Annotated in this window: 58 protein-coding genes and 1 other annotated feature (2 of these 59 cut by a window edge); of the genes, 12 read left to right on the top strand and 46 right to left on the bottom strand. The window is 40.1% G+C overall.

Annotated features, from left to right (window positions below; translation table 11 throughout):
• From CSV72_RS02995 to CSV72_RS02975, 6 genes are all read right to left on the bottom strand, one after another.
• Nucleotides 1-1,459, bottom strand: partial view of an ABC transporter ATP-binding protein gene (locus CSV72_RS02995; protein ID WP_099677033.1) — the 5' portion only. 314 nt of this gene lie to the left of the window's left edge; only the first 1,459 of its 1,773 coding nucleotides appear in the window; the start codon lies at nucleotides 1,457-1,459; the stop codon falls past the left edge of the window.
• Nucleotides 1,452-3,212, bottom strand: coding sequence for an ABC transporter ATP-binding protein (locus CSV72_RS02990; RefSeq protein WP_099677032.1), 1,761 nt, complete (start codon nucleotides 3,210-3,212; stop codon nucleotides 1,452-1,454). The genes CSV72_RS02995 and CSV72_RS02990 overlap by 8 nt, the downstream gene beginning before the upstream one ends.
• A 173-nt stretch (nucleotides 3,213-3,385) precedes the next feature.
• Nucleotides 3,386-4,636, bottom strand: coding sequence for a Y-family DNA polymerase (locus tag CSV72_RS02985; RefSeq protein ID WP_099633473.1), 1,251 nt, complete (start codon nucleotides 4,634-4,636; stop codon nucleotides 3,386-3,388).
• Nucleotides 4,637-4,837: 201 nt separating this feature from the next.
• Nucleotides 4,838-5,251, bottom strand: coding sequence for a pyridoxamine 5'-phosphate oxidase family protein (locus CSV72_RS02980; protein ID WP_099677031.1), 414 nt, complete (start codon nucleotides 5,249-5,251; stop codon nucleotides 4,838-4,840).
• A gap of 80 nt (nucleotides 5,252-5,331) precedes the next feature.
• The gene (locus CSV72_RS17255) at nucleotides 5,332-5,607 is read right to left on the bottom strand and encodes a DUF2087 domain-containing protein (protein ID WP_369802865.1); all 276 of its coding nucleotides are present in this window, start codon (nucleotides 5,605-5,607) and stop codon (nucleotides 5,332-5,334) included.
• Nucleotides 5,591-6,073, bottom strand: a complete 483-nt coding sequence (locus tag CSV72_RS02975; protein ID WP_369802864.1) for a helix-turn-helix transcriptional regulator — start codon at nucleotides 6,071-6,073, stop codon at nucleotides 5,591-5,593. Before CSV72_RS02975 ends, CSV72_RS17255 begins: the two co-directional genes overlap by 17 nt.
• Nucleotides 6,074-6,292: 219 nt before the next feature.
• Here CSV72_RS02975 and CSV72_RS02970 point away from each other — a divergent pair, with 219 nt between their 5' ends.
• Nucleotides 6,293-7,072, top strand: coding sequence for an NRDE family protein (locus tag CSV72_RS02970; protein WP_099677030.1), 780 nt, complete (start codon nucleotides 6,293-6,295; stop codon nucleotides 7,070-7,072).
• A 52-nt stretch (nucleotides 7,073-7,124) separates the two neighbouring features.
• On the opposite strand, the gene CSV72_RS02965 is transcribed toward CSV72_RS02970, so the two are convergent.
• The 6 genes from CSV72_RS02965 to CSV72_RS02940 form a co-directional block, all read right to left on the bottom strand.
• Entirely contained in the window at nucleotides 7,125-7,580 is a 456-nt protein-coding gene (locus tag CSV72_RS02965; RefSeq protein ID WP_099677029.1) for a helix-turn-helix transcriptional regulator, read from the bottom strand.
• Nucleotides 7,581-7,796: 216 nt separating this feature from the next.
• Entirely contained in the window at nucleotides 7,797-9,251 is a 1,455-nt protein-coding gene (locus tag CSV72_RS02960; protein ID WP_099633478.1) for a carbon starvation CstA family protein, read from the bottom strand.
• 137 nt (nucleotides 9,252-9,388) lie between these two features.
• On the bottom strand, nucleotides 9,389-10,120 hold the full coding sequence (locus CSV72_RS02955) for a LytR/AlgR family response regulator transcription factor (protein WP_099677028.1): 732 nt from the start codon (nucleotides 10,118-10,120) through the stop codon (nucleotides 9,389-9,391).
• Entirely contained in the window at nucleotides 10,086-11,849 is a 1,764-nt protein-coding gene (locus tag CSV72_RS02950; RefSeq protein WP_099677027.1) for a LytS/YhcK type 5TM receptor domain-containing protein, read from the bottom strand. The genes CSV72_RS02955 and CSV72_RS02950 overlap by 35 nt, the downstream gene beginning before the upstream one ends.
• 22 nt (nucleotides 11,850-11,871) lie before the next feature.
• Nucleotides 11,872-12,705: a squalene/phytoene synthase family protein gene (locus CSV72_RS02945; protein ID WP_099661362.1), complete on the bottom strand. Its 834-nt coding sequence runs from the start codon at nucleotides 12,703-12,705 to the stop codon at nucleotides 11,872-11,874.
• 427 nt (nucleotides 12,706-13,132) lie between these two features.
• Nucleotides 13,133-14,503, bottom strand: a complete 1,371-nt coding sequence (locus CSV72_RS02940) for a PepSY-associated TM helix domain-containing protein (protein ID WP_099677026.1) — start codon at nucleotides 14,501-14,503, stop codon at nucleotides 13,133-13,135.
• Nucleotides 14,504-14,818: 315 nt separating this feature from the next.
• Between CSV72_RS02940 and CSV72_RS16530 the strand changes: the two genes are divergently transcribed.
• Nucleotides 14,819-14,965, top strand: coding sequence for an SDR family oxidoreductase (locus tag CSV72_RS16530; RefSeq protein ID WP_143561143.1), 147 nt, complete (start codon nucleotides 14,819-14,821; stop codon nucleotides 14,963-14,965).
• 118 nt (nucleotides 14,966-15,083) lie between these two features.
• Here CSV72_RS16530 and CSV72_RS02935 read toward each other — a convergent pair whose 3' ends face one another.
• From CSV72_RS02935 to CSV72_RS02925, 3 genes are all read right to left on the bottom strand, one after another.
• Nucleotides 15,084-15,635, bottom strand: coding sequence for a hypothetical protein (locus CSV72_RS02935; protein WP_099677025.1), 552 nt, complete (start codon nucleotides 15,633-15,635; stop codon nucleotides 15,084-15,086).
• A 260-nt stretch (nucleotides 15,636-15,895) separates the two neighbouring features.
• The gene (locus CSV72_RS02930; RefSeq protein WP_158232133.1) at nucleotides 15,896-16,270 is read right to left on the bottom strand and encodes a hypothetical protein; all 375 of its coding nucleotides are present in this window, start codon (nucleotides 16,268-16,270) and stop codon (nucleotides 15,896-15,898) included.
• A gap of 62 nt (nucleotides 16,271-16,332) precedes the next feature.
• Nucleotides 16,333-16,782 carry a hypothetical protein gene (locus CSV72_RS02925; RefSeq protein WP_158232132.1) on the bottom strand — a complete coding sequence of 150 codons (450 nt, stop codon included), beginning with the start codon at nucleotides 16,780-16,782 and terminating at the stop codon, nucleotides 16,333-16,335.
• A gap of 340 nt (nucleotides 16,783-17,122) precedes the next feature.
• On the opposite strand from CSV72_RS02925, the gene CSV72_RS02920 reads away from it, so the two are divergent.
• Complete coding sequence (locus tag CSV72_RS02920; protein ID WP_099677022.1) at nucleotides 17,123-17,806, top strand: MOSC domain-containing protein; 684 nt, start codon at nucleotides 17,123-17,125, stop codon at nucleotides 17,804-17,806.
• 61 nt (nucleotides 17,807-17,867) lie between these two features.
• Entirely contained in the window at nucleotides 17,868-19,094 is a 1,227-nt protein-coding gene (locus tag CSV72_RS02915) for an AI-2E family transporter (RefSeq protein ID WP_099677021.1), read from the top strand.
• A gap of 192 nt (nucleotides 19,095-19,286) precedes the next feature.
• On the opposite strand, the gene CSV72_RS02910 is transcribed toward CSV72_RS02915, so the two are convergent.
• Nucleotides 19,287-19,655: a spore germination protein GerW family protein gene (locus CSV72_RS02910; RefSeq protein WP_099677020.1), complete on the bottom strand. Its 369-nt coding sequence runs from the start codon at nucleotides 19,653-19,655 to the stop codon at nucleotides 19,287-19,289.
• Nucleotides 19,656-19,816: 161 nt separating this feature from the next.
• On the opposite strand from CSV72_RS02910, the gene CSV72_RS02905 reads away from it, so the two are divergent.
• Together CSV72_RS02905 and CSV72_RS02900 are read left to right on the top strand one after the other, a co-directional pair.
• Entirely contained in the window at nucleotides 19,817-20,242 is a 426-nt protein-coding gene (locus tag CSV72_RS02905; RefSeq protein ID WP_099677019.1) for an SRPBCC family protein, read from the top strand.
• 2 nt (nucleotides 20,243-20,244) lie between these two features.
• A complete protein-coding gene (locus CSV72_RS02900) occupies nucleotides 20,245-20,568 on the top strand; it encodes an ArsR/SmtB family transcription factor (protein WP_099677018.1) in 324 nt (107 codons plus the stop codon).
• Between the two features lie 73 nt (nucleotides 20,569-20,641).
• Here the strand turns inward: CSV72_RS02900 and CSV72_RS02895 are convergent, their stop codons facing one another.
• The 7 genes from CSV72_RS02895 to CSV72_RS02865 form a co-directional block, all read right to left on the bottom strand.
• Entirely contained in the window at nucleotides 20,642-21,091 is a 450-nt protein-coding gene (locus tag CSV72_RS02895) for an SgcJ/EcaC family oxidoreductase (RefSeq protein ID WP_099677017.1), read from the bottom strand.
• Between the two features lie 77 nt (nucleotides 21,092-21,168).
• A complete protein-coding gene (locus CSV72_RS02890; RefSeq protein WP_099633490.1) occupies nucleotides 21,169-21,375 on the bottom strand; it encodes an ATPase in 207 nt (68 codons plus the stop codon).
• 342 nt (nucleotides 21,376-21,717) lie between these two features.
• The gene (locus tag CSV72_RS02885) at nucleotides 21,718-23,328 is read right to left on the bottom strand and encodes a catalase (protein ID WP_099677135.1); all 1,611 of its coding nucleotides are present in this window, start codon (nucleotides 23,326-23,328) and stop codon (nucleotides 21,718-21,720) included.
• Between the two features lie 305 nt (nucleotides 23,329-23,633).
• Entirely contained in the window at nucleotides 23,634-24,359 is a 726-nt protein-coding gene (locus tag CSV72_RS02880; protein ID WP_099677134.1) for an amino acid ABC transporter ATP-binding protein, read from the bottom strand.
• Between the two features lie 14 nt (nucleotides 24,360-24,373).
• The gene (locus CSV72_RS02875; protein WP_099677133.1) at nucleotides 24,374-25,039 is read right to left on the bottom strand and encodes an amino acid ABC transporter permease; all 666 of its coding nucleotides are present in this window, start codon (nucleotides 25,037-25,039) and stop codon (nucleotides 24,374-24,376) included.
• Between the two features lie 39 nt (nucleotides 25,040-25,078).
• The gene (locus CSV72_RS02870) at nucleotides 25,079-25,903 is read right to left on the bottom strand and encodes a transporter substrate-binding domain-containing protein (RefSeq protein ID WP_099677016.1); all 825 of its coding nucleotides are present in this window, start codon (nucleotides 25,901-25,903) and stop codon (nucleotides 25,079-25,081) included.
• A 485-nt stretch (nucleotides 25,904-26,388) separates the two neighbouring features.
• The gene (locus CSV72_RS02865) at nucleotides 26,389-26,886 is read right to left on the bottom strand and encodes a YkvA family protein (RefSeq protein WP_369802863.1); all 498 of its coding nucleotides are present in this window, start codon (nucleotides 26,884-26,886) and stop codon (nucleotides 26,389-26,391) included.
• Nucleotides 26,887-27,170: 284 nt separating this feature from the next.
• Between CSV72_RS02865 and CSV72_RS02860 the strand changes: the two genes are divergently transcribed.
• On the top strand, nucleotides 27,171-28,010 hold the full coding sequence (locus tag CSV72_RS02860) for a pyridoxamine kinase (RefSeq protein WP_099677014.1): 840 nt from the start codon (nucleotides 27,171-27,173) through the stop codon (nucleotides 28,008-28,010).
• Between the two features lie 84 nt (nucleotides 28,011-28,094).
• On the opposite strand, the gene CSV72_RS02855 is transcribed toward CSV72_RS02860, so the two are convergent.
• The 12 genes from CSV72_RS02855 to CSV72_RS02800 all read right to left on the bottom strand — a co-directional run bounded on the left by CSV72_RS02855 (nucleotide 28,095) and on the right by CSV72_RS02800 (nucleotide 38,901).
• A complete protein-coding gene (locus CSV72_RS02855) occupies nucleotides 28,095-29,351 on the bottom strand; it encodes a YeeE/YedE family protein (RefSeq protein WP_099677013.1) in 1,257 nt (418 codons plus the stop codon).
• A gap of 164 nt (nucleotides 29,352-29,515) precedes the next feature.
• Nucleotides 29,516-30,979, bottom strand: coding sequence for an MDR family MFS transporter (locus CSV72_RS02850; RefSeq protein WP_099633495.1), 1,464 nt, complete (start codon nucleotides 30,977-30,979; stop codon nucleotides 29,516-29,518).
• A 154-nt stretch (nucleotides 30,980-31,133) separates the two neighbouring features.
• Nucleotides 31,134-32,048, bottom strand: a complete 915-nt coding sequence (locus tag CSV72_RS02845; protein ID WP_099633496.1) for a conserved phage C-terminal domain-containing protein — start codon at nucleotides 32,046-32,048, stop codon at nucleotides 31,134-31,136.
• Between the two features lie 168 nt (nucleotides 32,049-32,216).
• Nucleotides 32,217-32,570 carry a hypothetical protein gene (locus tag CSV72_RS02840; RefSeq protein ID WP_099633497.1) on the bottom strand — a complete coding sequence of 118 codons (354 nt, stop codon included), beginning with the start codon at nucleotides 32,568-32,570 and terminating at the stop codon, nucleotides 32,217-32,219.
• Nucleotides 32,571-32,802: 232 nt separating this feature from the next.
• Nucleotides 32,803-33,738, bottom strand: a complete 936-nt coding sequence (locus CSV72_RS02835; RefSeq protein ID WP_099677012.1) for a ring-cleaving dioxygenase — start codon at nucleotides 33,736-33,738, stop codon at nucleotides 32,803-32,805.
• Nucleotides 33,739-33,819: 81 nt separating this feature from the next.
• Entirely contained in the window at nucleotides 33,820-34,269 is a 450-nt protein-coding gene (locus tag CSV72_RS02830) for a MarR family winged helix-turn-helix transcriptional regulator (protein WP_099677011.1), read from the bottom strand.
• A 95-nt stretch (nucleotides 34,270-34,364) separates the two neighbouring features.
• Nucleotides 34,365-34,889, bottom strand: coding sequence for a YceI family protein (locus CSV72_RS02825; RefSeq protein ID WP_099677010.1), 525 nt, complete (start codon nucleotides 34,887-34,889; stop codon nucleotides 34,365-34,367).
• 154 nt (nucleotides 34,890-35,043) lie between these two features.
• On the bottom strand, nucleotides 35,044-35,640 hold the full coding sequence (locus CSV72_RS02820; protein ID WP_199170039.1) for an NADPH-dependent FMN reductase: 597 nt from the start codon (nucleotides 35,638-35,640) through the stop codon (nucleotides 35,044-35,046).
• A gap of 16 nt (nucleotides 35,641-35,656) precedes the next feature.
• Nucleotides 35,657-36,640 (bottom strand): ring-cleaving dioxygenase, encoded by a 984-nt coding sequence (locus CSV72_RS02815; RefSeq protein ID WP_099677009.1) that lies wholly within the window; start codon nucleotides 36,638-36,640, stop codon nucleotides 35,657-35,659.
• Nucleotides 36,641-36,831: 191 nt separating this feature from the next.
• Nucleotides 36,832-37,569 carry a pirin family protein gene (locus CSV72_RS02810; RefSeq protein ID WP_199170038.1) on the bottom strand — a complete coding sequence of 246 codons (738 nt, stop codon included), beginning with the start codon at nucleotides 37,567-37,569 and terminating at the stop codon, nucleotides 36,832-36,834.
• Between the two features lie 100 nt (nucleotides 37,570-37,669).
• On the bottom strand, nucleotides 37,670-37,975 hold the full coding sequence (locus tag CSV72_RS02805) for a monooxygenase (protein WP_099677007.1): 306 nt from the start codon (nucleotides 37,973-37,975) through the stop codon (nucleotides 37,670-37,672).
• A 2-nt stretch (nucleotides 37,976-37,977) separates the two neighbouring features.
• Nucleotides 37,978-38,901, bottom strand: a complete 924-nt coding sequence (locus CSV72_RS02800) for a DsbA family protein (protein WP_099677132.1) — start codon at nucleotides 38,899-38,901, stop codon at nucleotides 37,978-37,980.
• A gap of 263 nt (nucleotides 38,902-39,164) precedes the next feature.
• Between CSV72_RS02800 and CSV72_RS02795 the strand changes: the two genes are divergently transcribed.
• From CSV72_RS02795 to brnQ, 3 genes are all read left to right on the top strand, one after another.
• Entirely contained in the window at nucleotides 39,165-39,722 is a 558-nt protein-coding gene (locus CSV72_RS02795) for a TetR/AcrR family transcriptional regulator (protein WP_099677006.1), read from the top strand.
• Between the two features lie 42 nt (nucleotides 39,723-39,764).
• Entirely contained in the window at nucleotides 39,765-40,463 is a 699-nt protein-coding gene (locus CSV72_RS02790) for an anthrone oxygenase family protein (protein WP_233191050.1), read from the top strand.
• A gap of 207 nt (nucleotides 40,464-40,670) precedes the next feature.
• Nucleotides 40,671-40,923: a binding site (T-box leader), on the top strand.
• Between the two features lie 253 nt (nucleotides 40,924-41,176).
• A complete protein-coding gene (gene brnQ / locus CSV72_RS02785) occupies nucleotides 41,177-42,466 on the top strand; it encodes a branched-chain amino acid transport system II carrier protein (protein ID WP_099677005.1) in 1,290 nt (429 codons plus the stop codon).
• A 193-nt stretch (nucleotides 42,467-42,659) separates the two neighbouring features.
• Here the strand turns inward: brnQ and CSV72_RS02780 are convergent, their stop codons facing one another.
• From CSV72_RS02780 to CSV72_RS02765, 4 genes are all read right to left on the bottom strand, one after another.
• Nucleotides 42,660-44,468 carry a M3 family oligoendopeptidase gene (locus CSV72_RS02780; RefSeq protein ID WP_099677004.1) on the bottom strand — a complete coding sequence of 603 codons (1,809 nt, stop codon included), beginning with the start codon at nucleotides 44,466-44,468 and terminating at the stop codon, nucleotides 42,660-42,662.
• Nucleotides 44,469-44,584: 116 nt separating this feature from the next.
• Entirely contained in the window at nucleotides 44,585-45,061 is a 477-nt protein-coding gene (locus CSV72_RS02775; RefSeq protein WP_099677003.1) for a peptide-methionine (S)-S-oxide reductase, read from the bottom strand.
• A gap of 292 nt (nucleotides 45,062-45,353) precedes the next feature.
• Nucleotides 45,354-45,554: a cold-shock protein gene (locus CSV72_RS02770; protein WP_085130578.1), complete on the bottom strand. Its 201-nt coding sequence runs from the start codon at nucleotides 45,552-45,554 to the stop codon at nucleotides 45,354-45,356.
• Nucleotides 45,555-45,816: 262 nt separating this feature from the next.
• Complete coding sequence (locus tag CSV72_RS02765) at nucleotides 45,817-46,338, bottom strand: GNAT family N-acetyltransferase (protein WP_099677002.1); 522 nt, start codon at nucleotides 46,336-46,338, stop codon at nucleotides 45,817-45,819.
• 243 nt (nucleotides 46,339-46,581) lie between these two features.
• On the opposite strand from CSV72_RS02765, the gene CSV72_RS02760 reads away from it, so the two are divergent.
• The gene (locus tag CSV72_RS02760; RefSeq protein ID WP_099677001.1) at nucleotides 46,582-47,280 is read left to right on the top strand and encodes a pseudouridine synthase; all 699 of its coding nucleotides are present in this window, start codon (nucleotides 46,582-46,584) and stop codon (nucleotides 47,278-47,280) included.
• A 69-nt stretch (nucleotides 47,281-47,349) separates the two neighbouring features.
• Here the strand turns inward: CSV72_RS02760 and CSV72_RS02755 are convergent, their stop codons facing one another.
• Nucleotides 47,350-49,107: a GMC family oxidoreductase gene (locus tag CSV72_RS02755; protein WP_099677000.1), complete on the bottom strand. Its 1,758-nt coding sequence runs from the start codon at nucleotides 49,105-49,107 to the stop codon at nucleotides 47,350-47,352.
• Between the two features lie 27 nt (nucleotides 49,108-49,134).
• Nucleotides 49,135-49,926 carry a gluconate 2-dehydrogenase subunit 3 family protein gene (locus CSV72_RS02750; RefSeq protein WP_099676999.1) on the bottom strand — a complete coding sequence of 264 codons (792 nt, stop codon included), beginning with the start codon at nucleotides 49,924-49,926 and terminating at the stop codon, nucleotides 49,135-49,137.
• Nucleotides 49,927-50,713: 787 nt separating this feature from the next.
• On the opposite strand from CSV72_RS02750, the gene CSV72_RS02745 reads away from it, so the two are divergent.
• Entirely contained in the window at nucleotides 50,714-51,403 is a 690-nt protein-coding gene (locus CSV72_RS02745) for a hypothetical protein (protein WP_099676998.1), read from the top strand.
• Nucleotides 51,404-51,506: 103 nt separating this feature from the next.
• On the opposite strand, the gene CSV72_RS02740 is transcribed toward CSV72_RS02745, so the two are convergent.
• The 5 genes from CSV72_RS02740 to CSV72_RS02720 form a co-directional block, all read right to left on the bottom strand.
• On the bottom strand, nucleotides 51,507-51,827 hold the full coding sequence (locus CSV72_RS02740; RefSeq protein WP_143561141.1) for a hypothetical protein: 321 nt from the start codon (nucleotides 51,825-51,827) through the stop codon (nucleotides 51,507-51,509).
• A gap of 33 nt (nucleotides 51,828-51,860) precedes the next feature.
• Nucleotides 51,861-52,901: a coiled-coil domain-containing protein gene (locus CSV72_RS02735; protein WP_099676996.1), complete on the bottom strand. Its 1,041-nt coding sequence runs from the start codon at nucleotides 52,899-52,901 to the stop codon at nucleotides 51,861-51,863.
• A gap of 170 nt (nucleotides 52,902-53,071) precedes the next feature.
• A complete protein-coding gene (locus tag CSV72_RS02730; protein ID WP_099676995.1) occupies nucleotides 53,072-54,751 on the bottom strand; it encodes a hypothetical protein in 1,680 nt (559 codons plus the stop codon).
• Nucleotides 54,752-54,913: 162 nt separating this feature from the next.
• Nucleotides 54,914-57,139, bottom strand: coding sequence for a PAS domain-containing sensor histidine kinase (locus CSV72_RS02725; protein WP_099676994.1), 2,226 nt, complete (start codon nucleotides 57,137-57,139; stop codon nucleotides 54,914-54,916).
• A 210-nt stretch (nucleotides 57,140-57,349) separates the two neighbouring features.
• Nucleotides 57,350-57,671, bottom strand: partial view of a YbfB/YjiJ family MFS transporter gene (locus CSV72_RS02720; RefSeq protein WP_099676993.1) — the final stretch only. The gene runs 944 nt beyond the window's last position; the window shows 322 of its 1,266 coding nt (coding positions 945-1,266); its start codon lies off the right edge, out of view; the stop codon is at nucleotides 57,350-57,352.

The following is a 57,671-nucleotide window of genomic DNA, read 5'->3' as shown; positions in this document are numbered from 1 at the left end:
ATGTCGAACCACGTTCCGTCACTTTTTGTTCATAACCGTTCGGCAACTCTTCAATAAAGTGATTGGCTTGAACGAACTCTGCGGCTTCTCGCACATCTTCATCTGTCAACTCTTCGTTATGCAGACGGATATTGCTTGCAACATCACCGTAAAACATGAACGGATCTTGCAAGACAAGTCCTACTTTCTTCCGCAATTCTTCTATTGGATACTCTTTTAGCGATACTCCGTCAATGAAGATGTCGCCGCGCTCGTATTCATAGAAACGCATAAATAGATTGATAATCGAACTTTTTCCACTTCCTGTATGACCGACAAGTGCAACCGTTTCGCCTGCATTCGCGGTAAAGGAAATATCTTTCAGTACATCATTTTTGCCGTCGTAACTGAACGTCACATTACGGAATTCGATCGTACCTTCTTGTATCTCTTGTGTAGATGCTGCTTTTTGTTCCGGTTCAATTTCCGGATTATCGATCAGCGCGAATACTCGTGACGCAGATACGATTGCTTGTTGGAACATCGACAAGCGTTGCATCACTTGATTGATCGGCTGGAATAGACGTCTTAGTAACGTAGTAAACGCATAGATAATCCCGACATCAACGACTGATGTAAGAGATGCCGTTCCAAAATAACTAAGTACCGCAACGATGGATAAGGCATACATCAAATCGATGAATGGCCCAAGCATCAAACTGTCAAAACGAATATTTCGCAGTCCGACGCGGTAATGTCCTTCATTGACTTCAATGAACTCGTCAGACAAGCGCTTCTCCTGGCGAAAGGCCTGAATCATGTCCATACCGGATAATGACTCGGAGATTTTCGCATTCAGCTGACTAAGCCGTTCTCGGATATCTTGATAGAAATCCGCGCTGTAATAGCGGTAGACCGATACGAGAATTAGGAATAGCGGCAACAGAATCAGTGTATAGAGCGCGAGTTTTCCGTCTAGCGTAAAGAGCGCAATATAGACACCAACAATTCCGAAGATCGCCTGCATGAATGTAACCGCCACACTGACGAACATTTCTTTGATTGATTCGGTATCATTCGTTACACGTGAAACGATTCCGCCAGCAGGTGTTTGATCGAAATATCGTAGTCCAAGCTTCTGGACTTTCGAGAATGCATCGATCCGGATTTGCTGGATGATCGCGAGTGCGAGCTCTTGAAATCGCAGTGTCTGGAAATACGACCCGACAATATTGACGAGTTGTAATCCGATGTAAACGAGTGCAATGATCCATACTTCTTTCGCTGGGAAATCTAGTGGTACAACGTAGTCATCGAGGAATCGCTGGATCACTAAAGGTCCAAGAATCGTCGATGTTACCGTCAACAGCAATAATAGAGTCGCAATCAGTGCACTTTTCTTCATTGGCAAGACGTATTTCGCTAGCCGCATGAATGTTTTGAACTGATCCCTGGCGGACATCTTCTGTTTGTTATTCATCTGCGCCGCCTCCTTGCTCTACGATCGACTCTAACTGTTGCAGATCGTACATTTCTTTATACACGCCATTTTGTGCAATTAAGCTATCATGGTCGCCAATTTCAACGACTTCACCTTCATCGAGAACAATAATCTGATGAGCGTGCTGAATAGCACTTAAGCGGTGCGACGTAATGATGGTCGTCTTACCCGTTCTTTCTTCTTTCAATGAACGAAGAATCGCTTCTTCCGTCCGGGCATCTACTGCGGATAATGAATCATCCAGCAACAATAGCTCGGGATCCATAAGCAACGCACGTGCAATCGACACACGCTGACGCTGTCCACCGGATAACGATACACCACGTTCTCCGACCATCGTTTCATAGCCTTCTTCAAAGGTCAGAATATCCTCGTGAATATGTGCGGATTTTGCAGCCGCCACAATTTTCTGCGGATCAATTTCCGGGTTTGTAAAGGCAATATTTTCACCGAGTGTCGTCGAGAATAAGAAATGGTCTTGCGGCACATAACCGATTGCCTGGCGCAAACATTCCTTCTTATACCGTGTAATCGGAATGCCACCATACGTAATCGTTCCCGTATACCCTTCAAACTCTCGCATTAATAACTTGAGAATCGCGGTCTTCCCTGAACCAGTCTTTCCGATGACGCCAAGTGTTTCACCTTGCTTGATCGTAAAGTGCAAATTACGTAATGACGCCCGCTTATCGTCTGGGAACTTGAACGTATCGATATCGAAGACAATATCTCCTTGCGGTAATTGGCTCACCGCATTTGGACGATCTTGAATGCCTTGCTCAACCGAAAGTAAATCTTGAATTCGGCTGTACGACGCATTTCCTCGTTCCACAATATTGAATAGGAAACCAATTGCCAACATCGGCCATGTTAACAGTCCTAAATAGGAAGTGAACGCGACCAAATCTCCGATCGACAACTCACCTGATAAAATGAAGCGTGTACCGAAATAAAAGGATAGGACATATGAGATCGCAAAAATCCCTGCAATCGTCGGATCGAACAACGCATCCACTTTCGCTACGCGCATATTCTCCTTAACGACTTGTTCGGAGCGTTTCGTGAATGATTCGACATCTTCTTTTTGCTGACCAAACGTCTTCAGCACTTTGATGCCTGAAATACTCTCTTGCGCTTTATCGTTCAAATCGGAAAATGCTTCCTGCGCTACGCGGAATCGACTACGTAATAATCGTCCATAATAACTCGTCAGGATAATCATCACCGGAATCGGCACAAGAGCGATCAGTGTTAATTTCCAACTAATCGAAAACGCCATCATCAAGATGACGAAACCACCTGTCGAAATCGAATCGAAAAGTGTCAGAATTCCTGATCCCGCCGTTTGTTGCACCGCATTGATATCATTCGTTGCATGTGCCATTAAATCTCCGACACGTCGTCGCTGATAAAATGAAGGTGACATGCGTGTGAAATGCGTAAACAGACGTTCTCTCATGACACGTGCGAGGTATACTGATGAGCCAAAAATCATCACGCGCCAAATATAGCGCAAGACATACATCAAGACTCCTGCCACTACTAGAATAATCATCCAGCGTGTTAGCATCTCCGCGGTCAATTCATCTTTCGCGACCGCATCGACAATAAAACCGATAATTTTCGGCGGGGCCAGTTGCAGTAACGCGACAATCATCAGGGCCGTGATCCCTATGCTGTATTGTTTTTTTCTTTCAGAAAAAAACCAGCGTAAATCCAGTAATACTTTCACTGGCTTTCCTCCTTTGTTCTGCATCACTTCTCTTGCAGTGTTTTTTATAGTGCTTGCTATTTGAGTTTAGCAAAACTTCTAGCATATCGAAAGTTACGGAACTGGGATATTTCAGTATTTGAAATAAATCCTCTCTATACTAGCGAGATCATACGACCTGATTCGACTTAATTTTATTTATAATGGCCACCGATTAATTGATTCCTTCTATACGCCGTACCGCCTGGCGTAACGGAAACCGCGCGAAGAATCGCAGCGGATCCATACTTCACACGAATTTCATCCATTACCTGACCAATTTTCTGTTGCTTCCAGTTCATTGGTTCAAATAAACTAAGTTGAAAACTGTCATGTTCTTCGAGATTCGACAAGTTGACGGAAATATGGCGCACGGGACGCCCGTCATGGAACGTTTCAAACAGCTCTAGGCAAACGCGATAAATCGCCATCGTTTCATTCGTCGCTTCCGGCAACGTTTTTTGACGATTGAAACCGCCACCTAGCGCGTGCTTTGAATAACCGAACGATAACGTAATCGTGCGCCCTTTCTTTTTGGCAAGCCGCGCGCGCATCGCTGTATCCTCACACATCTCAAGCAACACGGCCAACACTTCGTCAGTCGTCGTATAATCGCGCAACAACGTCTGACCTTTGCCGTAACTCACTTGCCCCTCGATCAATACCGAGCCGAGGTCGGAATAATCGATACCGTGCGCATGATAATACAGTTGATTGCCCATCACACCGAACTTCTTCTCCAAATTTTCAAGTGGCGTGTGCGCGAGATCACCGACCGAATAAATGCCCATATCTTCAAGCGTTCGTTCCACTCGCTTGCCAATCCCCCACATTTTATGAAGCGGGGCAACAGGCCATAACTTCGCCGGCACATCCTCATACGTCCAGTGCGCGATTCCCGTTTTCTTCGCTTCAAGATCTAGCGCAAGTTTCGATAGCAACATATTCGGCCCAACTCCACACGCCGAACGCAACTCGAATTGCCGGTACAACTCATCCTGAATGCGGAAAATCAACGTCTCAAGAGGACCCCACAGTTTTTCGGTACCCGTAAAATCGACAAAGCTTTCATCGATACTGTACACATGAATCGCTTCTTTTGGCACATAGCGGTTCAACAACTTCGTCAATTCCATCGACACATCGATGTAAAACTGCATTTTCGGTTCAATTAAACGAATGCTTGGATCGTCCGGAATCTCATACAGACGCATACCTGTCGTCACACCAAATCGTTTTTTTAGTGGCGGTGAAGCAGCTAGTACGACTCCGCCTTTTCTTTCGATATTGCCGACAATCGCAATCGGCACTTCCATTACATCGAGTCCTTCCATTGCCGCGGCGCAACTCGCGTAGAAGCTACGCATATCAAGACAGGCAATTTTTCTATTCGGTAATGGTTTCATATGGCATTCACCTCTCATAAGAACAAGTGTTCTTATGAGTAGTATACCCCCATTTATTGCGTTCAAGCAATGGAAATTCGCGGGATTTGCGTATATTTTTGGTGAATTCTTTAACTAGACAAAAATATCCCGAAAATCAGAGTGTGACCTCTCACTTTCGGGATATGCTATTCAGGTATACTTTTATAGTATAGTAATTATTTACAGGGAAATATCTTCAGGGGGTTGGCCTGATTTATTCATTAAACGAATCGCTTCTGGTTCAATTTTCAAAATAACCAAGTTCGGATCTTCAGGACCATCAAACCATGCTTTCATATGATCGTTCCAGATTTTCTCTTTCAAGCTTTCGTCATCGGAAATCGTGACACGGCCGGAATACTCGACGAACGCATCACCGAATCCTTCGCCTTCATAGCCAAGGAGAATATGCGTGTAAGGATTGTCGTCGAGCTCATCCACCTTTTCCGTTTTTTTATTCGTTGGTGTATACAAAGTCAAACCATCACTCATGAATGTCATATACCGGCTATACGGTTTGTTGTTGTCCACCGTTGCCATCGTGCCCGTCATACTCTCGTTCAAAATTTTAATCACTGTATCTTTTGCAGTCATTTACTTCCGCTCCTTTCGCGATTACTCCTAGTCTTCCCACCACCGCGATTTCTAAACCTGATACGTTTCGTGTAGATAACTCATTTCAGCCAATATTGACTGCCATTGCGGGTTTGACCAAAATATCCGTATTCCGTTAAATAATTCCGAAGTGTAATGAAATCTTCATGGATTGCCGAAAGTCGATCATTCATTTCATGTTTACTGTACGAAATGTCCCCGTCAAAGCGTTTACTAATTTCCTGGACAATAATCCGTCGCTGTTTTTCTGTCGCCGGCATTTCTTTTAGCTGGCCATCTGTTCCTTCAGGGAAAAACGTCCGCAATATCGCTTGCTGCTCATAAATAATCATCATGGAAAAGCTGAGATGCTTTATGTGGCGGAATAAACGCCTGTGTGTACGACTCGCGTTCCTTCAATAACTCCATCATCGCAAGAAATACTTTCGCCTGACGTTCTTTCTCTTTTAGCGCAAAGCGATGATGCCGCACAGTCGTCGCACTGCCGATCTCCAGTTCTTCTTGTATATCCTTATCGCTTTTTCCTTGATAGAATAAACGCAACAAATCACCTTGATGATCCGTAATGCCCGACCATTTCTTATCAAGTTCAAGCAAATACGCAAACACTGATTGATGCGAATGTTCGATATGCACGTGCATAAATCGCTCTGCTTCATACAGCGCATTTTCGTACGGATAAATCACACCTTTTTCAATCTGTTTACCACATAATAAACAATCATATGATGTAGAGCTTTCTATATAGCCTTGCTTTAATTCTGTTAATGAAGCATCCCAGAACGTTTCTGTAAATTCCATATATCTCACACTCCTAGTACATTTTTGGTCACAGCAAACAAAATGTATATTCGTTTGCTTAATATATTATATGATACCCCGTACGTTCTATGACTTCAATAGCGCAACAAACAATATTTGATTTTGTTTGTGGTCTTTCTTAGAGCGCTATCCATACAGTCGCCAAACAAAATTGCACGTGATACACTACTTTCATACATACACAAACGGGGTGACATTATGTGTTTACTGGCATTTCAATTGCAAAGCCATCCGAAGTATCAACTTGTTATGATGGCGAACCGTGATGAAGCATACGGACGTCCAGCGGCGCCAGCCGACTTCTGGAGTGATCATCCGGATATTTTAGCAGGACGTGATCTCGAACAAATGGGCACGTGGCTCGGCGTTAACAAACAAGGGAAAGTCGCTGCGTTGACGAATTATCGCGACTTTTCACTACCACAAACTGGCACACTGTCACGCGGTCATATCGTCTCTTCCTATTTACAATCAGAGCAGTCTGCACAAATATTCATGGAACAGTTGCATACGAACCGAGAGGATTATGCTGGTTGCAATGTGCTTGCCGGGTCAGCTCAGGAGATGTATTACTACTCGAACATCGAGCAATCTATCCAACAGCTAACTCACGGCACACACGGACTGAGTAATGCATTTCTAAATACTCCTTGGCCAAAAGTGGATAAAACGAAAGCCTTACTGGCAGAGTACTTAGAACAAACGGAGACGATCGATCCCGATGTCTTATTCCGTATGATGCAACGAGCGGAACGGTTTCCAACCGAACAGTTGCCTGACACAGGTGTAGGTGAGGATCTTGAGAGTTTGCTGTCTTCCATATTTATCGCATCAAAAGACTATGGCACGCGTTGCACAACAGTACTGACAATAGATAGTAAAGATCAAGTGGAATTCGAAGAGCGCACATACGAAAAAGGCATATGTGCTATCACACAGAAATTCTCTTTCCACATCGAAAAGCCGACTCACTCTTAAAAGAGTACAGCCGGTTTTTTTCTGTTTTTCATACATTATTTCCATATAATAGTTATAACATGTCCATATATTTTTTGAATTCAGCCAAGGCTTTTTCACGGTCTCCCGTACTGAATAAACGCTTATTCTCCGCTCCAATAATACGGTAATGCCCACCTGCGGTATGTTGTTGCAACTTATATTGCTGCCATTGCCCGATCTCCGTCCACCAATTAATCGACGCACTCGCTGCAGTTTCCCGCGAGTGAATCTCTGTATGTACTGCCATTTCAGCTAATTCGATTGGATCTTCTCCCATGACCGAGCGCAACAAAGCACTCTCACGAAACAGCGCGCAAACTACTACCGCAGTAGCCCAACCAATTTCCTGGCGACCTTTCTCCAGTTGCACTAAAGTCTTCTTTGAGATACCTATAATCGCCGCCATTTGATCTTGCGTATAGTCCATCTCTGTTCGAATTAACTTCAAGCGGGGCGACACTAAGTCAATAACCGTCTGCTTATTCACTACTTTATTCCTCCTTCGCACTAATAGTGTATAATTACACTATTAGTTACTAAAGTTATTTAACTTGTAAAATGGTTGTTTATTGTGTGTTTTTTCTTCATTCGTGTAAAATGACTTTTCTCTCTATAAGTAGTGTATCACAACTAGAATCCCTATATAAATCTCCATAGAAAAAACCTGCTGAACCGAAGTTCAACAGGTAGTAAATAGATCGTATTAAATCGTTCTTGTAGAATCCCAGTTTGTAATATCTTCCTCTAGCGGAATTTGTGCAGCTCGTGCTTTCACTGCCGCGTTGAAGAACAAAGCTACTAGGAAGATTGAGATGACAGTCGCTCCGATTAAAGAGACATTCATTGGTAATCCGAATCCAATGGCTGCGTTTAGTATATAGGTCGTCGTAGCCATCAGCATGAACGTTCCGGGTATGAGTGCAACCCAGTAGTTCTTACCGGCAATGAAGAGATACATCGCACCTACGAATAACGCAATGACAGCAGTCGACTGATTCGCCCAGGAGAAGTAACGCCATAGAATGTTGAAGTCTATTTGAGTTAACGCGATTGATATAGCAAACATCGGAAGTGCGATCCATAGACGACTCATGATTTTCGCTTGCGGATACTTAATGTAGTCCGCGATAATCATGCGGGCACTACGGAATGCCGTGTCGCCTGATGTGATGGGTAGGATGATGACACCGATCACCGCAAGTGTTCCTCCGACAGCACCAAGCATTGTCATGGATACTTCGCTCACAATAACTGCTGGTCCGCCAGCTGCAAGCAATTCACTCAATGTCACTCCGTTGAACAACGCCATACCAGCTGCTGCCCAGATCATCGCAATAATAGCTTCTGCAATCATCATACCGTAGAAAATTTTGCGACCTTGGCTTTCATTCTTCGTTGTCCGGGAAATAATTGGGGACTGTGTTGCATGGAAACCGGATAGCGCTCCACATGAGATCGTTAAGAATAATAACGGGAAGATTGGAATATTATCTGGATGTAAGTTCGCAAATGTTAATTCCGGAATTGGAACACCTTTGAACACCATCATGCCACCGATACCGACTGCACTGATCACAAGTAGTGCACCGAAGATTGGATAGAAACGACCGATGATCTTATCGATCGGTAATAGTGTTGCCAAAATATAATAAAGGAAAATAAGTGCTAAGATAATTCCCATTGCCATCCAACCATTCATTAGGTTGTAGAGCAGTCCTGCGGGTGCCGAAACGAATACCGTACCGACCAAGACGAGTAATAATAATGCAAACGCATTGACGATATGTTTCATCGCTTTACCTAAGAATTTTCCTGCTAGTTCAGGCAAGTGGGCTCCGCGGTTTCGGATGGAGATCATACCTGTCAGATAATCGTGTACAGCACCTGCGAAAATGGCACCAACGACAATCCAGATAAATGCGACCGGTCCGTATAAGGCTCCCATAATCGGGCCGAAAATCGGGCCAACTCCTGCGATATTTAGTAATTGAATCAATGAGTTCTTGCTAGTGCTCATTGGCACGTAGTCGACTCCATCTGCGCTTGTATACGCTGGTGTCGCACGCTCTTCCTTTACGCCGAACATTTTGACGATGTACTTACCATACGTAAAATATCCGACTATTAATAAGACGATAGAAAATAAAAATGTAATCAATGCTTTTTCCCTCCCTTATAGTGATAACGCTTACATCAACTATAATAGAAAGATGTCCGAACTATGACAAAATCTCGTAACATGTCAGAATCGCGAAGTAAGATGCACTCCGAGAGATTAACATGTTACGAGATGCTTTATCCTTCAAGGCGTTGACGTAATTCTTTGACATAATTTCGGCTAACTGCCAGTTTCTCCGGCCGCTCATCGACTTCTAGTTGATAGGCTCCATTGAACCAAGGCGTCAAACTACTGACGTGCACGAGGTTCACGAGAATGCTTTTATGAATCCGGAAGAACGACGAATGTGTCAATCTGCTTTCTAGTTCTTTTAATGTCATACGCGTTTCGTAATCGCGCGTAGGTGTCACGACCTTCGTCCATTTCTCTTCTCGGTGTACGTAAAGAATATCACCGATTGGAATATAGTGGATTTCACCTTCTGTTTCTACTGGTAATCGATCCATTCGTTTCGGTAACGTTTCAGATTGAGTCCGTTGCAGCAACTGTTCTACACGTTCGATCGTCTGCCGCAGTTGCTCTTCATCATACGGCTTCAGTAAATAGTCCATCGCATGAACACGGAACGCTTGTGCCGCGAATTGCGGGTAGGCAGTGGCGAAGATAATTAACGGTACTTTTTTCAGTGCACCTAGCGTCTTTGCCACTTCCATGCCATCAACTTTCGGCATTTCAATATCGAGGAACACGACATCCGGCTGTAGTTGCATCGCCTTGATAATTGCCGACTCCCCGGAATCTGCCTCTCCGACAACTTTCACTCGTTCAAATTGTCCAAGCAAATAAATCATCTCTTCGCGCGCATACCTTTCATCATCCACGACCAATGCGCGAATCGTTTCCGTCATATCCGTTCACCTCCGATTTCGGAATATGGAATGAAATCTTCGTTCCTTCATTCGGTGTACTTTCTATTGCCAGTCCCGAATTTTCATCAAACGTCATCTTCAAGCGTCGATTGACATTATACAGGCCAAGCCCAGTACCTTTTTCAGACTCGACTTGATCCTGTCCGAGCATAGCGAGCCGCTCAGGAACAATTCCCGTGCCGTTGTCCTCCACTATAATATGAATATCATCGCCTAGTTCATGTATCGAAATATGAACGCTTGCATTCGCGTCCAACTCTTTAATACCATGCGTAATTGCATTTTCCACGATGGGTTGCAACGTCAGTGGCGGAATCCTCTCTTGCAGGATGCTCGGATCCACATCGATACAAATCTTTAGCTTATCAATAAAACGCGCTTCTTCGATCATCAAATATGCTTCGACGTGTGCAAGTTCTTGCTGTAACGTAACCATCTTCGCCGTCGTGCCTTCGAGATTCTGGCGTAAGAAAAAGGACAGCGATGACAGCAATTTACGCGCTTCGTCCGGATTCGTTCGGATCAATGAAATAATAATATTCATCGAATTAAACAGGAAATGTGGACTAATTTGCGCTTGCAATGCCTGGATTTCCGCTTCCTTCGCTAGTTGATAAGCATGATCTGCCTCGGCAATTTCCAGTTGATTGCTGAGTAATTCTGCGAGTCCCGCAATTAATTCAATCGTGACATCGGTAATCGCTTTACGCGAAGGATAGAATAGTTTCAACGTTCCAATCGTTTCACCGCGTGTTTTAAGTGGCGCAATAACAATAGCCCCTGATGCCGATACACTCGGATGTTCATGCATGACAGAGTCTGTGACTATGAGCCGACCTTCTCGAATCACTTGACGCGTTAAATCCGTCTGGATCGAACCTTCCATAACCGTCCCTTTGGATCCGACAAACGCAAGAATATCCGTTTTATCCGTCATCGCGACAGCACCTGGTTGCAACTCGTCTAGGAGGATACCGCACACCGCGGTGGCCGTATCTTTTCGCATGCCTGTCCGTAAATAACCCAGTGTCTGATCCGCAATACGCAATGTTTTTTGCGCTTGTAACGCCGTCATTTTATCTTGATCACTGATGACATTATACGCAATCAGCATGAATAAGGCAGTCCCAATACCGTTTGCTAAAATCATCGGTAAGCCAATCGCTTGTACCAATGCAAACGCTTTCTCAAACGGCTCTGCAATAACGACAATGAGCAACATTTGCAACGCTTCCGCAGCTGCACCAATCGCAAATGCCAAAAGTGGACTGATGTGCTTGCCTTTCTTATAGAAGTAACCTGCAAGAACACCAGAAATAATAGTGGAAATCCCACACGAAATAGCCGTGAATCCCCCTAAAGACATCCGATGAATCCCAGCAATAAGTCCAGCACCGATTCCAAGTCGATAGCCACCGAGCAAACCTGCAACAACAACCCCGATTACACGGGAATTCGCAATTGCCTCATCAGTATCGAGTTGCCATGACATATTTTCAAAATGAAACGTCTGCATATCTAGTGCCACACCAAAATACGTTCCGAAAATCCCGAACAATCCAAAAAAGAGTATCGCCGTCAGCTCTTGCCGACGATCCAATACATCTTGATGGATCATATTTTGGAAAAACCGAAAACGAGTCAGAAGGAAAGCGACCGCCACAATCATTCCGACCCGTTCGAACATGATGATCAGTAAATCGAGCATCGCTTTCCTCCGTTCTCAGAGATTACTTTTGTATCGCTTTGTTGACGACAGACACAACTTCCAAGCGTGTCATCTTCTCGCGCCCTTCTTTTAGCGCATCCAGTGTACTATGCGCCAAAGCCAACGGAATATTACAGAAGTTCAAAATCGTCTTCGTATGGATATCTTCAATGTACGCATCCGCTAACGCCAAGTTCTCTTCTGCATAGGCAAACATTTCCGGCAGCTTCCAGTCGTTCGGGAAGAAGTTCACGTCACGCACCGCGTCTTCCTTATAGTTACGTAGAATATTAACAGACTGCAACCCGCGACCAAAACCAATCGCTAGGTCTCGATCCGTCTCCGTACCATCATACCAGCGCCAAATATCCGCAAGCATCACGCCCACTAATCCAGCGACATAATACGTATAGTCATCGAGATCTTCACGCGTCTCGATCACCCAGTCCTTACCTGCCCACTCCGCCATGCCGCGACCCATGATCGCAGTCGATTCAAGTACTTTATTACGTGCCGTTTCCGGACAGAACTCTACCCAGTCAGCTAAGCGCAACGTCACTTCAGGCAACTGATCACGGTATGGTGCGAATAACTCGTCCAGTGCAGACGCCATCGATTCACCTGTTGCGATTCCGCGGTCTAGAATATCGCTTACTTTATTCAGTAAGTCAATGACGATCGACACGTCCAGTTGTTCATGATCTTCAATTTCATCGATTGCACGCATACACAAGTATGCAGACGCAACGGCTTCGCGAACGTTTGGTTCAAGTAATTTAATCGGTATGTAGAATGTACGGCTTGTCTCTTTTAAGACTTTCATTGCTTCTTTTTGTAATTTCGCTTCGGTTTTCATATAAGGTTCCCTCCATCAATCTTTGCACAGGTTGTAATTATATAGAATGGGTTTATTATAGCATTGATTGTATTCGGGGTGCGACTGGAAAGGTGTTGGGGGAGGAAAAGCAAGTAGGATGTGTGACGATTTGTGCCTAAGATTGCTGAATGAGGAATGGGGTGGCGCCGTTTCGCTGCGTTCCAGGCGGACGCGTTCGGGAGGCCCCGCGGTGAACCAACTAGTCGCAGTGCTCCTTTTAGTTGGTTCACCTGATCGGGCTAATCCTCCTTGTGTCGCCGCCTTCCACTTCACTGGATGGACGTTTTTACTTAGGGAAGGTATATGTTCAAGTAGTAGTTCTCTGACTGCGACGAAACAAATCCTATAAAAAAGCTACCTAGAGTCAACGTACTGACTTTCTAGGTAGCTACTTCTATTTTCACTATTACTCAGTCCGCGTATCATCTCTCCCACGACGAACCAAATACAAAATCCCTTCAATTGCAAGTACAACCAACAATGAAATCCCGAACAGTGGCATGATGACACCTAAAAACACCATAAGCACAACAAACCCTATCGAAATTTTACTCGTCGTCTTAGGCGGTGCCGAAATATTTCCTTTTCTCTTGCGTGACAACCACATCTTGAATCCGTAGAAAATCAGGAATAAAAATGCCAGGCACACAATTAAATTGATAATTTTATTCGGTAAGCCAAACAGGTGACCCTCGTGCAGAGGAATTCCCCACGTAAACCACTTCGCCAAGATTCCATACTCATCATACCCAACTTTGGAGATCAAATCGCCGCTGTATTGATCAAAATATGAAGTCATTTCTTCAGCAGGATTTACATCTAACCCTGTTACACCTGTATTACTTCCTTTCGATACCGTGAACACACCATCTTCAGAAAATGGATAGACGATCGAATACGGTGTTGAAATCTTTTCGCCCTGTACTTTTTCCATAAATTCTTCAACAGCAATCCCATTATGGCCCATGTCCATTCCTGATATATCCCCATTTCCACCATGATTCGCGTGTGGATCTGGCTTATCGGATGTAGGGGCTTCTTCTTTACGAGTTGCCCAAGGAATCTCACTCATATCAGAAGTAGGTGGCTGTTGTTGTAGCAACGGCGTTCCGATAGAAGGATGTTCTTGAGAAGCGGTATAGATGAAATTCCCCATGAATGCGGACCAGGGAAGCCCTGTGAAAATAAGAATAATCATGGGAATGGTAATGATTGTACCGATTAACGCATGAATCCGTTTAAATTGAAGTCGTCGTGTCGATTTCTTCGGTTTCTTCAGCGCACGACTTTTGAATGTCATATACAGTCCGGAAAATAATAAAAAGATTGCCCAGCATGCAGCTAATTCAACTAAGTAATTGACGACAGTTCCGCCCACAAAAAGTGAACTATGAACATTTCTCATAATATTAGCATACGTATACTTTGGATTTTGGAAGCCGACTATTTCGTTATGGTCATCTAAAAATACGTATTTCTCTTCACCTGACTCGGACTTCAACGTCAGCCTCGTATTATACGGCTCATCCAGGATCATAATCTTCGAAACTTCAAATCCTTCGTTCTCCTGTTTCACGAGAGAAATTCCTTCATCAATCGTCAGTTGGGACGTTTCTTCGCTAGTACCAAAGAAAAGATCCTTGTACGCAACATTTTCAACATTATTGTAAAACAAGTACCCAATTCCACTCAGCGTAAGTGTAATCAGAAGTGGAGCCATGAACAGTGCACCAAAAAAGTGCCATCTCCAAAAACGATTGTATGTACCTTTTTTCATTGTGTCCCCTCCTCATCTAGTTAGTTATCATTTTATAGCTAACGCAATCGATCTCGTTTTGGATCACTATATCTCCAACATTATGGGCATTTTTAAAGAATGAAGTGAACGAAAGCGTTATCAATTGCATATAAGCTTTTGTAAGTAAACCATGAAGATATGAACTATGAATGAATTAGAGATCATTTTTTCATTTTCTACTATTCAGTACCAAGGACTCCATTATTAATAGTAAGCAGATTCTTTTTCTAATTTGAATACTTTTCAAAACAAGAGGTAGAAAGTAAAGAGGTTATTTAAAAGGAGTGAAGTTGGATGAAAAACGTATTTGGATGGAGAGAAACTGGATTTCTTGGATTTGAAACTATAAAAGAATTATGGAAGCAGGGGTATGAAGTTTCTACGATTGCGCGCAATCCTGAAATGATGGAGCATCACTTTAAATTACATATTTTAAATTAGAATCCAATAGCGCCATATACGTTATGTTTTCTCTTATTATTTTTTAAAAATATGTTTCATAACTGTGCATTTCTTAATAAAAAAGACATCCGAACAATCGAATGTCTTTCTAAAATGTTTACTTAACTTCCTCTATATCCCCATCAGGATAAATCATATAATTCTTTAATTCCATTCCTGATCCTAAAATAGCCGCATCGTGTTCTTCTTTGCTGACATATTCTTTCACATCCACAAATAAGATCCCATTTAGATTATTTATAACAGTTGTAGTATTATCGTTGAAATTTATAATGAAATGAACCTCGCCATCTTTCATATATAAATCCTTGTATGACAGTACATATTCTTCAATATCAACGTTGTCAGCGATAGTCACTTTTCTCCAATTACCAGTCTTATCATTTCTAACATCACCTGGCTTTTGTTTTGTGATTTTCTTAAAATCTTTATTACTTTTGCCTATGATATTGTCTTTATTTTTTACTTCATCCCATTCACTTTCGGCATTATCTGCTTCCACCTCTTCTACAGGTGCTTCTTCATTAGGTGTCGTATCATCGTTCACCTGAACATCTTCTGGCATTTTTTCAAGTTCCTCTTTCACATCTTCAGTCCCGCACGCAGCTAACAATCCCGCTACCAACATAAGTGTTACTAGTTTTTTCAAACCAATCTCCTCCTACTGGGCATTGTACCCAATTCATTTAATAATGCAAGTGGACTATTCATCATTAACAATATCTATCACTTTAATCATTTGGCAACACGGCCTTTTATGTCTAGTGATATTCAATGTACAGACGGCAGATTTCATGAAACGTTTCAAATTACTTAAAATCATTTATACAAACTTAAAAGACGTGTCCTCCCAACCTTTTAATGGTCAACAGTAGACGTCTTTTAATTTACATTACATCTTGACGCGTGTTATTGCAGTTCTAATTCCGCTATCATCACTTGAACACGCTCTAACGATAACCCCGTTGTTTCAGCCACGATTTCTACATCTAGTTTCTTCAATAGAAGATTACGTGCTATATGTTCTTTTTCGCCTGTTTTACCCTTTTCTATCCCTTCCTCCCTAGCCTTCTCTTCTCTCCACTTCGCCTCATTCACTGCTGCTTCCTGATCTAGAACTTGTTTTAAGCGCACTTCATATGCGAGTCGTCCATCCGAATCCAGACTCATTTCATTCCAACTTGTAAATGCATTTTGCAAATGTTGGTCAGTCATTGCAATCGCCTCCAGTTCTTTGTAAATATCTTCATAAATAGGTTGTTTTCGTTGGTCTACGATACTCAATAGAAGCAAATAGCGAGCCATACATCATTCTAAAGTACTGTGATAGAGTAAGAAACAGCTTACTATTTAGGTAAATACGGACTAATATAAATAGCGAATTCTTGTAATCGATCCTCATACTCCGGATTAATCCGTTTCGTGTATTTCATAATGGCGCGCGTCAGTAGTGCTCTAGTCTCAGCAAAGTTGTACTCGTCCTCATTTTGATTATAAATGGACTTGACTGGTTTGATCGTGAAAAAGTCATCCATTGTGCCGTTGCTATTTAACTCCATATAATTATGGGCATCGACTGACAACACGCTGTATACACGTGCTAGAAGATCTTGATCTCCATCGTTTTCATCCGCCACTACCTTTGCTAACTGGTTGATGCTGCGAGGTCCATTATGAAGCGCGTGCCACTTAGGTATAAATCTCCTTTTGTCACGTTGTTGCAATTCATTATATTGAGTCACTACTTCCTTTAACTCGTCTTTCATTAGTTCCATTTGATGTTGTTGAATGGTCAAAGGGCAAATTAACGGACGAATTGTTTTGACGTTTGATTGATCTCTTGTGTAGTGTCTGTAAATGATAGTAGATTCCTTTCAATTATATAGTTTCATATAAAAGGGCGTGTCCTCTAGGTTAGTAAGTTACCTAGAGGACACGCTTTTACATTTTTGAGACGTAGGTCGGACCGTTTCGATAGGATATATGTATCGATACTCTCGATCGATGGTTTTTACTAGATTACTCTTTGACTTCACCCACTTGGAAATATTGATTCTTAAAAATATTTACCAAGTTCAAGTGATAATGATACACTTATACTCAAGCGATATATTGATTCTACTGGAGGTAGATTCCATGAACTGGGTTGAGATTCTTTCATTAAATGTAGGGAAACCAAAAGAAATGGATTTTGGAAAAAAGTCTGTTTCGACTGGTATTTTTAAAGTGCCAATTTCTCAAGCAGTCTTTTTATCCTCTATGAACTTTACCGGTGACGGTCAAGGTGATCTCGTTCATCACGGCGGTGTTCATAAAGCGGTTTGTGTGTATCCACATGAACATTATTCTCATTGGGAACGCGTCTTAGAGAGAACGCTTTCGTATGGTGCGTTTGGTGAAAACCTTACCCTAACAGGGATGACGGAAGAAGACGTATGTATCGGTGACTCTTTTCAGCTCGGTGAAGCGATTGTTCAAGTGAGTCAGCCTCGCCAGCCTTGTTTTAAGTTGGCGCTTGTCTATGAACGAAAAGATTTACCGCTTCTTGTACAAGATACAGGTTTTACAGGCTTTTATTTCCGCGTGTTGCGTGAAGGGTTGGTTTCGCCTATGGATACATTAATTCCGTTAACACGCCAAGTACATGCTATTTCAGTATCGGAGGCGAATCGGCTGATGCATCATGATAAACAGGACTTGGAAGGTGTGCGTCGGTTGCTGGAAGTTGAAGAACTGTCTCCGAGCTGGCGCAAGACGTTTGAAAAGCGGGTGGCGGGTCAGGATGTAGATACTAGCGAACGGATTTCTGGTGAAAAGTGAAGTGGGTATTGGATCCACATGTAGTAGACTATAGTTTATTTCACGAGAAGAGGTATAGGATATGGAAAATGATAAAATACGAACTATGACTACGTGGTTCAGAAACTGGTTTTTGGATAATAAAGTAGTCGCGATATTATTGATTTCCCTATTAATTTTATTGAACTTCCTAGTCTTTTCTAAAGTTATGTACATGTTTCATTTTGTAAAAGAGTTTCTCAGTGTAGTGGCATTACCTATCATCATGGCGGGAATTCTATTTTATCTATTGAATCCATTGATCGATATGCTGGAAAGAAAGAAAATTAAGCGGATTTGGGGGATCGCACTAGTCTTCGTGGTCATTAGTGGTTTAGTCGCATGGGGTATTATCATACTGATTCCGACTATACGCGAACAAGCGACTAGCCTCATTCAAAACTGGCCAGAATATTGGAATAAATTAGTAGAGCAATTCGATAGCTTGTTGAGTAGTAGTATGTTTTCTCAACTACAAGGAAAGTTGGACGATATCGATCAAAACATTATCAAGTCGATAACAGAACAAACGAATGGCTTCATGGACTCTGCTTTCTCGGGGATTGGCAGCGTACTCGGAACGGTTACCAATGTGGTCATCGCATTGCTGACGATGCCGGTCCTTTTATTCTTTTTATTAAAAGACGGACGCGATTTGCCGTATCATATGATGAAACTTTTGCCGACGAAGATGCGTGCCAATACGTATAAAGTATTGAAAGAAATCAATATGCAAATTAGCCAATACATCAGAGGTCAATTATTAGTAGCATTTTTTGTAGGATTGATGTTCTGGATTGGTTTGGCGATTGCGGGCCTTGAATATGCCGCTTTACTTGCGATATTAGCCGGAGTCCTAAACTTGGTTCCGTATTTAGGGTCGTTCCTGGCAATTATCCCGATTGTCATCATTGCGTTAGTTTCTTCGCCTTTCATGCTTGTTAAAGTAATCATTGTGTTCGCAGTTGAACAAGCACTTGAAGGTAGATTGATCCAACCGTTGATTTTGGGTAGTAATTTGAAAATACACCCTGTCACTATTATTATCGTGTTGTTGACGGCTGGAAAATTATTCGGTGTACCCGGTGTTATTTTAGGTATTCCCGCTTACGCTGTCATCAAAGTACTTGTAGAACATATTTTCAAGTGGTATAAATCCTATTCAGGTCTTTATGCAGAGGCATATAACCCTGCGCCTAAACCGAACGTTCCCATTGAAAAAAGGAAAGTGAAGAAGCGTAAAAAGTTTAATTTTTGGAAAAAACGTTAGACTTTGCTGTTGATAAAAAAGTACAAGCCCGAAATGAGATAGCTCCTCATTCCGAAGTCAATAGGGTGTTAAATAAAAAGAGCGTATCTTCTAGGTTAGTACATTACCTAGAAGATACGCTCTAAAAGTATTGAATTCATAAAGATGATTTGCATAATAAATTGGAAAAACTCCCACTTCTTCGAACATCGTTCATTTCCCCTTGCAAAGCGCCCATAATCCTAGAACGCCACCAACAACCACAGTTAACGCAGTTAGTTTCTTCCTATCCAGAGTAGACTCAAACTTCACCTGGTCTGGTGTGATGACATATACGCCAATGGGTTTAATAGTAAAAGCACCGCCTCCACCTTCCCCTCCGCTACCGTCACCACCCCCACCTACTGCATATTTAACTTTCGCCACAGGGACTACCTTTTGCAAACCAAGTTCGATCGGTTCCCCGTATATGAAGGACACGTCTTTTTGGTTGGCAAATTTATTAAAAATCGTATTAATGGGTGTTTCACTATACTCTTTCTTCCCAGCATACTCGTTCGGTTGAGCTTGTCCATTATTCATGAGTATCCCCCCTCTCTTTACTCATTCGCCTTTTTCGGTCAATCACCTTCTATAAGACCCTTACTGGTGACTTATTTCATTTTAATTAAACCTTCTTTTAGGTGGATGAAATACAGTTTACATAACACTTTAAAGTGTTATATGAATCGGAGGTATCCATGATGAATTCACAAGAGAAATTAGAAGAAATCCATAAAATCGTTGTACTTCATGCGCCGCTTGAAAAAGTTTGGCAGGCGGTTTCTACATCAGAGGGCATGGCAGCGTGGTGGATGCCCAATTCACTTAAACCAATAGTAGGTCATGAATTTGTACTTCATACAGAGCAATTCGGGGATTCTCCTTGTAAAGTAACAGAACTTCAACCACCTACTCGTTTAGGCTTTAATTGGGGTAAAGATTGGCATGTTTTAATTGAATTGAAAAAATTGAGCGTAGAGGAAACAGAGCTTACGTTAATACATTCTGGTTGGGATGCACATAAAGTAACTGAATTTGAACAACCTCACACAGTCGTTCGTGGATTTATGGAGAGCGGTTGGGAACGTATAGTAAAAGAGAAACTTCCGGCTATTTTGAAGGCTTAAAAGTGGTGAACCCATCTAAGCCAGATGTTTACCAAGCGATTTCTGATCCAACTCGTCGTAGTCTGTTAAAATTGCTTGCCGAAAAAGAATTATCCATCACTGATATTGTGGAGTTTTATCCGATAAGCCGAACAGCAATAAATAAGCATCTTCATATTCTTTTTAATGCGGGCCTCGTCAGACGTCAGAAGGTGGGACGGGAAACTCGCTATAAGCTTACTTCTGAACCACTAATTGAACTAAAGGACTGGCTTAGTTTCTTTGAACAGTATTGGGATAAAAACTTGCTCGCTCTTAAAGAATATGTAGAGAAAAATAATGATTAGCTAGTAGTGGAACCGAGTATAGGAAATGTAAATTCCTCGGTTCCTTTTACATGATTCGGTTACGACTTTGTCATTATTTAATTACTAGCCTTAACTCATCTGTCATTTGCTCAACTAATTCTGGTCTTCCATGAAATTGAGCAGGTGTATTTTGGAAGAGCTCAACTTTCCAATTGCCGTCTTTGTGAACAGTAACTAGAGTTTGTAGTGCATTTGCTGTGGGCTCAATATCTGTTTTCCCAGGTGGAATCATCCCGGCAATGGCTTGTACGATTGCGGCATCCTTTCCGATTACACGAACGTCTTTCACTTTCGTCACAAAAGGCGCAGTGGGATGGTTTTCAAAGATTGACGTAAGATGCGATAAAATTTCCTGTCGTCCAACCATTTTACTTCCATCAAAACCAATTTGAATGCCTTGTTCTGTAAATAGTTCAGCCATTCCTTTTGCATCACGGTTGTTCCATGCGTCTATTAATTTTCCATAAAGACTAGTCATTCGATCTTCGTTAGAAATATTCATGCACTGTTCCCCTTTTTTCATATATATTATTTCCCTTACTTCGTCTCTTGTATAACGGGTAGCCACTACGTACTTCACTAATTGGTATGTGATTTCGATTTGATAATAGTTTCACTAATAAACCCCATTATGATGCCGACACCGATCGGAAGTAGTGAAATTTCAGTATGCGAAAGTGAGAAATTAAAGATAAGAATATCTATATTCCCTATAAAGCCTATTACATATAGTACTATCATCGTTCCAAATGAAACGAGTAACGGAATCCAAAAGGACTTATTCACAACTCCACCTCCCGATCTAGTAGATTGTCAGTGATGTATTTATTATGAAAACTAGTATTCTAATCTACTTGTTCTTTCACGTTGTACACATATGGCTCCTTAAATGCGATCTTCTCTAGACATTTCTTACGATAAAGTATATCATTTTTCCGCTAAATTATCTAACTACTCTGTCTTTCATTTTATTGAACACAGATCAAAACCGTCAATAGAATAGCTTGTATTTGAAAATAAAAAACATCTATATAAGTCACAAATGGAGAGGCTTGCGTGATCTCATTTGTTTCCTATACAGATGCTACTCTACATATTAATTTGAATAGAAAGAGCTATTCCTTTTCATCAATAAGGGTCTGCTTCATGGCCTTTGTCCACTGCATCTTTCACAGCCGATTTAGAATCGGGCGTTCCTTGTCCGAATTTTGATTGACCCGCGTCACGGCCAGGGACGTTAGGTTCTGCCGCCATCCCTTCGAACTCTTTCATTTTCTGTTCAATACCTGCTTGTACAAGACGTCCGTATTCAAAATCCGCTTGTGTGAAGTGATCGATCATCGCTTCTTGAATACGTACATCACACGCTGCGAGCGCATCGGAGAGGTTATTAATTAATTCCTCTCGTTCCCATTCTTCAAACTGCCGGAACGTCTCGCCTGCTTGTCCATAATTATTCGGTCGGTCAATCGGTGCGCTCATCGCTGCTGCATTATACGTAGGTCGATGCGGTGGTCGATTTTCTCCTGTTGCTTCCTGAAATCCACCGAGCATGGATGGCTCATAATTAATATGTGGATTGTCTCCTGACTCGCGATGATCTCGATGATCCATTTGACCACGATGTTGGTTTGTTCGAACTTCTTTTTTGGGTGCATTTACAGGCAACTGGAGATAGTTCGTGCCGATACGATGACGCTGTGTATCGGAGTACGAGAATGTACGACCTTGAAGCATTTTATCGTCGGAAAAATCCATTCCGTCTACAAGTACACCGGTCCCGAAAGCGGCTTGCTCGATGTCCATATGAAAATCATCAGGGTTGCGGTCTAATACCATCTTCCCTACAGGCAACCAAGGAAATTGTTCTTCTGGCCAAAGTTTTGTATTATCAAGCGGATCAAAATCAAGTTCTGGATGGTACCCATCTTCCATAATTTGCACAAAAAGTTCCCATTCAGGATACTCTTTACGTTCGATTGCCTCAGATAAATCTTGCGTCGCATGTGCAACATTTTTCGCCTGAACGGCGTCGGCATCTTCTTGAGTTAAATTACGAATGCCTTGTTTTGGCTCCCAATGATACTTCACTAGAACTGCTTCACCTTTGTCATTGACCCACTTATATGTATTCACACCTGAGCCTTGCATGTGACGATACGTGGCGGGAATGCCCCATGGTGAAAACAAAAACGTGATCATATGGATAGATTCTGGTGATCGAGAGACAAAATCAAACATGCGTTGTGGATGCGGTATATTAGAAGCTGGATCGGCTTTGAATGCGTGAATCATATCAGGAAACTTCATCGCATCTCGAATAAAAAAGATCTTTAGATTGTTTCCTACCAAGTCCCAGTTGCCATCTTCTGTATACATCTTCACCGCAAACCCTCGTGGATCCCGTGCAGTTTCGGGCGAATCTTTAGCGCCTGCTACAGTAGAGAAACGGGCGACTAAAGGCGTTCTCTTCCCAGCACCCGAAAACACTTTGGCACGGGTGTACTTTTCAACTGGCTCGTTCCCTGCTTTGCCATATGTTTCAAAATATCCAAACGCACCCGAACCTCTCGCATGGACCACTCGTTCAGGTATTTCCTCACGATCAAAATGAGAAATTTTTTCGATAAAATGATAATTCTCGAGTGTAGCGGGACCACGGTCGCCAATTGTCCTGATATTTTGATTATCCTGTACTGGATGCCCTTGGCGTGTCGTAAGTATTTCTCGCTCTTCCATTTGACTGTCATTTTGTTTATGTTGTTTCTTTTCCACTGTATTCCTCCTCGACAAAGTGCTTTCTAATTCTACCGACAGTATGAACCGAACAGGAATAAGATAAACATCTACACTTCACTTCGAGAGAATCGGTACAATTCGCACGCAACGCTTCCAGAAAACTGCTTTTTGCATATATATATTAAATGCTTCCACGTTTCCCGGGAAATCTCAGAAGGACGGATTGAGCAGGGATAGGAAAATAGATAACTGTTCGGAGAGCTGGTGCCTTTTGTGAAACTATGAATGAAGCTTTTCTACCGTTGTTATACGTCTACCATTTCTAGAAATTGCAGCGTTCGTTCATTTGTGGAGTGATTGAAGAATGTCTCTGGATCAGAATCTTCAATGATGACTCCTTCGTCTAGCATAATGACTCGGTCTGCAACGTTTTTCGCGAACTTCATTTCGTGTGTCACGACGATCATCGTCATCCCTTCCTCTGCTAGGTTTTGCATGACTTGCAATACTTCCCCAACGAGTTCGGGGTCTAAAGCAGAAGTCGGTTCGTCGAATAACAAGACTTTCGGTTCCATGGCAAGTGCTCGGGCAATCGCCACACGTTGTTTTTGACCACCGGATAATTTATTAGGATAGACTGTCGCTTTTTCGGACAGCCCTACCTTTTTTAATATCTCGTGTGCCATCTTTTCCACTTCTACTTTGTTTAATTTTTTGACCATCAGAGGTGCTTCCATGACATTCTCTAATACGGTTTTATGCGGGAATAAATTGAAGTGTTGAAACACCATCCCGACTTCCGCACGGATCTTCGCCAAATTGTCTTTCTTCTGATTGACTTGCTTTCCATCAATTGTAATAACGCCTTCATTCGTTAATTCTAAAAAGTTTAAACAGCGTAAAAAAGTACTCTTGCCTGAACCACTGACCCCTATGAGCACCACTACTTCTCCACGGTGTACTTCCATGTCGATACCTTTTAACACGTTCAAATCTCCAAATGACTTATGAATATTTTCTGCTTTAATCATCGGATCTGCCCCCATTATTTATCCACATCCAATTTGTTCTCATACCATTTTAATAGAGCGCTGAAAATTAGGACGAGAATTAGATAATAAAGACCAACTACGAGAAACGTTTCAAATTGTTTAAAGTTAGAGGCGGCGACGCGATTGGCCAAACCGAATAATTCAGATACACCAATAACATAGACTAGAGACGAATCTTTCAATGTAATGATGAATTGGTTTCCAAGCGGTGGAATAGCACGTCGTAAAGCTTGTGGAAAGACGATCCGTCTCATCGTTAATGAACTATTCATACCTAGTGCAAGACTCGCTTCACGTTGACCTTTATCAATTCCTTGAATAGATCCGCGGAAGATTTCCGCAATATACGCACCATTATGGACACCTAGTGCAATCGCACCTGCCCAAAAGTTATCTAATACGATAATTGATGTGATCCCAAAGTATAGAAACATAATTTGAACAATTAACGGAGTTCCACGAATGAGCGTTATATAAATATTCGCGATCGTCTGCAGTATTTTGGAGTTTGAAATCTTCATCAGTGCGAAAATAACACCTAAAACCATCCCAATTACAACTGCAATCGCTGTGATTTCGATCGTTAATAGACCCGCTTGTAAAAATCCTTTGTACGTATTTTTGAATACGTCAACAAACGTTAGTATAAACTCAGGCACCGGCACACCAACTTTCTAAGAAATAGGTGGAGATTGTAGTTATTCCAATAACTCGACACCTTCTAAATCAATATCTAGTAAATTACGACCGAACCATTTATCTGAGATTTCCTCGTACGTCCCGTCATCAATCATCTCTTGTAATGCCTCATCAAGTGCTTTTGTTAATTCTGGATTTTCTTTATTTACCGCAATGGAAGGTTGTTCTACCCACATCGGCTTGTCGATCTCTTTGATTTCAAATCCATTGTCGATCGCTTCATAACCGACGATGTCCGCAGTAATTACTGCATCTAAACGACCTTTAACAGTTAAATCTTTTAACGCTACTACATCACTGCTGTAATACTGGACATCATCCGATAATTCTTTAGCGGGTTCTTCATATGTGGACTGAGCTACTACACCGATTTTCTTTCCATCTAAATCTTCTGGAGATGTAATTTCGTCGTTATCCTTCGCAACGAAAATCATGCCTCCTGAATAATAATAGGGCTCAGTGAAGTCCGCTTGTTCTGCACGTTCTTTTGTATAAGCCATAGAGCCAATAATTGCGTCAAACTTATTTCCAACTAGACCTTGTAAAATTGTTTCAAATGGATTCGTTACGGGATTGGCTTCAAGTCCCATTTTCTCAGCAAGTGCATTTCCGATTTCTATATCAAAGCCTGTAAGTTTACCGTCTTCTTCAAAACTAAATGGTTTGTACACGCCACTTGCAGCGAATGTAAATTTACCTTCATTTACTAATTTATAGCCTTGATCTTCAGTAGTATCAGATGTTTTCTCTTCGTCGGTACCACACGCAGCAAGCACTAACACAGATGCTGCTAGTAATAGAATTATCATTTTGATTTTTTTCATTTTCCCAAACTCCCTTTTTAGTTAGCACTATCGCTAATTTTTACTTATCATTAGTAATTTCTTTTTCAGTGATTTTCAATTACGGACGTGCTTTCTGTTTTCGAAGTACTAGTATGGATTTCTTTCGTGGATAAATCTTTATTTCGATAACTTGAAAACGCTTACAATTGATGAATGCGGTACTTCATACAATTAATATATCTAGCCTCCTGTTCATCATGATTCATTGCATACTAAACTCATCATAGAATCGAAGTAGATTTTGAATCTATATCACACTATCCTCACTTTCTAACTAGTAAGTTATTTACTATTAAACCATGATACCATAGAAAAGTGAACGATTAATTTTATATTCGCATAATCTTTTTATCCAACACAATAAATATAATCTTTCTATTTTCACTACGTTACGACTATGTAACTGAATATCATGTAAAAGCTATACAGTGAAAATTTTGCTTTATATATCCTCCAAAATACATTTATTCGTTCACGCTTTTCTTATTCTCTTTCTTCAGGCCTTTGATATTTTTCTTAATTTTTTTACTCTCTATTTTCTTTTCCTTTTTCTCTTTTCTATCTAGTGCGGACTTTTCCATTTCATCATCCAATGAATCCGTATCGTTTATAGCGTTTTCACCAAACCAATCCATTACTTTATTTTTTGCGAGCTGTTTTGTATTTGCATCAATATACGTAGCGACGACGAGTAAAGCTCCCACTACAATTGCCAAATCATCGGTATATCCTACGATTGGCGTGAAGTCTGGTATAAAATCTAACGGTAAAATGAAGTATCCTAGGGCACCTAATATAGTAGACTTTACTTTCTTCGGTACTGTCGGCTTTTTAAATGTATAGAACAGTAATAGAGCCCCATACGTTAACTTAACTCCTGCTTGTTTACCAAACTTCAGAATTTTGTCCCAAAACTTTTCCTCGGAGAAATGCTTAGAATAGTCATCATTGTGTTTTACCAAGATATTACCTACTTTCTTTTTTTTCTGAGTTTGAGTGTCTTATTATTTTCATTTATGAACTCTACGACTCGAAACGTTGGTTTGGTCATATGTATACCCTTCATTCCCGCTATTCTAACCATGGTATTTTATTAGTAAAGGCTCTTGATTTGCTTCTGAAAATTTTTCGTTTTTTAAAATAAAGATGTGTAATTAACTAGCCGTAACTAGTTCTCTCACAACAATCCACCGCATTCTTTATGCTATGATACGTATACTACATAGCGATTTACGGAGGATTCCACATGAAAAAAGTTGCAATTATTCAAGATTTATCTTCATTCGGTAGATGTTCACTCACTGCCGCGATTCCTGTTCTTTCCGTGATGGGCGTGCAAGCGTGTCCATTACCTACAGCGGTTTTGTCTGCACAAACAGAATATCCGAGCTATTACTGCCATGATCTTACGAACGTCATGCCGCGCTATACGGAGGAATGGAAGAAGCTCAACGTTTCGTTTGACGGTATTCATACCGGCTATATTACGGGCAAAGAGCAAATTCACCATATCCTCACGTTTCTCGATAGCTTTTATACTGACCACACGCTTCTACTCGTGGATCCGGTGCTGGGTGACAATGGAAAAGCGTATGATAATTTTGACGAAGAACTTCTTGAACAAATGAAAGTTCTTGTCGCGCGGGCGGATATTATTACGCCGAACATTACGGAATGCTGTTTGCTGACCGGTTATAGCTATGACGTATTGCATAGTTGCGTGGATGAACAGGATTACTTGAAGATCGTCGAAGATGCAGGTAGACAACTACAACAGACAACTGGCGCTGAAATTATCATTACAGGCATTCAGCCTCCTAGCCGGCAACATTCTATCGGCAATATGTACATTAACGAGACAGACACTCTTTTTAATACGGTGCCGTACAATGGCAAAAGTTATTCAGGCACAGGTGATTTATTTGCATCAGTATTGATGGGTAGCCGACTTCGTGATGTAAGTATGGAACAAGCGATCACGCTCGCAAAGGAATTTTTGCTCACTGTCATTGAGGATACTGCTTTAGAAAATACACCGTTAGAGGCGGGAGTAAATTTCGAGAAATATTTGCGAATGTTATTGTGAGACCTACATACTAAAAAAGCACCGAACCACGAAACAACGTCGTGGTTCTGGTGCTTTTTTATGAACTTCATAGTTTCATTTTCATTAGCATACAGAATCATTGGATTTCGGTACCGTAAGCCCGAACAGAGGCCGGAGATATAATGCTAAGAACGTTCCAGCAAGTGCGAGAATCCCCCAAATATATCCGTGTAAACTAAATGATGCGATGCCGCCGAAGTAGGCACCAATATTACAGCCGAATGCCAGACGTGCGCCATATCCCATCATCAAACCACCAATGACAGAAGCTGCAAAATTACCAGTTGTTACGCGTGTGAATTTGAATAAACCACCAGCTGCTGAAGCGACGAATGCTCCGATTATAACCCCAAAGTTCAGTACCGTTGTGGAATCAGTGAAAATAGATGCTTCTAGCGCGGATGCGTTGGCTCCTTGCCAATACCCCCAACTCGCTACATCAAAGCCTATGACAGAGGCTATTTTGGATCCCCATAACGCGAAAGCAGAAGTAATGCCCCAAGGCGTACCACGCGTCATGAGTGTTAATGCATTTAAAACCGCTAATACAATCGCAGCTGCAAACAAAGGCCAAGATCCGCGAAAAATTCGTTTCCAACCTCTTTCAGTAGGAAGTGCTGCCATTTTAGGCGCTTTCTTCTTTTTCTCAATCAGTAAAGTAATCCAAGCAATGAATCCAAATAGCGCAATGGATACGAGCCAAGCGCCACCATAGCCTAAACCAGTGGAAGTAGCCAATGAAACTGGAGCGAATGCAGGCATTTCTTCCGTCCAGAATGGTAAGTGGTACGCGCCAACTGTAGTGCCGACAATGAAAAATGCTAGTGTTACGAACATAACAGTACGTCCGCCACCTATAGCATACAGAGTACCGGAAGCACAACCACCACCAAGCTGCATGCCGATTCCAAAGACAAAAGCACCTACGATGAGACTAACGCCCACAGGCGAAACATAGCCGGCTACCGGGCCGCCAAAAAATGTAGTGCCATAAGCTAAAATCGGTGCGAATAACGTGACCGCTATTGCCAGCATCAGCATATGCGATCTCATTGCCTGGCCGTTTCCGACTGACGCCATGCGTCGAAATGCTGACGTAAAGCCAAAGCGTGCATGGAACAAAGTGAAGCCAAGCAATAACCCAATGCCAAGAAGCATCGATTGAGAGATATGCTGAGTGGCTAGCAAATAAGCGAATAATACGACCCCCACAAGGACACCACCCGCAATTAGTAATTTTTGCGGAGGGTTTAATAGAAGATCATCTCGTTCAACAGGACCTTTTACGTCGTTGACCGGTTGTACTCTTATCGTAGTCATTATATAACACCCTTTCCCTATTAATTTACTAGGTATACTAATTCATATTAGTATTATATGTTTTTAAAGTCAACTTGTTAAGCTTTTAGCGATTTTTATATAGATTCGCAGTAAACCGCATAAAAAAATCCTCAACCCTATTACAAGGATTAAGGATTCTTCCGTTATTTAATTTCTTCCACGTCTTCTCGCGGTGTAGCACGGTACACAATAAACGACAGCACAACCGCCACAAGCGACATGGCAAACGCGATAAAGTACACCAATTCCACTCCAGCAACGAGTGCCAAGTCAGCAGTTAATGCGTCTTCAGGTGTCGTAGATTTCTTTAGAAAGTGTAATTGTCTAGCATTCATAATACTAATGAACACCGACACGCCAATAGCTCCAGCAACAGGTTGCAGCGTCGACATCACTGCTGTACCATGCGGATATAATCGTTTCGGCAACTGATTCAATCCATTCGTCTCTGCTGGCATCATAATTGCGGAGACACTGAGCATAAGCAAGATATAGCTCGTGACGACAACCCAAATCGGTGTATCGAGTGTCAATCGGCTCATCATGAACATCGTTCCACTAAGCACAAGCGTCGCAGGTATCATCAACACACGCGGTCCGAATTTATCGAATAATGACCCCATGAATGGTGACATTATACCATTTAAAATACTGCCCGGCAGTAGGATCAAACCTGCTGTCGCTGCGCTCAGTGCGAGTGGTCCTTGCATATAGATGGGCAAGATGATTTCAGAAGCGAACATCGCCATAATAATAATCAAGAACAAGAACACCGCGTGCGTGAACATCGGATAACGGAATACACGCATATCCATGACGGGCTCTTTCAACTTGAGCTGTCTTATAGCGAAAAGTGCAATTCCGATTACACCGACTCCGATCAACAGCAAAACGCGAGGGTTCGCAAATCCATCTGCACTTTCACCAACCGAACTGAATCCATAAACGAGTGATCCGAAACCAATTGATGAATACACCAATGAAATATAATCAATTTTCGGTTTTGTAACTTCCGTAATATTGATCAAATATTTGTAGCCGAATCCGATTGAAAATAATGCGAATGGAATGACGAGGATGAATAAATAACGCCATCCGAGATATTCCACGATCACACCTGATAACGTGGGACCAATCGCTGGTGCGAACATAATGACGAGTCCGATGATTCCCATAATCTTACCGCGTCTATGCGGTGGATAAATGAGCAAGAAAACGTTAAAGATGATAGGCATCAATAAACCTGTTCCGACAGCCTGAATGAGTCGCCCCGTTAATAGAATCGGAAATGTCGGAGCACTCGCCGCCACGATCGTTCCAATCGTGAAGACGGTCATTGTACCGAGGAATAATTGCCTCGTCGTAAACCATTGTAAAAGTAAAGCCGAGATCGGGATAACGACTGCCATGACAAGCATGAAGCCTGTTGCCATCCATTGCACAGTCGGTAACGTAATGGAAAATTGTTCCATCAGTGTGATCAGTGCGATGTTCAATAGTGTTTCATTCAAAATGGCGAAAAAGGCACCGATAATGAGTGCCAACATGATGGGCAGTACTTTCATATTCGGGTTATCCGCCAAGTATTCGTATTTCTGTTCTTCCATCTGAAAACCTCTTTCGTTGATCTCGTGAATTCGGCAATATAGTTACCGTTCATTTACTCTTATCATGCTTTTTTATAGGCGATGTGTCAATCTTTCTGAATCCAAAATGGCGATCTTTTTTCCATAGATTTATTATCTCTTTTACGCATGCTATCTAGCCTAAATACTCTCCTCCACTAAAATCCAATACAGGTGATTGAGGTACGCGCCTTTGCATGTTTTCTACAGGAATAGCTGGTTGTTCATTCAAATAATTTTCAAAGTTCGTCGGGTTAAATAACGTCGAAGGACGTAAGTACGCTCGGAATTCGGGATGGGTATTCCACTGCGACACTTTGAGATCAATGACTTGTACAAAATCCTGTTGTGTATAGCCTTCTTTCACTCTTGCGCGAATAAATTTCTTTGTTGCTGCAGATGTTGCTTTAAATTGCTTACCGGTTTTCTCGTTCAGATAAGCAATGACGAAAAGCGTAACGTCGAGAGGCTTCTCGACAAGATCATTATTCTTTATTTTTTTAAGTTCTTTAAGTTCTTTGGTTATAGGCCGTACCAGAGTGGTACAGTCCTTCGTTTCACTTTGGTACGACACAGCGTTTCGAAGTGAAACGTCCGGTGTATCAGATTGAAACGTCGCATCGTCTTCTTTTTCGTTTGGTGATGTATCAGGTTGAGACATCGCATGAGGTATGTCTAGTTCACTTTTTGCTGGCATGGCTTCTTCAAACGACGTGTCATCTTGAATAGACAAAACAGGTAGTTTAGTATAATCAATCCGATACCATTTCGTCTTATCAATTTTCATTTTGTTATATTCTGAAGTCGAAATGAGGTATCCTTGCTTTTCCAAATTATAAATCGTGCGTTTGATCGTCATACATGACAAAAATGAAAATTCCTCCTGCCATTGATCAACTGTTTTATACACCCACTGATATTCGTCGCGCACATTTTTTGAAATAAGTGAACGGAAATGCAATTGCTGCAGAAATAACGCTTCATTTAACCCGACTAAATGCACAAGTGACGGTAGTAATTGTAATGGCTGTTCATTGATTAATAACTTCATACTGAATTCCTCCTAAAATGTCTGTAAGTGATAGCAATTCACCACTTCACTTACTATATAGAGGACTTTTTGCGTAAGGATACTCCTTATTAAACTATTTTTTTCTAGCTACAAAACTGTACGAAAAAAGAGCGGAAGCATAGGGCCTCCACTCACCTGTAATACATATTAGTTGATAGTCACTACTTCCTCGCTCGCTGGTTGAAGCAAATATACCGCATTCGACTTGCATACTTCGTAATCCACGAGATACATCTTTTCTCCGAAGTTCAGTCGCTTCGAATAAATATAGCCGGACTTCTCCAGTTTTCGTATCGCTCGGATAATCGTAGCCATTGACCAGAAATTCATCACCGAATGCCACTCTTTATACGATCTGCTTACCCACTGCGTTCCTTCTTCGATATCATTTGGACCAAAAGACAGCTCATGGATTTGCTGCAAGAACATCGATTCATTGAGTCCGATCTTCGCCGCTGTGTGTGGATGAAATTGCAGAAATGGTTCATGGATAATTTGCATACTAGTTTCCCCCTACTAACTTGTTGTAAGTGGCAGCTATTTGCCTCTTCACTAGCTATATAGAGAGCTTTCTGAATAAGGATACACCTTTTGAAAATAAAATGTGAAGATACATACAAAAAGAAGCTAGTGCAGGATAGAAATGCCGTCTGTTACACAGTTGACGACCATTTACACACCTTTCACTAACTTCTTTAAAGTAGACACATCGGACCTAAGACGAGTTGATGGATTATAATTCACGTACAGTGATCGGTATCAATCTGCGCTCCAGTTCATCTCGATGTTGTTCATATTGTGCGGGTAACTTCAATTCTTGTCCCATCGTTTCTTCCGACTCATCGTGAGCAAAGCCTGGAGGATCCGTAGCAATTTCGAATAAAATTTCTCCATGCTCTCTAAAGTAAATCGCATTGAAATAGTTTCGATCTTTAACTGCCGTCACGCCATAATCATGATCTGAAACATGTTCTTGCCATTCCAACTGATCTTGGTCATCTATCGCTCTCCATGCAATATGGTGAACGGTTCCGACACCCATTTGTCCTTTACCCGTTGCAGTTGCTTTAAGATCAACAATATTTCCGATATCAGCGGATGAACGGAAACGAATATAGTCTCCCTCTTTTCCAATCAGTTCAAGTCCCATGACGTTTTCCAAAAGTTCAGCTGTTTTAGTCGGTTGTGAAGAATATAAAGTAGCGCCACCGAATCCTTTAATCGCTACTTCAGGTGTCACGCCTCCAAATGTCCATGCATTTTGTTCACCTTCTGCACGCTCCACGATTTCAAGTTGAAGACCATGAGGGTCATTAAACTGTAGGTACTGCTCACCAAATCGTTCTGTCTTCGTTACATCTACGTTAAATTTGGCTAAGCGTTGTTCCCAAAACATTAGTGCTCCAAGAGGAACAACATAAGAAGTTACACCTACTTGGCCATCTCCTATTTTCCCTTGATAGGCATTTGCCCATGGGAAGAACGTGATAATCGAACCTGGCTTGCCACCTTCATTACCGAAATATAAATGGTACGTACCTGGATCATCAAAGTTCACTGTTTTTTTCACTAAACGTAAACCTAGAACGCCTGCATAAAAATCGACGTTTTCTTGGGGATTCCCGACAATAGCTGTTATATGATGGATTCCACTAGTTTTCTTCATCATGTATGTTCACTCCTTAGGTATTATAACATTCAAGTTTAGCATCAATTACATTATTACTAATTCGAGATATCAGATTAAAAATTACAAATTTTGATCATGTAACCCTATTCTTTTTAGTTGTTCAATTAACTCTTGTTTTTCTATTACGCCTAACCCACTAAAAATTTCTTTCATCGCTTTTTTATGTTCTGGGAAGACTTTATTCATCAGTTCCGTTCCTTCAAACGTCAAAGCAGCATGTGTGACCCGACGATCATTCGGACACGGTTTTCTCATTAATAAGTTTTTCTTTTCTAACTGATCAACCACATACGTAATACTACTACTGGCAATTAACACTTTCACACCAATTTTTTGTATCGGTTGATCACCTTTACTGTAAATGAACTCCAAAACCGCGAACTCTGTCGGGTTTAACCCCAAACATTTTATATCTTCAATGACACGCTTTTTGATTGACTCTACAGCTCGAGTTAGAACAATGAATAATTTTAGAGATAATGCCTCTTCCAGTTGATCTTTTGCATTCATACTTATCATCTCACTTAGTTTTACTATATTTTATTCACTCACTAGTGGCTCAAGTAATCCTATTCAATCAGAAAGAGGCGAGTATCGTCTATTCGTTATGCTGGATTCACTTGAAGTTCTACTGTGATTTTAATATCGTCGCCTACTAATACGCCGCCTGTTTCTAGTGCTTGGTTCCAAGTTAAACCATATTCTTTTCTAGAAATTTTGATAGCTGTTTCAAATCCAACTACGTCTACACCCCAAGGATTTTTCCCAGCTCCCGTACGCGCTACGTGAAATGTAGTTTTCTTCGTAACATCTTTAACTGTCAAATCGCCAGTTACATCGTATTCGTCTTCTCCTGTTTTGACAATTTCAGTCGAATCAAATGTGATAGTCGGATATTGTTCTACATTAAAGAAATCAGCTGAACGAAGGTGGTTATCACGATCTTCATTATTTGTATTGATGGTGTTCACATCAATCTTGAAGTCAATCTTCGCATCTGTTAAATTGTCTAGATCTCCAGTAACCGATCCTTCCACTCCAGTGAAGCTACCTCTTACATTGGATACCATCATATGTCTTACTGAAAATCCTACGTTCGTGTGCGCTGCATCTACATTCCATTTTGTCATGTTAAAACTCTCCTCTTTATTTACGTATTAAGACTATTATACAATATAATTGTCTTGAATTCAATATATTTGATTTGGTTGTATCTGAAATCGTTGTATTTAAGTGTAAACACTCTATTACTATGACCCATATAGAAAACTTTATACCTTTAGCTTATTTACGGATTGTATTCAATGCTGTTGTCCAAGGAATTACTTGGTCTAACATTTGGTTTACTGAAGCGGCTTGTACGTCAGCAGCTTTAAGTTCTGTGCCATTTTCAAAGTCTGTAAATAATGAAAGTGCAGGGTGAACACGAACATGCGCCACGGATAATTCGCTCAAAATACCGCGTAAATGTTCTGCTGCACGAGCTCCGCCAACTGAACCGTATGAAACGATACCTGCTGCTTTGTCGTTCCACTCTACGCGAAGGTAGTCTAATGCATTTTTAAGTGAAGCCGAAATAGAGTGATTGTATTCTTGAACGATGAATACGAATCCGTCCTGTTTTGCGATAATTTCTGACCATGCTGCTGCACCTGATGCATCGCCGCCTGCTTCGCCTAGAAGTGGTAATTTATAATCCGCGATATCAATAATCGTGTAATTCGCATCTCCGCGTTTGTCTGCCAATTCTTTTACCCATGCTCCTACTTGTGGACTTACGCGTCCCTCACGTGTGGATCCTAAAATAATACCGATGTTTGATTTTGTCATGGTTATTTCCTCCTCTTGTTTTGTTCCAAATAATTTACTGAAAAAGCTCATTGTTCATTCCAACTCCTTACAAATACTCTTTGTCGAATGTACGTGTGCTACGTACTGTATCGATTGGTCTTACTGATGCTTCAATTTCTTCGCGGTGCGCTTCAAGGAATGGTGGTAATGAAAGAATCTCCCCAACTGTTTCATACGGTTCGTCTCCCATAAAACCAGGACCATCTGTTGCCCATTCAAATAGGATGCCAGGCGCTACTGCTGCATATAAAGATTCAAAGAAGAAGCGATCTACATAGCCTGAAGTTCTAAAACCAGATGATTGCATATGATTTATCCACTCATGCAATACGTTCGTATCTTCCACGCGGAAAGCTGCGTGATGCACTGTACCGAATCCTTGTCGACCTTCAGGTAACGTTTCATTATGTTCCACAATGACTTGCGCGCCATTTCCACCTTCACCGACTTCGAATAAATGGAGTGAACCTTCACTTGCAATCTTTCGCATGAACATTGCGTTTTCCAAAACGCCTTTAAACTTATCAAATTCAGCGATACGAATATGAATAGGTCCTAAACCTGTAATGGCGAACTCCAATGGTACGGGACCATTTTGCCAAGGCGTTCCTGACTCAATACCTTCGTTCAACTCATCGGAAACTAACATATATTGTTGATCATCAAAGTCTACAAATGAAATCGTCTTTTTACCGAAAACTTCTTCGATTCCATTATGTTGTACTTCATATTTTTCAAAGCGTTTCACCCAGTAATCAAGTGCCGCATCTGTCGGTACACGGAATGAAGTTTTATAAATTTCATTCGTTCCATGCGTACCTTTTGGAATACCCGGGAAATCGAAAAATGTCATATCTGTTCCAGGCGAGCCTTTATCGTCTGCGAAGAATAAGTGATAGGTTTGCACATCATCTTGATTGACAGTTTTCTTTACGAGACGCATTCCTAATACATAGGTGAAAAATTCATAATTCTTTTCTGCACTACTCGTAATCGCTGTTACGTGATGAATACCTTTTAAATGATTCATGTACATCCTCCTATATATTAGCTCGTTTTGATATACTATTAATTCAAGATAAATTCGTTTAAAAAAAAGAGATTGTCTTTAAATTAGCGTCAATCGCTTTTGCGATTAATTAACTTATCTCGAATTCAATATAAATATATCATGCGCTCATTTCATTGTCAACACTTTAATTTATAATAATTAATTTGATGTTAGTTCTTCAAACCACTAATCGTTCCATCCATAGACATAGGCGCATTCAAGTCAACAAAGAACAATACAGTCGTAGTGTCTTCATTCGCGACAAAGGATGGCAGAGGATGGATTACATCGGTTACCGCTTCTTGTTTGCCAATTGTGAGATGCTTCATCGTAATCTCTCCATTCATTACATAGAGAAAAGGAGTGAGACCCATATACATTGGAACGTCTACCACTTCACCCGCCCTAGGATGCGCGTCTAGTATGTATACGTGTTGTCGAACATAAAGAGGTGCTTCACTTCCTTTAGGCCCTACCATCACATACCAAGCCTCATTGTCTAACGGTTTGTCATGAAATTGAATTTCCGGAGAAAGGTCCGTCTCATTCGGTCGTACGAAGATTTGAAGCATTTCCACTTCATCTTCTATCACTTTCTCTTCGTGCCAAAATCCTGATCCTGCATTCATCATCATTAATTCCCCCCGTGCAATGGGCGCTTCAAAACCAGCAGAATCACGATGATGCATGACGCCTGAGCTAATGTAACTCAAAATTTCATCGTTGATATGCTGATGCATTTTAATCGTTAACCCTTTTTTCATTAACGCATGATCAATGATCGCTAACGGTCCAAACGCCGTGTCTGTCATTTTATCCCCAAGAATATTACCCGGTTGAATGCGTGTAATCGTGAAAGGCCCTCTAAACGGTACCGCATGATGACCTGCTGCAAGTTTTTGTAACAATCGTAACTCCTCCTTTTTCATCGTATATAATAAAATCGACTACCCAAAAGGAAGTCGATTTTATATTGTCGTACGTGTTGAATACGAATATTTCTATTTATTATTTGACGGGTCCTTTATTTATCGCAGTAAGTGTAGAATTAACAGCAAATATTTTTGCGTTAATATCCGTAATGCCGAAGCTAGCTAATCTCTTTGTGTGCATCTCTACATATTTTTCAGCTGATTCCTTTGTTTCGAAATTATAAATTCCACCGGCTTCTTTTGTTTCAGGGTCTTCTGTCCATATTTTCCAAATGAATCCTTCTTCTTCATTAATGCTCTTGGCTAAGTCAGCAAATCCTTCTGCCATTTCTTCTCCAAACGGTCCATTCATTTTAAAATCGACTTGTACAATGTAGCTCATGGTCATTCTCCTTTTGGTTCAGTAGTTGTGAAATAGATTTCTCCAAGTATTTCTTTTGCTTGATATTGATTTGGTGAAAGTTCATTTTCTACATAAGAAGTTACGTTGGATTGCTCCACATCGTACATCACTTCAATTTCTTTTGAGAAAAGAAGTCTTTCTTGTTCAAGCAAGCTAGAAAGTGCTGGTTGTTGCTTTGGTTGTAGTGTGTCCACGTCTAGCACTTTTTTTAATCCGTCAATGTACGATTCAAGTGGACGACCACCTACAATTTTCAAGCCTTTATTTTCCGCATTGATCATAATTACACTTGGAAAACCTGTAGCGCCTAAACTTCTCGCTTGAGCAAAGTCTTCATTCAATAATTGTTGTCCGATGGGTTGTTCGGCTTCATTGACAATCGCTTCTCCATCAAGGCCAAGTGCATTGACGATTCCAACCATCTCAGCGCGTTTCGAAATATTTTGATTGAATACGAAAAGCTCTTCTCTTGTACGTCGTAAATAGGCAGATGCAAGTGTATCGCCATGATTCTTTTGAATAATTTTAAATACACGAGATGGTGGATACGACGATTGAACTGGATTATCAACCATTAAACTACCATCAATCGGCATTCTTGAATGTTCTCCAACTTCTCTCCAATGCCCCGCCACGTCGGCCGGCTTATAAATACCGTTTCCAGGATCGATCGGACCGTCATGCCATTTTTCCAATAAACCGCCCATCACTGTATGCATGTTGAAATAATGACCATATTGTTCTACAAAACGACGAAGCTCAGGTTCAATCGCCCAACAATGAGAACATATAGGATCCGTCACATAATACAAATTAATCTCTTTTGCTGGCTGGTTAAAATCGATCATTTCCATTTCCTCGCTTCCAGCTTCTCCACATACGCCTGTTTCCATATCACACATCATATTATTGTTGTTTTTCAATGTATTATTCCCCTTTTCTGTAAGATACGGAATCCATGTTTTCTTCCATGCGAATCTATTTTTTCTGATTTCCACCGCTACCGTAAAATTTAATTACGTTTAGCAACCTCTGCTCTACGCGCTAATCGTTTGCCTACAACCAAATTCTATACCATAATGAAAATGATCAACACCAATAGAACCTTGGTTTTGTCGCTTATACAACACATTGAAGACATTGTCGGAAAAGTAGGAGGGAAAACGACATGAATCAGCCGAAGACGGACCCCCGAATTCTACGGACACGTAAATTAATCATGGATACTTTTATGGAACTGTCAGGTAAAAAAGAATTTAAAGATATTACGGTAACCGATATTGCGGCGGAAGCGATGATTAATCGTGCGACGTTTTATTATCACTTTGAGGATATATATGACTTATTGGAAAAGGTATTATCTGAAGTGTTAGTAGTGAATTTGGATTGCAGCAATTATCAAGGTAATGAATTAAATAAGGAAGTGATCACGAGTATTTTTGTCGCGATCACGAACTTCCAAAAATCCTTATCGAATCGTTGTCATAGAGGATATGAAGATACGATTGCACGGAATATTCGAGAACAGCTCGAAATCATTTTTTATAGAATGCTGTTAAAACAACATAAAACAGAAGAAGATGAAGGGTTGAAAATTACCGCTGTCATCTTGAGCTGGGGAATCTATGGAGCTTCTGTAGAATGGAAAAGACAAAGTAACAAGATCACACCAGAAGAATTTATTCGATTAGCCATTCCTCATTTACTTCACAAGCATGACAATTGAATACTGCGTAACATGTACACACTAAAGGAAATATAAACACATATGAATGGATTATTTACAGGGTTTCGTGCTGTCTTAGTCATCTTCTGCGTATTGCTATTGCCATCGATAGCCTTTGCTTCGGACCATGTACCCCACTCCGAGATGTATGACCACCAACTACAGCAATACAGTTTTTCGCAACCAACCGCACTAAAATCTACGGAACTAAGTGAAGGGTTGATGGCTGAGCAAATTGAGCCAATCGAAGATACTAAGTCATTACTCTTTACAGTTTTAGCGTGCCTCGCTGTACTCACAACCGGAATGATGGCTGGCATCGTCTTTGCATACGCCAACTCCGTTATGCCCGGTCTGCGTAAAGCAGATGATCGTACTTTCGTTCTTGCCAGTAGACACTTGACTTCATCCGTAGCCAATCCACTTTTCCTCATTATTTCAAATAGTGCACTTATAGTGCAAATTGGATTTATTGTAGTAGCTGTTTTGGCACAGCAATTTGATCAAGTTGTTTTAGGATCTATCGCATTGATCTTTTATATTGCGACTTTACTCATTACTTTCTTAGGAAACCTTCCACTAAATAAAGCCATTATCTCTGCTGAGCTACCTGCAAGCGATGCTAAATGGAATAAATTAAGAGTCCGTTTTGAATCCAGTTGGACACGGCTGAACAACTTGCGTACCATCACTTGCATTTTGAGTGTCTCTACACTAATCATAGCGTTGAATATTACATAATAACGAAAACGCATCAATTTGCAAAAAGTCGTTGTGACCGGCTTTTAGTTATATGCATTCATCGGTGTACCCAAGAAAAACATTAAACTTTCTACTTCTGTCTGGAATTTCCTTTTACTCCAATATATAAAGGCACTCAAATATTCTGAATATATTAAAAGGTATTGACCTTTCTAATAGTTGTCTGTTAAATTGTATTGTAGTATATAATATTCAGTGACGAGAAAGAGTACGATAGGAAACTTGTTCCCCAGAGAGTCAGCGTTTGGTGAAAGCTGATGGACAGATCTTATCCGAAAATCATCTCTTAGATGCAAAGTTGAAAATAGTAAATTTTGCCGGACTTCCAACGTTAAATGGAAAACGTATAATCGTAAGGTGACTGAGGGTTAGACCTTCTTATTGTTTTACGAAGCTTTTGGATCATGGGTGGTATCGCGAGTAAAAACTCGTCCCTATTTAGGGGGCGAGTTTTTTATGCGCAAAAATATAGGAGTGAAAAATGAAGATGAATACGGCACCAGATTGACAGCAACCATCTTTCACAACTAAATGTATACGTTGAATCTACTGTACCGGGAAAACAACCGATACAGTTAACACTATATTTTGCAAAGTCGCAATATTCTAGATTATAATCGCTTTATACATATCGATATTATGTACTTTCATTTTACTCTAGGCACACACAAAACACATCAGGAGGTATTATCGTGAGTAAAAAACACATACTATTCACAGGATTCATGCTTTTCTCTTTATTTTTCGGAGCTGGAAATCTCATCTTTCCACCGTTTCTCGGTTTAGAATCTGGTACTAACTTTGCACCCGCTATTATAGGCTTCCTTATCACAGGTGTTCTACTACCTTTCATGGCGATTATGGCGATCGCCTTGTCTGATAACGGACTATTGTCGATGGGTAACCGTGTACATAAAGTGTTCGGAATAGTTTTTGCAATCATCATCTATATGTCTATCGGAGCTTTCTACGGTATTCCAAGAGCTTCAAACGTGGCGTATGAGCTAGGATTCAAACAAATCGTTCAAGTGGATGGTAGCTTCCCTTTGCTTGTATTCTCTTTATTATTTTTCGGTTTAACCTATTACATCAGCTTAAACCCTAAAAAAATTGTAGATCGCATCGGCCAATTTTTAACGCCTATTCTTTTATTAGTTTTAGGAGTACTTGTCGTCCAAGCTTTTATCAAGTTTGATAACATATCTTCTGCTCCGCAACCAGATTATGCATCCGCCCCATTTGTTAATGGCTTTTTGGAAGGCTATTTCACGATGGATGCTGTCGCAGCGCTGGCATTTGGAATTGTTGTAATCAATGCGTTGAAAGATAAAGGTTCGAGGTCGAAGGCAGAACTTGTTAAAGGGACTCTTGGTGCCGGAATGATAGCTAGCGCGGGATTAGCCATTGTGTATTTCTCACTAGGATGGATCGGCAAGGTGATTCCGAAAGAACAAAATTTCGGAAATGGCGCAGAAGTATTAACTCAAGCAGCCAGCATGTTGTTCCCAAGCGGCGGCGGACTTCTTTTCGGTATCATTGTCATGCTAGCTTGTTTAACGACTTGTGTCGGTCTAATTAATGCCTGTTCAAGATTTTTCAATGAAATATATCCAAAACTAAGTTACCAGGCCTATGTCGCTATTTTTGTACTAGTCGGTTTGTTAGTATCTAACTTAGGATTGAATGCTATATTAGCATTGGCCATACCTTTATTAGTGTTTATTTATCCGATCTCTATTGTGTTAATCATTTTATCTTTATTCCAACATGTTGCAGGCGGCGGAAAGATGATGTATCGGCTCTCCATATTTATCACGTCCGCTTTTGCGTTATACGAAGTATTCACGAAGTTGGGATACAGTCCAGATCGCGTTACCGAGTGGCTAGAAGTTATTCCATTTTTCGAATATGGACTCGGCTGGGCTGTACCCGCGTTAGTTGCTGCCTTCATTGGTTATATAATGGATAGGTTTTCTCATTAAGGAAGTCAGTAAAACAAATAGAAAATCCCGCTTCTTTTATTAAAAGAAGCGGGATTTTTCGCCTTTTATTACTGCATATTCTAACATCATTACCTTTTATTGATTTTTTGCGCAGTTTTATACCCCGCGACAACCATGAATGCAACGACGATCACTGTTAGGATGATTGTAATCACATTTCACCCCTTTAATTTTACTTCTGTACTATATCCCTCAATTCAACAAACTCTTCTACGTCTTTCGCAACGAGCGAAATGCCAGCTGCCCAGAAATCTTCTTTCGTAATATCTACATCCAGATGTTTCTTCGCTAGGTCTTCCACTTTCATCGATCCCGTATCTCGCAAGAGCGCAATATACTTCTCTTCAAATCCTTCAGGCTGTTTCAAGTATTCTGCGTAGATCCCTAAGCTGAACAAGTACCCGAATGTGTAGGGGAAGTTATAGAACGGTACACTATCGATAAAGAAGTGCAACTTAGCCGCCCAGAAATGTGGATGATAAGAAGACAGGCTATCACCGAATGCTTCTTTTTGTGCTTCTACCATTAATTCATTCAAGCGAGTTTCTGATACAATGCCTTTTGCGCGTTCCGTGTAAAAGTTATCCTCAAACAAGAAGCGAGCACGAATATTTAAAAACATCGCTGTAGCGCCTTCTAATTTATTAGCTAAAAGAGAGATTTTTTCTTCATCCGATGCAGCATTTTTCACCGTAGCATCCGCGATAATCGTTTCCGCAAACGTACTCGCTGTTTCTGCGACGTTCATCGCATAACTACGGTTCAGTGTCGGTAAATCTTTCATTACGTGACTATGAAATGCATGTCCTAATTCATGCGCTAATGTACTCGTATCACTTGGTGAACCTGTGAACGTCATGAAAATACGGGACTCTTCAAATTCAGGCAAGCTGGTGCAATAACCACCTGGGCGTTTATTTGCGCGATCTTCCGCTTCCACCCAACGATTTTCTAGTGCATGTTTTGTAAACTCGGTTAATTTCGGACCAAATGAAGCGAAGTTTTCAATAATAAAATCACAAGCCTCGTCGTATGTGAAACGTGTTGGCTTCGTTTCGCCAACCGCAACTGGAGCCGCCACGTCTTGCCAGCCGAGTTGTACCATGCCAAACAAATCCGCTTTTTGTCCTAAGTAATCAATAAATGTTTGTTTCTGCGCATCTACTGCTGACCACATCGCAGTGAGTGTATCTTTAGACATCCGGTTATATTCAAGCGGCTCTTCTAAATGACCTTTTCTTCCGTGAACCTCTTGTAATGTTAAGCGATAGCCTGCTAAATGATTCAAGATGTCCGCAAAGATTGGTCCATTCGTAGACCATGTCTTTTCCCAGTTCTCAAATAATGCTGCACGCACTTCTGGCTCAGGATCCGCGTACATTTTGTTCATCGCTTGCCCAATAGATAAGTCTGTTGTGTTGTCTTCTTTATCTGTAAAAGGAACAGTCATAGTAGAACCTACTGTATTGTATAGGTCACTCCACGCGGCAAGACCGTCTTTATTTAATTTAGCAATCAGTTTTTCTTCCGCTTCAGATACTAGACGCTTACCTTCTTCACGTATTTCATTTAATGAAAAACTGATGACCCGTAATGAATCGTCTTCAAGTAATGTATTCCAGTTTTCATCCGAAATGGCTACCAGCTTTTTAGTAAAAATTGTAGATAGTTGCTGGATTTCACTGCTTAATTCCATTACTTGGCCTTTGACAACGCTTGCATACGGATCATCCATAAAGGCGTCACGCCACATATTAATAAATGTACCTACTTGGCCAAGTCCTTTACCCATTACTTCTTGCTTTTTTAATAGTTCATGTAAAGTAGAGGCATCGTTAGCCGGATCACTGTTCCATGCGTTTAACTGATCCGTATACAATTCAATATCTTCTTTAACAGCCGAAAGTTTCGTTTGAACTTCCTCAGAATTAGTTCCACCTGTGAAAATACTCTCCAGATCCCATGTGTTCGTATATTTCAATGTATGTCACTCTCCTTATATATATCTATTTTAAACTTTGTTTCTAAAATAAGAAAGTTTTGATAACTATGTTCATTATAAACCAATTCGTCAAACTGTGTTCATTCTGTTTGATTTCAAGATGGTTTATACCTATTTAATAGCTCATCTGGTATATGACAATAATCAGTTGGACATTTAGCTAATCTGTCTTGATGTTCGTCTGCACTTCTCACATAGTTTGTAAGTGGTCCTACTTCCACAACTATACGGTCAGCATCACTTCTCTTCGTAAGAAACGCTGTCGCTTCTTTCAAGTGGTCAAGATTTTCACTATAGACACCTGTTCTGTATTTCTCGCCAACATCCGCTCCTTGTTTATTCAAACTATAAGGATCAATGATTTCAAATAAATACTCCATTAATTCCGTGACGGATACAACTGTAGGATCAAATTCTGTTTTTACACATTCAGCGTACCCGTCATAATCGCCTTCTAGTGAATGAAGTGTTCCATTCGCTCTCCCTGCTTCCGTACATGTCACGCCTGGCAAGGTTTTTATAAAAGCCTGCACTCCCCATAAACAGCCGCCAGCAATATATACTACTTCCATATTGACGCTCCTCTCGTCTGTAAGTCTTGACCCGCTAGACTAGGGTTTTGAGTCCTTCCACGCGTCGTCTAATATCTTTTCTGTTCCTTGATAGTATACATAAATTACACGGATGTTTAAACGTATTCCATCGCTGCACAAGATGTTACGATCTCCCATCAACTTCTCGTTCGAAAAAAATGCAATGACATGATGAATATATTTCATCCAAGTAATTTTTACGTATACGATATGTATAAATTTTCAGCAAATAAAAAAAGACCCTACAAGTAGGGTCTTTTTCAAGCTGTTATTAAGCTTTTTGAACGTTTGTAGCTTGTAGGCCACGTTGTCCTTGTTCGATTTCAAATGTTACACTTTGACCTTCGTCTAAAGATTTGAAACCGTCGCCTTGGATTGCTGAGAAGTGTACGAATACGTCTTCCCCTGCTTCGCGCTCGATGAAGCCAAAACCTTTTTCTGCGTTAAACCATTTCACTGTACCTTGTTCCATAATTAATTGCCTCCTAGTGTGGATGTCCACACAATGATGTTACTATACTTGCTCAAAACTTTAGACGAAAAACAAAATATATTTACATGAAATATATTCTCGATCTGAAAAAGAACAAAGATAATACTCTTTAAATATAACAGACATATTAAAAAAAAGCAACCCCTTTGTTTCTTTCTTAAAACAAACCTTTATGGTTCTTCTTTTTTATATCTAAGAACCTGCTGTTTTTCAGTGTTTACGTGGACTTTTGAAATCACATTCAAATATGCTTTTCCATTCGAATATCAGCTCGCATGCTTTCTTCATAATACGTGAAGTTTTCTATGCGCCCCATTTCTTGATACCCTAACTTCTTATAAAGCTTCAGCGCAGGCTCATTAAATTCAAACACACCTAGCTCGATACGCGTAAGACCATGCTTTCTCACTTGCTCTTCCAAATACTCTAAAGCCATCCTACCAATACCTTTCCCACGACATTCAGGCTCACCAATCAAAATACTGATCCATGCTGTTTCTGACGTCTTATGAAGCAGATGTTCAGGGTCCACGGTATAACTCATTTCACCGATAAGCCGGTTTTCCAAATACATCAGGTATACATGTTGATATGTTAAACGATGGTATATATCTTCTATGGTCAAAATATTCTCACGTTCCCATTCCGCTCTACTTGGATTAGGTTGAGACAATGATTTTAAATTCATGTCATTGCCCCATCGGTTGAGCGTATTCACAAGCATGGATGTTGGTTCGGTTAATGGTATGAATTCAATATTCATTGACAGCCCCTCCTAATTTTTATGATTTGCAATTGGATGAACTTGTTTAACAAGGAAACTTTGCATAACTTCATTATAATATAACCACGCGCTTTCAACCTACTGTAAAGAACGTGAATCTTCTTATTAAATGAAACAGTAAGTTGATCTCCTTCTATAGTAGTAAGCTACATGAAATCATTAAGCGAAATAGCAAACATGTTACAATGGAAGAAACACGTAGATAGACAAGGAGCGGACACGTTGAGGTTGAATCAATATATTAGTTCTTCGGGATTATGTTCTAGAAGACAAGCGGAGCGCTATATTACAGCAAAAAAGGTGCTAGTAAACGGCGAGATTGCGTCACATGTCTACTTTGTTAAAGAGCATGATCATATCGAAGTAGACGGCCACACTATCACGCACACAGCACAAGATATTTATATGATACTTAATAAACCGAGTGGAATCACTTGTACTGCTTCTCCTGCGATTGCCGGTAATATTATCGACTTTATCGCCTATCCTGAACGTATATTTCCCGTTGGCCGCCTAGATAAAGAAACGGAAGGCCTTATTTTATTAACCAATGATGGAAGTATTGTAAATGAGTTAATGAAAGAAGAAAATCAGCAGGAAAAAGAATATGTCGTAACGGTCAATAAAAAAATCACGGATCTATTTATAAAAGATATATCAAACGGCGTAGATATTTACAATCCAAGAACAAAAGGCTATACGACGACTAACCCTTGTGCTGTCACACAGTTGGATGACTTTACATTTCGCATAACATTGACTCAAGGATTGAATCGACAGATCCGCAGAATGTGCAGACGATTTCAATATACTGTCACGCACTTGCAAAGAGTGCGAATCAAGCACATTGAGCTCGGATCATTGGAACGTGGTCACTGGCGTTACTTGTCTGACGAAGAGATAGCGAAGTTGAAACTGTAATTTTGTAAAAATAGCCTAGCATCGCATGTGCGATGCTAGGCTATTATAATAGGTCATTCATATTCACACTTAAGCTTTGCTCGTTTGTTTAGCTTCTACTAACAAGCCACCTTCACCGCCAAGGTACTCGATCATACCTTCTGAAGCACGGTAAGCGAATGCACCGATTGTTTCTGTAGGGTCATGGTTACTGTTATGCGGGAAGGAAGATCCACCAAGCACAAACAAGTTCTCCATATCCCACATTTGCGAATACGTATTAACAGCGGATGTAACAGGATCTTCACCCATAATGGCACCACCAAGGAAGTGGTTGGTATAGAACTTACTATCAAACTTCACCTCGTCCGGCACGTCAACTAGATCAATAATATCCGCACCCATTTCTGTCATGATTTCCTTACATGTTTCAACGCCATGTTGTGCACGTTTGATGTCTTGTTCTTCATAATGCACTGTCGCACGAATTAGTGGATCGCCAAATTCATCTTTATACGTAGGATCCAAATCTAGATACGTATAGCGGTTAGGCAGGAAAGCAGTTTTTGCTCTAATGATTAAACTACGGTTATGATAAAATAAATTTTTCTCTTTGTATTCCTTACCCCATGCAGGCGTACCCTCTGGAACGTGGTTATTATCAATCGGACGTTGCCCTAAATGGTAGTAACGAATTTCATAGCCATGAAGGAAATCGAGATCGGTATGATCTACGTTATCTCCTGCAAAGTCATCCACTTTCGCACCTAGTGCACCTGTACCCATTGATAAATTCCACTTTTCATTATCAAAGAAGCCGCGTGCACCTATGTAGGTACTAATATTACTAAAGTGACCTGTAAAGTTTTTCCCGATCACGCCTTCTTGAGTTTCAGGATTATACGGCTTGCCGATTTTAGATTTTAGTAATAATTTATTATTCGTAAAGACAAATCCAGCTAACACGACAATATCTGCAGGCTGGATATATTCCGTACCTGTAATATTATCAATATATTTCAAGCCGATTGCTTTCGTTCCATCATGAATGACTTCAGTCACAGTGGATTCATTCCGAATTTCAAAGTTTCCTGTTTTTCTTGCCGTTTCCAATACCGTAACGATTGGATCTCCTTTGGCACCGAAATCACATCCATACTCTTCACAAAACGCACAATACATACACGCATTGATCGTCTCGCCATCTGGATTTGTATAAGACTCAGACATATTCGCAGCTGGTAAACGATACGGATGATACCCAAGATTTGTTGAAGCTTTTTTAAACAGTTCGATCGATGGTGTCGTTTTCAAAGGTGGATTTGGATACTTATCCGAACGTGGAGGTCCGACAGGGTTTTCCTCACCAGAAACGCCAGCTGTTTTTTCGAATTTATCATAATACGGTTCCATTTCATCGTATGTAACGCCCCAGTCCTGAATCGTACAGTTTTCAGGAATCTTTTTGGCACCGTATTTTTCAACTGTTTGACTATGTATCTCAAAGTCATAAGGTAACCAACGTAAGCTTACGCCATTCCAGTGAACACTAGCGCCGCCTGTATCATTCCCAAAGCGCGCATAGTTATTATTACGAACCGGCTTCGCTGTTTCTTCCATACTACCTCTTGCTGTCACAGTATCTTTCGATAAATCTTGCATCATATCGTAACGAATGGAGTACTTTAATTCGTCTTTCGCACCAATGAAGTCGTCTCGTGATTGTTCTTTACCTCTTTCAAGTGCCACTACTTTGTATCCTTTTTTCGCGAGTTCAGCAGCAGTAATCCCACCAGCCCAGCCAGTACCTACAATTACTACGTCTACTTTCTTTAGTTCTTCTGCCATATCTTCTACCTCCTGAAAATGTTGAATTTATTTCTTTCTTTGATAGTCCGTCAAACTAATTGGATCTAGTTTAACAAATTCTTCACTTTCAATAACGTCTGCATAAGAAGGTCGAGCTCCAGCAAATTCTTTCATTCGCCAACCGTCCATGTTTTTATTGCCACCATATAAAGGATCAGAAAACGCCCCTTCTAATGTAGCTTGCTTGAGTAGCGCAAAGAACGCATCCGAAGGAATAGATTTCATGTCGAGCTTACCCGCTGCAAGATCGCCCATGATTTCATTTTGTTGCTCTTCAGTAGCTTGGTCAAAAGAAGCATCAAATCGCTTCATACTTTCTGAATTCATCAAGCGTAAACCTTCCAAGAAAATTTTCCCTCGGTTCGCCCGTGAATGATTGACTTTTTCATCAGCCTTCTCGATTTTCTTCAAACCTTCTAGATTGGTAAAAGGTGCTTGACGGTAGTCGTCACCATTTATGCCCCAAGTTCCTGCGAGTTGTTTATCGATAAAATACGGTACATCCAACCCGATAGCTCCTGGGCCGTTGTCGTCTTCAGGGAAAATCAGTTCCGTAGCCGTCGCCAGCACGATAAAGTCTTCAAAGCGCCCGAAAAATACCCGTGCATGGGACGGATCCACTTTGACAGCGTCTTCATTTTCCCCTTTTTTGCCGTCATCTGATTTCATCTGATTCGTAAATAAACCACCTAGTAAAGATCCACCTGCTACGCCACCTACAACTAGACCGGTGTTTTTCAGAAAGTTTCTACGCCCCGGATCATGACTTTCTGTTTTTGGGTTATTGTTATCAGCCATTTCATCACTCCTATGCATGAAAATTAGTCAGTACTAGTATCCATTGCTTTGTTGCCATATAGAGAAATTGTTAATTTGTGTCAACAAGAATACAGACTACCTATATTGACAAAATAGTAGCAATTTCACCATAGTCCCCCGACTTTACCACAGTTCATTTTGCTATTCAATACGTTATGTATTGATATATTCAAATTTTTTGATAATTTGATAGATATATAAAGATTTGATTAATTATTAAGAATGTCATTCATAATATGCTTGTGATATTACTATTTTCAAAAAATAAAAATACGCTTTATTCTTTCATATCAATATGTAAATTAACAATTGTAGAAATTAGTAATAACAGTGTTGTGCTCTGAAATTTTAATGACTCAGTATAAGTGAAGACTATATGGGGAATTGAAGATAAGTTAGGGAAAGACCAGGCACGGATGTATTTGCCTGAATATCGAGGTAGTCGTACATCTAATCAGTTGAAAGAGATGATTACGGTGAAGTAGATTGTCATTTAAAGATTTCACTTAGTAGCGAATCTATACCATGTTTAATAAGTAAGTCTCATCACTCGGACATTCGAATTATTATCGGTACATGCTAAATAATACATATGTAAACTCTTCATTTTCAACGTTCTAGCGTGAATCTAATATGAGGCAAACCAGGTTTTAATGGCATCATACTGTTTTTAGAGTACTGTATAGCTATATGCCCGAACGGTTTAACTCCCCTTTCATATAGTATTAATGTAAGGTCTTACAAAAATAGTTTAGGAGGAGTTAAATTGACAAAAGAGGATCAAAATAAGTATACGGATTTGCATTCACTATACAAGAAAACAGGTGCGTTTCCACCCAAGCTTCAAAATTCACTGCATTCTATTGTAGGCTGGGAGCCGCATACGTTGATTTGCGCTCATCAAGATCGCTTTATATGTGTGGAAACCTTTTGCAAGAGTTATCCCATCAGCGATTTCACCAGCTCTCCACATTGCCGCGGTGGCGTTACTCCAGTCTATCCTACAGACTGCGACGTCGACGTCATTCTAACATGTGCAAATGAAGTACCAAGATATGATTGTTCTGCAATTGATATTACAATTGGTTATCAGATCATCGTGGAAAATGAAACAGGTTGTGCATTTGTCATGCATGATAAACACGAGTTTTACTGTTCTCACTTTCATAGCGTATCAACAGATCCAGGTTTTGGACACTATGTACCCGCTAGTGAAGCCCTTAAAATCGTAGACGGATCTTGTGTCCAAGTATATTTGAAATGCTATATTGAAGGAGATTATCTATTTGTTAAAGGGTTTATTATCGACAAGCTTTGGAAAAAAGAAAATTTACTAATCGATGCACACTCTTATAGATTGAACAATACTGTTACAGTGGAAGATGTGTTTGAACAAGCACCTACTGCATGTCAACCAACAGTTGATCCTTGTGTAGATTATGATTTAAACACATAATACTGAATAGATGAATACAGAATGCCACTTCGACTCAAAGTGGCATTCTGCTATTTTTGTGAATATTTTTTACATCATCAAGAAAAATAGTGTAATGCCATTATCATTCCATTTCAATATAGGTAATGATTTTATCCATTTTTTTATCTACATCCGTTAGCTTATCTCGTATTTCATATAGTAAATCCATTTTCGTTCTAGACTCATTCGATTCAGCTTTTTCAAACCTCCCCCCACGGCTCAACGCTGATCTTTTAATCGTTTCAAGCTCTTTCTTATTTACTTCTTTCACTTCATACGTAGTACTTCGCTCCACAGTAGGCATCTCCGTCTGATCCAGAATCTCATCAAATTCGACTAATTCCGGAAACAGTTTTTGTATTTCACTTCTAAATACCCCTTTATCATTACCCTTTTCTGTCACAAGTACCACCCTTTCAATGTTCCTGAAAACCTTCTAAAAGTCATCTATCTTCGGATGTTTACTAAACTTTTTATTTAATACACGAGTTTTATTTTGCTTTATATTTCCAAATGTTTTCTTTCGGATCAAAGGTTTCAGATTCCTCTTTACTTCTTGCTGTTTATTTATTGAACAACTTATTTCTTTTATATCTAACTCTTTACCTCTATTTATTTCTGCTAATGACGTCCTTGATGAATATTTCGTAATAGAAGTTGTTGCTAGCTCTCGATTTTCTAATTGTTTACCACTGTGTGTATACTTTCGTACTTGTTCCAAATATTGTTCATGGATTCTTTTGTGTTCTAAAAATTGTTCATCCGCGTTACTCAAAATTTCTTCGGTTTTTAGTGCAAATTGATGTAGTTGTTTCTGTATATCATTATATACTTTCTGCATGAAGAGCTTTGTCTCATCTACTTCAGCTAACTGCTGTTCCAATTTTGCATGCACTCTACACAATTCCTCAAGTTCATCGGCATGACGCTTCAATTCAATCGAGCGAAAGCGATCCATTTGTATAATATTTTTATCCGAGATTTCTTCTTGACTGTCGAGTCGTTTAAGAACGAGTTCATGATTTTGGGTTTGTGTGAGAAATTGATCAAATATTTGTTTTTCCATCAATTCTTGTCGATCTACTTTTTCTATAATTTTATTATTTTCGTTATAGATAGTATTTATCTGATCCATTAACATTTCTTCTGTGGTCTCTTGAATGTCTAATCTTTGCGCTAATTTCTGGATGGCAGCCTCGATATCTACTAATTTGTGTCTTATATGTTCAGTATCCTCACCATGATTTTTTTTGTTTTTTTTAATCTCTAGATCTAATCTGTCACATTTTATATCTAGTTGATCACCCCTTTTTTCAAGATTACGTAAGATTTTATAGATTGAATCATTCGCCTTTTGATGCTCTTCTATAAGTTCTATTACTGGATCACTTCTAAAAACTTTCGGATTAGTAGTAATGATTTTATTATTATTTTTATATATATTTTTATGATGTTTTTCATTGATAAATAAACTCATTATTTATGAGCACCTACTTTAAATATATTTATGTACTAGTTTATGTAATAGGCTATAATAATGTGCCTATTTCAATACTATTAATTAGAACTGAGAGAACAAATTTAAAACTTACAGAAAATGAAATAACCTGACAACGCTAATGCGCTGTCAGGCTATTTCATACTCATTTAATTCACACTGTTATTAACCAATTCCTTCACAGGTAGGAATAACTCTCCCGTTTCCAAATACGTCACTGCCAGCTGATCGCCTTCTTTTACATATATAGAAAGGGGTTCAACCTCAGATGAAACAAGGAAATTCCGACCATCTTTCGCTAGAATTGATACGAGTGTAAAATCACCGACACGTTCCTTAAATACACGCATCGCTGTAATTGTTGCTTTCGCTTCTTCTGCATCAGAACTTCCATCCACCGTACTGCCACCACGTTGAAGTGCTGTTTTATACAATTTCAACGCTTCATTGGGTGTATTCGCAAATACAGAAATCTCAGGATTCGCAGCAGAAACAATGAAATAATTTTGCAAGAATCCGTTCGAATCGAGTACGGGTGTCAACCAGCTCGCTTCACCGTAGAAATTATACAAGACAGGCATTTCACCGTTCCATTTCTTTTCAATAAACTTCTTTTCAATAATTTGAAGCGCACCTTGTGAATCCATGTACGACTCTTCCAAATCCCCCGTATAATACGTCGCTTTCCCTGTTCGACCATCTGTTAAGGCATAGCCAAGCATAGAATCCACGCCTTCTTTTGGACTGGTGAAATCAGTGAAGTAATACATATGTCCATCCGCATTAAAAATCGGACTGACATTCGCTTCTGTCCCTTCATCTGATGGAATCTTCACATCTTTTTTCCCAACAAGTGAATTCCAAAAACCATGGATGTAATTCCCGAAATAGCTATTTTGAAGACTTACTGCTTCTGGTGAAACCGCTCCATTAATAAACTCCGGAACATCTTGTAACGCATACTTCTTCGTTGCACCTGTTTCAGGGTCCAACATGACAATTCCTTTGGCGTTAAATCCGTTACGTGCTGTAATGAATTCCCCATACGTGCGAATATAATGCGGCTTCCCATCATCATCAATTTCTAATTGAACATCTCCGTAAAAAATCAAATCCGGCATTTCCATACGCATTTTACGATACACTTTTTTATGGAAGTAAGAAGACGTCGTATACGCCATTTCCGTTTTAATGAATTTCGGATTATCCGATGAATCCGTGGCACTCATCGTGAAGTAACCAGGTGTCGTTTTCCCATTAAACCATTTGAAAAACCCTGAAAACTCAACAGGTGCAATATAGACAAATTCATCATTCACTTTTTGAATTTGCAAATGTCCCAGTTCATAATAGCTCGTATCCGGGACTTGACCAAATGCTTTTTTCATTTTATTGCGTGCAAACTTTGGGGGTACACTAGCTGGCGTTTTCGTTTCATCAAACGCAGTAATTTCCACTTTTTGCTTCATCGCAACCGTTTCATACTTTTTATTTGCGTTGAAAAGAGGCGCACTTAATACATATACTCCAACGAGTAAGGCAGCCAACGACACGACCATTTTGACTTTACGCTCCACCCCTTGAGAAACGACTGCCCCTAAAATAGCGACGACAAGTAACAATGCCCACAACGATGTCCAGTTGCGATCTAAATTCGTCACGTAATAAAATATAAATACGCCAATCGTACTGATCACCGTCAGTGTTCCAAAAGCGATCCAACGGTTAAAAGACAACGGTTCTTTTTTGTTATTTACAGAAAGGAATGGCACGATTATCGCACTCGCTACGACCCCTACAAGCAATGAAAATAGTAGTAAACTCAACATATCCAACACTCTTTTCCAGTTACTAGATTTTGTTTCCTACTAGGTATACGGATAAGGCGGGAAATCGTTTCATGTTTATTGAAATTGTAAAAAAGCACCCATGCACGAAACTTTCATGGATGTTTATACATTCACGTAAGTTTCTCACATAGGAACTCATTTTTAATATATATCTGAGAATTCATATTTTATTATCTCAACTCGATCAATGTCAGTCGTATCTTCTTGGTTACTATTTGTAGTATCTATTGTCTTAATAGGAAGTTCAATAGTAAATGTACTCCCTTTATCGAGAATGCTTTCTACGGTTAGACTCCCTCCATGAAGTTCAGCCATAGACTTAGCTAAGGGTAAACCAAGCCCAGTGCCTTCAGATATACGGTTTAAATTCCGGTTTAATTGTATGAACTTTCCGAATATAGAGTCCAAACTCTCCTGAGCTATACCTATACCTTCGTCAGTTACAGAAATTCTTACTGTTTGATGATCTGTTACCTCTAGCTTTATAAATATAACTTTACCCGTAATAGAGAATTTTATTGCATTCGAAATAAGATTGAGTAAAATTCTATCAAATTTATACACATCCAATGCTATTAATAGTTCCTCCACATCTGGGTCAAATATAATTTGAATATCTTTAGACTTGGTGTATTCTGAAACTGATTGTACAATACTATCTATTATCTCCACAATATTGTAATTGCATAAGTATAATTCATTTAGTCCCGATTCTATTTTTGAAATATCTAATATATTATTTATGAGTTTGATTAGTCTATAACAATTCCCTATTATTGATTTATTAATATTTAAAATATCGTCTCTACAATCTTCCAGAGAATCATTTTCCAAATATAAATTCAATAATTGAGCTCCACTAAATATTACACTTAATGGTGTCTTTAGTTCGTGAGATGTGTTGATGAATAATTCTTCTTGGGCTGTAAGAAGTTTTTCCATTCTTTTGTTAGCTAATTCTTCATCGGAAATATCTAACCCCAAGGCAATAATCTTTTCTACTTCATTATTTTGATTGAACATAGGTTGAAAAATGGTTTTTGTATAGTGAGTAGTCCCATCTACACAAAAACTAAGTTTATGTGTATACGAGGATTTGTTTTCGATAGATTTATAGATTTCTTTAATCAAATCATCTGCATCTAAAGTCTTATAAAAGCAAAAAAAACTTTTCCCGATTACATCTAATTCTGTATGTACATCGGGTATTTCTTTTTTAAATATTTCAAATGCATAGTCATTAATATATGTTATTTTGAAGTCTTTGTGAGAGAATGACGCATAATAAAGTGAAATCTCTTCTACATTTCCTTGCTCATTATAAGTAGGCGTTCTATCACATCCAAAATAAGTAGTGAGAAATTCACTTTTTACAATTCCCGTATGATCAATAAGCTTTTCTCCACGTAATACCCTTTGATTGGAAGTATCTTCAAAGAGTATTTTATCCCCATTAACATCGTTCATTTCAAAAGAGTTATATGCTATTTCACTAGTTACTGAGTGTATATCCGGAACATGCGGTGGGATATGTTGGGATAGGTTTTGCCTGCCGACTTTATTTATATGGGTATGTCGTCCGTCCATATCTATGCCATTTATAACATTTGACATATTGTCTACTGTATCTATAGTACTTGCAATATTTGGTGTATTGCTAACTATTAGTTCCATTTCGCATCTTTGTTTAGTAGTAAGTTTTCTTTCACAGGTGATATCTGTCAAATGGTAAATAGAAAGTATTACATACTTGTTGTTTTTATCTCCACATATCATTTTTACATTTATATCCCAATAAGTCGCTACTCCATTAGAACCTTTTGATTCCACCTCAAATTCATGGAAAGAAGTGCCTTTTTTTAATAAATCTAAAATATTATTCGAAAATGAAGGATGTTTACCTAGTGGATTTTCCGAAATCATGTTCATTAAGGACAATGTATGAATATAGTTCTCATCATGTTGTAGAAGAATACTATCCGGATAGCTAAATATTGCTACAGATCCATTTTTATAAGTATCAGTACAAACAAAGTTATCTAATGTAAATTTTAATGCTGAATCTTTCATCTCTTTAAAGTAATAGACTTTAGCGTCTCCATTATTTACGATTTCAATACTTATTTCAACTTCCATTGGCAAATTATTACTAGTGAAAATATATAAATAATCTGTCACTTTAATCTCCTGAATAGATGTTTGGTGTTCAGATCGTAATAATGCATCTATATCAATAAGGGATTTTCCTAATACATCACACTCTTCATATCCAGTTAATTCCACGAATCCGTTGCTCACGTAATGAATTATATTGTCTTTAGTATATAGATGTGGGTTTTTAGCTACTCTCTCTACGTCATTTTTCATAATCTCTCACCTCCATGTTTTATACTTTACTGCTATTTGGTAATGGTTCGAAGTATTCAAATTAAGTTTACTTATTATACCATTAAACGAGATAAAAAGGTACCAGATCCCTTCATCTGTGGGATGCTGCTACCTTTTATTTTTACAAATTTGCTGTTGTCAGGCGCACGTACTTTATTAGAAAATACACATTACTAAAGCAATGCTCTTTTATACTTCCTTAGTAGAAGTTTCTTTCTTACAAAAAGTAGCCAACACAGGCTTCGCTTCCAACTTCGTCACATCCACATCCACCGCATGCGCGTTCATTCGAATCGTCAGCAAGAACGCCAAAGCGAGTAGGACACTGCACATAATAAGCGCGAGTGGAATTTGCTCAAAGCGGTCGATGATCCAGCCACCGACGCCAGGCCCGAGCAACTGTCCTGCTGCGAAAAAGAACGTTACATAGCCTAGTGCGACCGGTGCGTACGTCGGATGTACTTGTTCCGTAGACAACGCTTGGCAGAGCGACAGCATCCCAACAATTGTC

It is taken from the genome of Sporosarcina sp. P20a, assembly GCF_002743175.1.
In the GTDB taxonomy this organism is placed as follows: domain Bacteria; phylum Bacillota; class Bacilli; order Bacillales_A; family Planococcaceae; genus Sporosarcina.
The sequence above is the reverse complement of the archived record's forward strand: the minus strand, read 5'-3'. Positions and strand labels throughout refer to the sequence as shown.

Coding starts and splice junctions, on each gene's coding strand:
- CSV72_RS02985 (WP_099633473.1), bottom strand. CDS start 4,636: ATGAAACCATTACCGAATAGAAAAATTGCCTGTCTTGATATGCGTAGC.
- CSV72_RS02980 (WP_099677031.1), bottom strand. CDS start 5,251: ATGACTGCAAAAGATACAGTGATTAAAATTTTGAACGAGAGTATGACG.
- CSV72_RS17255 (WP_369802865.1), bottom strand. CDS start 5,607: ATGATGATTATTTATGAGCAGCAAGCGATATTGCGGACGTTTTTCCCT.
- CSV72_RS02975 (WP_369802864.1), bottom strand. CDS start 6,073: ATGGAATTTACAGAAACGTTCTGGGATGCTTCATTAACAGAATTAAAG.
- CSV72_RS02970 (WP_099677030.1), top strand. CDS start 6,293: ATGTGTTTACTGGCATTTCAATTGCAAAGCCATCCGAAGTATCAACTT.
- CSV72_RS02955 (WP_099677028.1), bottom strand. CDS start 10,120: ATGACGGAAACGATTCGCGCATTGGTCGTGGATGATGAAAGGTATGCG.
- CSV72_RS02950 (WP_099677027.1), bottom strand. CDS start 11,849: ATGCTCGATTTACTGATCATCATGTTCGAACGGGTCGGAATGATTGTG.
- CSV72_RS02945 (WP_099661362.1), bottom strand. CDS start 12,705: ATGAAAACCGAAGCGAAATTACAAAAAGAAGCAATGAAAGTCTTAAAA.
- CSV72_RS02940 (WP_099677026.1), bottom strand. CDS start 14,503: ATGAAAAAAGGTACATACAATCGTTTTTGGAGATGGCACTTTTTTGGT.
- CSV72_RS16530 (WP_143561143.1), top strand. CDS start 14,819: ATGAAAAACGTATTTGGATGGAGAGAAACTGGATTTCTTGGATTTGAA.
- CSV72_RS02920 (WP_099677022.1), top strand. CDS start 17,123: ATGAACTGGGTTGAGATTCTTTCATTAAATGTAGGGAAACCAAAAGAA.
- CSV72_RS02915 (WP_099677021.1), top strand. CDS start 17,868: ATGGAAAATGATAAAATACGAACTATGACTACGTGGTTCAGAAACTGG.
- CSV72_RS02910 (WP_099677020.1), bottom strand. CDS start 19,655: ATGAATAATGGACAAGCTCAACCGAACGAGTATGCTGGGAAGAAAGAG.
- CSV72_RS02905 (WP_099677019.1), top strand. CDS start 19,817: ATGAATTCACAAGAGAAATTAGAAGAAATCCATAAAATCGTTGTACTT.
- CSV72_RS02895 (WP_099677017.1), bottom strand. CDS start 21,091: ATGAATATTTCTAACGAAGATCGAATGACTAGTCTTTATGGAAAATTA.
- CSV72_RS02885 (WP_099677135.1), bottom strand. CDS start 23,328: ATGGAAGAGCGAGAAATACTTACGACACGCCAAGGGCATCCAGTACAG.
- CSV72_RS02880 (WP_099677134.1), bottom strand. CDS start 24,359: ATGATTAAAGCAGAAAATATTCATAAGTCATTTGGAGATTTGAACGTG.
- CSV72_RS02870 (WP_099677016.1), bottom strand. CDS start 25,903: ATGAAAAAAATCAAAATGATAATTCTATTACTAGCAGCATCTGTGTTA.
- CSV72_RS02860 (WP_099677014.1), top strand. CDS start 27,171: ATGAAAAAAGTTGCAATTATTCAAGATTTATCTTCATTCGGTAGATGT.
- CSV72_RS02855 (WP_099677013.1), bottom strand. CDS start 29,351: ATGACTACGATAAGAGTACAACCGGTCAACGACGTAAAAGGTCCTGTT.
- CSV72_RS02850 (WP_099633495.1), bottom strand. CDS start 30,979: ATGGAAGAACAGAAATACGAATACTTGGCGGATAACCCGAATATGAAA.
- CSV72_RS02845 (WP_099633496.1), bottom strand. CDS start 32,048: ATGAAGTTATTAATCAATGAACAGCCATTACAATTACTACCGTCACTT.
- CSV72_RS02840 (WP_099633497.1), bottom strand. CDS start 32,570: ATGCAAATTATCCATGAACCATTTCTGCAATTTCATCCACACACAGCG.
- CSV72_RS02835 (WP_099677012.1), bottom strand. CDS start 33,738: ATGATGAAGAAAACTAGTGGAATCCATCATATAACAGCTATTGTCGGG.
- CSV72_RS02830 (WP_099677011.1), bottom strand. CDS start 34,269: ATGAATGCAAAAGATCAACTGGAAGAGGCATTATCTCTAAAATTATTC.
- CSV72_RS02825 (WP_099677010.1), bottom strand. CDS start 34,889: ATGACAAAATGGAATGTAGATGCAGCGCACACGAACGTAGGATTTTCA.
- CSV72_RS02820 (WP_199170039.1), bottom strand. CDS start 35,640: ATGAGCTTTTTCAGTAAATTATTTGGAACAAAACAAGAGGAGGAAATA.
- CSV72_RS02815 (WP_099677009.1), bottom strand. CDS start 36,640: ATGAATCATTTAAAAGGTATTCATCACGTAACAGCGATTACGAGTAGT.
- CSV72_RS02805 (WP_099677007.1), bottom strand. CDS start 37,975: ATGAGCTACATTGTACAAGTCGATTTTAAAATGAATGGACCGTTTGGA.
- CSV72_RS02800 (WP_099677132.1), bottom strand. CDS start 38,901: ATGATGTGTGATATGGAAACAGGCGTATGTGGAGAAGCTGGAAGCGAG.
- CSV72_RS02795 (WP_099677006.1), top strand. CDS start 39,165: ATGAATCAGCCGAAGACGGACCCCCGAATTCTACGGACACGTAAATTA.
- CSV72_RS02790 (WP_233191050.1), top strand. CDS start 39,765: ATGAATGGATTATTTACAGGGTTTCGTGCTGTCTTAGTCATCTTCTGC.
- CSV72_RS02775 (WP_099677003.1), bottom strand. CDS start 45,061: ATGGAAGTAGTATATATTGCTGGCGGCTGTTTATGGGGAGTGCAGGCT.
- CSV72_RS02770 (WP_085130578.1), bottom strand. CDS start 45,554: ATGGAACAAGGTACAGTGAAATGGTTTAACGCAGAAAAAGGTTTTGGC.
- CSV72_RS02765 (WP_099677002.1), bottom strand. CDS start 46,338: ATGAATATTGAATTCATACCATTAACCGAACCAACATCCATGCTTGTG.
- CSV72_RS02755 (WP_099677000.1), bottom strand. CDS start 49,107: ATGGCAGAAGAACTAAAGAAAGTAGACGTAGTAATTGTAGGTACTGGC.
- CSV72_RS02750 (WP_099676999.1), bottom strand. CDS start 49,926: ATGGCTGATAACAATAACCCAAAAACAGAAAGTCATGATCCGGGGCGT.
- CSV72_RS02735 (WP_099676996.1), bottom strand. CDS start 52,901: ATGAGTTTATTTATCAATGAAAAACATCATAAAAATATATATAAAAAT.
- CSV72_RS02730 (WP_099676995.1), bottom strand. CDS start 54,751: ATGTTGAGTTTACTACTATTTTCATTGCTTGTAGGGGTCGTAGCGAGT.
- CSV72_RS02725 (WP_099676994.1), bottom strand. CDS start 57,139: ATGAAAAATGACGTAGAGAGAGTAGCTAAAAACCCACATCTATATACT.